57 protein-coding genes and 1 tRNA gene (1 of these 58 running past the window's edge) are annotated in these 55,742 nt (G+C 66.6%); 22 read left to right on the forward strand and 36 right to left on the reverse strand.

The window, feature by feature from the left end:
* The 7 genes from CA237_RS05565 to CA237_RS05595 all read right to left on the reverse strand — a co-directional run.
* A partial coding sequence (locus CA237_RS05565) for an aminotransferase class I/II-fold pyridoxal phosphate-dependent enzyme (protein ID WP_126013296.1) occupies window positions 1-1,250 on the reverse strand: 1,250 nt, incomplete at its 3' end.
* Window positions 1,251-1,282: 32 nt separating this feature from the next.
* Window positions 1,283-1,528, reverse strand: a complete 246-nt coding sequence (locus tag CA237_RS05570; RefSeq protein WP_066693030.1) for an acyl carrier protein — start codon at window positions 1,526-1,528, stop codon at window positions 1,283-1,285.
* Window positions 1,529-1,561: 33 nt separating this feature from the next.
* A complete protein-coding gene (locus tag CA237_RS05575; RefSeq protein WP_126013386.1) occupies window positions 1,562-2,452 on the reverse strand; it encodes an NAD(P)H-binding protein in 891 nt (296 codons plus the stop codon).
* A gap of 5 nt (window positions 2,453-2,457) precedes the next feature.
* Window positions 2,458-3,597 carry a glutamate 5-kinase gene (gene proB, locus CA237_RS05580; protein ID WP_066689168.1) on the reverse strand — a complete coding sequence of 380 codons (1,140 nt, stop codon included), beginning with the start codon at window positions 3,595-3,597 and terminating at the stop codon, window positions 2,458-2,460.
* Window positions 3,582-4,628 carry a GTPase ObgE gene (obgE, locus tag CA237_RS05585; protein WP_066689167.1) on the reverse strand — a complete coding sequence of 349 codons (1,047 nt, stop codon included), beginning with the start codon at window positions 4,626-4,628 and terminating at the stop codon, window positions 3,582-3,584. Before obgE ends, proB begins: the two co-directional genes overlap by 16 nt.
* Window positions 4,629-4,673: 45 nt before the next feature.
* Window positions 4,674-5,156 (reverse strand): GNAT family N-acetyltransferase, encoded by a 483-nt coding sequence (locus CA237_RS05590; RefSeq protein ID WP_066689165.1) that lies wholly within the window; start codon window positions 5,154-5,156, stop codon window positions 4,674-4,676.
* The gene (locus CA237_RS05595) at window positions 5,150-5,740 is read right to left on the reverse strand and encodes a TetR/AcrR family transcriptional regulator (RefSeq protein WP_066689163.1); all 591 of its coding nucleotides are present in this window, start codon (window positions 5,738-5,740) and stop codon (window positions 5,150-5,152) included. The genes CA237_RS05590 and CA237_RS05595 overlap by 7 nt, the downstream gene beginning before the upstream one ends.
* Before the next feature lie 47 nt (window positions 5,741-5,787).
* On the opposite strand from CA237_RS05595, the gene CA237_RS05600 reads away from it, so the two are divergent.
* Both CA237_RS05600 and CA237_RS05605 read left to right on the forward strand, forming a co-directional pair.
* A complete protein-coding gene (locus CA237_RS05600) occupies window positions 5,788-6,636 on the forward strand; it encodes a metal-dependent hydrolase (protein ID WP_232307886.1) in 849 nt (282 codons plus the stop codon).
* Window positions 6,637-6,676: 40 nt separating this feature from the next.
* Window positions 6,677-6,874, forward strand: a complete 198-nt coding sequence (locus CA237_RS05605) for a hypothetical protein (protein ID WP_066689162.1) — start codon at window positions 6,677-6,679, stop codon at window positions 6,872-6,874.
* A 10-nt stretch (window positions 6,875-6,884) separates the two neighbouring features.
* Here the strand turns inward: CA237_RS05605 and CA237_RS05610 are convergent, their stop codons facing one another.
* The 4 genes from CA237_RS05610 to rplU all read right to left on the reverse strand — a co-directional run bounded on the left by CA237_RS05610 (window position 6,885) and on the right by rplU (window position 9,605).
* Window positions 6,885-7,748: a hypothetical protein gene (locus CA237_RS05610; protein WP_157092691.1), complete on the reverse strand. Its 864-nt coding sequence runs from the start codon at window positions 7,746-7,748 to the stop codon at window positions 6,885-6,887.
* A 261-nt stretch (window positions 7,749-8,009) separates the two neighbouring features.
* A complete protein-coding gene (locus CA237_RS05615; RefSeq protein WP_198158505.1) occupies window positions 8,010-8,552 on the reverse strand; it encodes a GNAT family N-acetyltransferase in 543 nt (180 codons plus the stop codon).
* A gap of 426 nt (window positions 8,553-8,978) precedes the next feature.
* Window positions 8,979-9,248 (reverse strand): 50S ribosomal protein L27, encoded by a 270-nt coding sequence (gene rpmA / locus CA237_RS05620; RefSeq protein WP_055755412.1) that lies wholly within the window; start codon window positions 9,246-9,248, stop codon window positions 8,979-8,981.
* Window positions 9,249-9,278: 30 nt separating this feature from the next.
* Window positions 9,279-9,605, reverse strand: coding sequence for a 50S ribosomal protein L21 (gene rplU, locus CA237_RS05625; RefSeq protein WP_055785208.1), 327 nt, complete (start codon window positions 9,603-9,605; stop codon window positions 9,279-9,281).
* A 256-nt stretch (window positions 9,606-9,861) separates the two neighbouring features.
* Here rplU and CA237_RS05630 point away from each other — a divergent pair, with 256 nt between their 5' ends.
* Complete coding sequence (locus CA237_RS05630; protein WP_066689159.1) at window positions 9,862-12,435, forward strand: TonB-dependent receptor; 2,574 nt, start codon at window positions 9,862-9,864, stop codon at window positions 12,433-12,435.
* A 45-nt stretch (window positions 12,436-12,480) separates the two neighbouring features.
* Here CA237_RS05630 and CA237_RS05635 read toward each other — a convergent pair whose 3' ends face one another.
* From CA237_RS05635 to CA237_RS05675, 9 genes are all read right to left on the reverse strand, one after another.
* Window positions 12,481-12,939, reverse strand: a complete 459-nt coding sequence (locus CA237_RS05635; protein ID WP_126013302.1) for a cupin domain-containing protein — start codon at window positions 12,937-12,939, stop codon at window positions 12,481-12,483.
* Complete coding sequence (locus CA237_RS05640) at window positions 12,936-14,039, reverse strand: Gfo/Idh/MocA family oxidoreductase (protein ID WP_126013305.1); 1,104 nt, start codon at window positions 14,037-14,039, stop codon at window positions 12,936-12,938. The genes CA237_RS05635 and CA237_RS05640 overlap by 4 nt, the downstream gene beginning before the upstream one ends.
* 69 nt (window positions 14,040-14,108) lie before the next feature.
* Complete coding sequence (locus CA237_RS05645) at window positions 14,109-15,215, reverse strand: AI-2E family transporter (protein WP_066689155.1); 1,107 nt, start codon at window positions 15,213-15,215, stop codon at window positions 14,109-14,111.
* Between the two features lie 126 nt (window positions 15,216-15,341).
* Window positions 15,342-15,761, reverse strand: coding sequence for a MerC domain-containing protein (locus tag CA237_RS05650; RefSeq protein ID WP_066689182.1), 420 nt, complete (start codon window positions 15,759-15,761; stop codon window positions 15,342-15,344).
* Window positions 15,762-15,930: 169 nt separating this feature from the next.
* Window positions 15,931-16,005, reverse strand: a tRNA-Glu gene (locus CA237_RS05655).
* Between the two features lie 345 nt (window positions 16,006-16,350).
* Complete coding sequence (gene rplI / locus CA237_RS05660; RefSeq protein WP_066689154.1) at window positions 16,351-16,944, reverse strand: 50S ribosomal protein L9; 594 nt, start codon at window positions 16,942-16,944, stop codon at window positions 16,351-16,353.
* 12 nt (window positions 16,945-16,956) lie between these two features.
* On the reverse strand, window positions 16,957-17,181 hold the full coding sequence (gene rpsR, locus CA237_RS05665) for a 30S ribosomal protein S18 (protein WP_010543816.1): 225 nt from the start codon (window positions 17,179-17,181) through the stop codon (window positions 16,957-16,959).
* A gap of 12 nt (window positions 17,182-17,193) precedes the next feature.
* The gene (gene rpsF, locus CA237_RS05670; RefSeq protein ID WP_066689152.1) at window positions 17,194-17,610 is read right to left on the reverse strand and encodes a 30S ribosomal protein S6; all 417 of its coding nucleotides are present in this window, start codon (window positions 17,608-17,610) and stop codon (window positions 17,194-17,196) included.
* A 152-nt stretch (window positions 17,611-17,762) separates the two neighbouring features.
* Window positions 17,763-18,140, reverse strand: coding sequence for an RcnB family protein (locus tag CA237_RS05675; protein ID WP_066689149.1), 378 nt, complete (start codon window positions 18,138-18,140; stop codon window positions 17,763-17,765).
* 168 nt (window positions 18,141-18,308) lie between these two features.
* Here CA237_RS05675 and fabD point away from each other — a divergent pair, with 168 nt between their 5' ends.
* From fabD to mltG, 7 genes are all read left to right on the forward strand, one after another.
* Window positions 18,309-19,244, forward strand: a complete 936-nt coding sequence (gene fabD / locus CA237_RS05680) for an ACP S-malonyltransferase (protein ID WP_066689180.1) — start codon at window positions 18,309-18,311, stop codon at window positions 19,242-19,244.
* Window positions 19,245-19,281: 37 nt separating this feature from the next.
* Window positions 19,282-19,707 carry a GxxExxY protein gene (locus CA237_RS05685; protein WP_066689147.1) on the forward strand — a complete coding sequence of 142 codons (426 nt, stop codon included), beginning with the start codon at window positions 19,282-19,284 and terminating at the stop codon, window positions 19,705-19,707.
* Window position 19,708: 1 nt separating this feature from the next.
* Window positions 19,709-20,446, forward strand: a complete 738-nt coding sequence (gene fabG / locus CA237_RS05690; RefSeq protein WP_126013308.1) for a 3-oxoacyl-[acyl-carrier-protein] reductase — start codon at window positions 19,709-19,711, stop codon at window positions 20,444-20,446.
* Window positions 20,443-20,952, forward strand: a complete 510-nt coding sequence (locus CA237_RS05695; RefSeq protein WP_066689143.1) for a hypothetical protein — start codon at window positions 20,443-20,445, stop codon at window positions 20,950-20,952. Before fabG ends, CA237_RS05695 begins: the two co-directional genes overlap by 4 nt.
* Before the next feature lie 90 nt (window positions 20,953-21,042).
* Window positions 21,043-21,279 (forward strand): acyl carrier protein, encoded by a 237-nt coding sequence (locus tag CA237_RS05700; RefSeq protein WP_055760552.1) that lies wholly within the window; start codon window positions 21,043-21,045, stop codon window positions 21,277-21,279.
* A gap of 115 nt (window positions 21,280-21,394) precedes the next feature.
* On the forward strand, window positions 21,395-22,651 hold the full coding sequence (gene fabF, locus CA237_RS05705) for a beta-ketoacyl-ACP synthase II (protein ID WP_066689178.1): 1,257 nt from the start codon (window positions 21,395-21,397) through the stop codon (window positions 22,649-22,651).
* A gap of 4 nt (window positions 22,652-22,655) precedes the next feature.
* The gene (gene mltG, locus CA237_RS05710; RefSeq protein ID WP_066689141.1) at window positions 22,656-23,624 is read left to right on the forward strand and encodes an endolytic transglycosylase MltG; all 969 of its coding nucleotides are present in this window, start codon (window positions 22,656-22,658) and stop codon (window positions 23,622-23,624) included.
* Between the two features lie 141 nt (window positions 23,625-23,765).
* Here mltG and eda read toward each other — a convergent pair whose 3' ends face one another.
* From eda to CA237_RS05750, 8 genes are all read right to left on the reverse strand, one after another.
* A complete protein-coding gene (gene eda, locus CA237_RS05715; RefSeq protein ID WP_066689139.1) occupies window positions 23,766-24,374 on the reverse strand; it encodes a bifunctional 4-hydroxy-2-oxoglutarate aldolase/2-dehydro-3-deoxy-phosphogluconate aldolase in 609 nt (202 codons plus the stop codon).
* Window positions 24,371-25,339 (reverse strand): glucokinase, encoded by a 969-nt coding sequence (locus CA237_RS05720; RefSeq protein ID WP_066689138.1) that lies wholly within the window; start codon window positions 25,337-25,339, stop codon window positions 24,371-24,373. Before CA237_RS05720 ends, eda begins: the two co-directional genes overlap by 4 nt.
* Before the next feature lie 121 nt (window positions 25,340-25,460).
* Window positions 25,461-27,281, reverse strand: coding sequence for a phosphogluconate dehydratase (gene edd / locus CA237_RS05725; RefSeq protein WP_198158503.1), 1,821 nt, complete (start codon window positions 27,279-27,281; stop codon window positions 25,461-25,463).
* The gene (gene pgl / locus CA237_RS05730; protein ID WP_066689136.1) at window positions 27,281-27,985 is read right to left on the reverse strand and encodes a 6-phosphogluconolactonase; all 705 of its coding nucleotides are present in this window, start codon (window positions 27,983-27,985) and stop codon (window positions 27,281-27,283) included. Before pgl ends, edd begins: the two co-directional genes overlap by 1 nt.
* A gap of 130 nt (window positions 27,986-28,115) precedes the next feature.
* Window positions 28,116-29,576, reverse strand: coding sequence for a glucose-6-phosphate dehydrogenase (gene zwf, locus CA237_RS05735; RefSeq protein ID WP_066689135.1), 1,461 nt, complete (start codon window positions 29,574-29,576; stop codon window positions 28,116-28,118).
* A 123-nt stretch (window positions 29,577-29,699) separates the two neighbouring features.
* Window positions 29,700-30,629 (reverse strand): N-acetyl-gamma-glutamyl-phosphate reductase, encoded by a 930-nt coding sequence (argC, locus tag CA237_RS05740; protein ID WP_126013311.1) that lies wholly within the window; start codon window positions 30,627-30,629, stop codon window positions 29,700-29,702.
* Window positions 30,626-31,522: an NlpC/P60 family protein gene (locus CA237_RS05745; protein ID WP_164523839.1), complete on the reverse strand. Its 897-nt coding sequence runs from the start codon at window positions 31,520-31,522 to the stop codon at window positions 30,626-30,628. Before CA237_RS05745 ends, argC begins: the two co-directional genes overlap by 4 nt.
* Window positions 31,452-31,778 carry a MarR family transcriptional regulator gene (locus CA237_RS05750; protein ID WP_055761039.1) on the reverse strand — a complete coding sequence of 109 codons (327 nt, stop codon included), beginning with the start codon at window positions 31,776-31,778 and terminating at the stop codon, window positions 31,452-31,454. Before CA237_RS05750 ends, CA237_RS05745 begins: the two co-directional genes overlap by 71 nt.
* Before the next feature lie 225 nt (window positions 31,779-32,003).
* Here CA237_RS05750 and secG point away from each other — a divergent pair, with 225 nt between their 5' ends.
* Together secG and CA237_RS05760 are read left to right on the forward strand one after the other, a co-directional pair.
* Window positions 32,004-32,372 (forward strand): preprotein translocase subunit SecG, encoded by a 369-nt coding sequence (gene secG / locus CA237_RS05755; protein ID WP_066689130.1) that lies wholly within the window; start codon window positions 32,004-32,006, stop codon window positions 32,370-32,372.
* A 96-nt stretch (window positions 32,373-32,468) separates the two neighbouring features.
* Window positions 32,469-34,118 (forward strand): CTP synthase, encoded by a 1,650-nt coding sequence (locus tag CA237_RS05760; RefSeq protein ID WP_066689128.1) that lies wholly within the window; start codon window positions 32,469-32,471, stop codon window positions 34,116-34,118.
* Window positions 34,119-34,333: 215 nt separating this feature from the next.
* On the opposite strand, the gene CA237_RS05765 is transcribed toward CA237_RS05760, so the two are convergent.
* On the reverse strand, window positions 34,334-34,822 hold the full coding sequence (locus tag CA237_RS05765) for an Hsp20 family protein (RefSeq protein WP_066689127.1): 489 nt from the start codon (window positions 34,820-34,822) through the stop codon (window positions 34,334-34,336).
* A gap of 583 nt (window positions 34,823-35,405) precedes the next feature.
* Between CA237_RS05765 and CA237_RS05770 the strand changes: the two genes are divergently transcribed.
* The 3 genes from CA237_RS05770 to CA237_RS05780 are packed head-to-tail and all read left to right on the forward strand — an operon-like array spanning window position 35,406 to window position 37,799.
* Window positions 35,406-36,656, forward strand: coding sequence for a lipoprotein-releasing ABC transporter permease subunit (locus CA237_RS05770; RefSeq protein WP_066689126.1), 1,251 nt, complete (start codon window positions 35,406-35,408; stop codon window positions 36,654-36,656).
* On the forward strand, window positions 36,649-37,323 hold the full coding sequence (locus CA237_RS05775; protein WP_066689125.1) for an ABC transporter ATP-binding protein: 675 nt from the start codon (window positions 36,649-36,651) through the stop codon (window positions 37,321-37,323). Before CA237_RS05770 ends, CA237_RS05775 begins: the two co-directional genes overlap by 8 nt.
* A complete protein-coding gene (locus CA237_RS05780; RefSeq protein WP_066689124.1) occupies window positions 37,320-37,799 on the forward strand; it encodes a glutathione peroxidase in 480 nt (159 codons plus the stop codon). The genes CA237_RS05775 and CA237_RS05780 overlap by 4 nt, the downstream gene beginning before the upstream one ends.
* Before the next feature lie 118 nt (window positions 37,800-37,917).
* On the opposite strand, the gene CA237_RS05785 is transcribed toward CA237_RS05780, so the two are convergent.
* Together CA237_RS05785 and CA237_RS05790 are read right to left on the reverse strand one after the other, a co-directional pair.
* Window positions 37,918-38,136, reverse strand: a complete 219-nt coding sequence (locus tag CA237_RS05785) for a hypothetical protein (protein ID WP_126013317.1) — start codon at window positions 38,134-38,136, stop codon at window positions 37,918-37,920.
* Between the two features lie 287 nt (window positions 38,137-38,423).
* A complete protein-coding gene (locus CA237_RS05790) occupies window positions 38,424-38,960 on the reverse strand; it encodes a DUF308 domain-containing protein (RefSeq protein WP_126013320.1) in 537 nt (178 codons plus the stop codon).
* 97 nt (window positions 38,961-39,057) lie between these two features.
* Between CA237_RS05790 and dnaE the strand changes: the two genes are divergently transcribed.
* The gene (gene dnaE, locus CA237_RS05795; protein WP_126013323.1) at window positions 39,058-42,648 is read left to right on the forward strand and encodes a DNA polymerase III subunit alpha; all 3,591 of its coding nucleotides are present in this window, start codon (window positions 39,058-39,060) and stop codon (window positions 42,646-42,648) included.
* A 35-nt stretch (window positions 42,649-42,683) separates the two neighbouring features.
* Window positions 42,684-44,270 carry a long-chain fatty acid--CoA ligase gene (locus CA237_RS05800; RefSeq protein ID WP_232307885.1) on the forward strand — a complete coding sequence of 529 codons (1,587 nt, stop codon included), beginning with the start codon at window positions 42,684-42,686 and terminating at the stop codon, window positions 44,268-44,270.
* A 3-nt stretch (window positions 44,271-44,273) separates the two neighbouring features.
* On the opposite strand, the gene CA237_RS05805 is transcribed toward CA237_RS05800, so the two are convergent.
* Window positions 44,274-45,491: a TetR/AcrR family transcriptional regulator gene (locus CA237_RS05805; protein WP_084401380.1), complete on the reverse strand. Its 1,218-nt coding sequence runs from the start codon at window positions 45,489-45,491 to the stop codon at window positions 44,274-44,276.
* A gap of 131 nt (window positions 45,492-45,622) precedes the next feature.
* On the opposite strand from CA237_RS05805, the gene CA237_RS05810 reads away from it, so the two are divergent.
* The 4 genes from CA237_RS05810 to CA237_RS05825 are packed head-to-tail and all read left to right on the forward strand — an operon-like array spanning window position 45,623 to window position 49,802.
* Window positions 45,623-46,867, forward strand: a complete 1,245-nt coding sequence (locus tag CA237_RS05810) for an acyl-CoA dehydrogenase family protein (protein WP_066689173.1) — start codon at window positions 45,623-45,625, stop codon at window positions 46,865-46,867.
* Window positions 46,857-47,870, forward strand: coding sequence for a phosphotransferase family protein (locus CA237_RS05815; RefSeq protein WP_066689118.1), 1,014 nt, complete (start codon window positions 46,857-46,859; stop codon window positions 47,868-47,870). The genes CA237_RS05810 and CA237_RS05815 overlap by 11 nt, the downstream gene beginning before the upstream one ends.
* Window positions 47,870-48,664 carry an SDR family NAD(P)-dependent oxidoreductase gene (locus CA237_RS05820; protein WP_232307887.1) on the forward strand — a complete coding sequence of 265 codons (795 nt, stop codon included), beginning with the start codon at window positions 47,870-47,872 and terminating at the stop codon, window positions 48,662-48,664. The genes CA237_RS05815 and CA237_RS05820 overlap by 1 nt, the downstream gene beginning before the upstream one ends.
* Before the next feature lie 58 nt (window positions 48,665-48,722).
* Window positions 48,723-49,802, forward strand: coding sequence for a catalase family protein (locus CA237_RS05825; RefSeq protein ID WP_126013329.1), 1,080 nt, complete (start codon window positions 48,723-48,725; stop codon window positions 49,800-49,802).
* Between the two features lie 114 nt (window positions 49,803-49,916).
* Here CA237_RS05825 and CA237_RS05830 read toward each other — a convergent pair whose 3' ends face one another.
* From CA237_RS05830 to CA237_RS05845, 4 genes are read right to left on the reverse strand one after another with little or no spacing between them, the layout of a single operon-like run.
* The gene (locus CA237_RS05830) at window positions 49,917-50,789 is read right to left on the reverse strand and encodes an acyl-CoA thioesterase II (RefSeq protein WP_126013332.1); all 873 of its coding nucleotides are present in this window, start codon (window positions 50,787-50,789) and stop codon (window positions 49,917-49,919) included.
* Window positions 50,789-51,916, reverse strand: coding sequence for an acyl-CoA dehydrogenase family protein (locus CA237_RS05835; RefSeq protein ID WP_126013335.1), 1,128 nt, complete (start codon window positions 51,914-51,916; stop codon window positions 50,789-50,791). The genes CA237_RS05830 and CA237_RS05835 overlap by 1 nt, the downstream gene beginning before the upstream one ends.
* Window positions 51,917-51,938: 22 nt before the next feature.
* Entirely contained in the window at window positions 51,939-53,117 is a 1,179-nt protein-coding gene (locus tag CA237_RS05840) for an acyl-CoA dehydrogenase family protein (RefSeq protein ID WP_126013338.1), read from the reverse strand.
* On the reverse strand, window positions 53,114-55,138 hold the full coding sequence (locus CA237_RS05845) for a 3-hydroxyacyl-CoA dehydrogenase NAD-binding domain-containing protein (RefSeq protein ID WP_126013341.1): 2,025 nt from the start codon (window positions 55,136-55,138) through the stop codon (window positions 53,114-53,116). The genes CA237_RS05840 and CA237_RS05845 overlap by 4 nt, the downstream gene beginning before the upstream one ends.
* A gap of 181 nt (window positions 55,139-55,319) precedes the next feature.
* On the opposite strand from CA237_RS05845, the gene CA237_RS05850 reads away from it, so the two are divergent.
* Window positions 55,320-55,742: the beginning of a class I adenylate-forming enzyme family protein gene (locus CA237_RS05850; RefSeq protein ID WP_066689106.1), read on the forward strand. It continues 1,305 nt past the right edge of the window; the window shows 423 of its 1,728 coding nt (coding positions 1-423); the start codon lies at window positions 55,320-55,322; the stop codon falls past the right edge of the window.

A 55,742-nucleotide genomic window follows, 5' to 3' on the forward strand; every position in this document is an offset into this window, starting at 1 on the left:
CCCACCGCCTTGCCGGCGGCTTCGAACATGCCGAGGATCGTCTCGACCTGTTCGGCGCTATGCTCCGCGCACAGCGAGCAGCGCAGCAGGAAGGTGCCGGCCGGGGTCGCGGGCGGGCGGGCCATGTTGACGTACAGGCCGCCTTCCAACAGCGCCTGCCACATCAGCACCGCCTGCTGCTGATCCTCGAGGATGACCGCGATGATCGCCGACTGCGGCGTCTCGGTGCCGAGCTTGAAGCCGAGGTCCTTGAGACCGCCGTGCAGCCGCTTCGAATTGCGCCACAGGTGCGCCCGCTTGTCGCCGGCATGCATCAGTTTGCGGATCGACGTCGCGGCGGTCGCGACGACCGACGGCGGCAGCGATGCGGTGAAGACATAGGGGCGGCACACCAGCCGCATCACGTCGAACTTCGGATGGTTCGATACGCAGAAACCGCCGACCGTGCCGACCGATTTGGAGAAGGTGCCGACGACGAAATCGACGTCCTTCTCGACACCCTGCTCCTCGTACACGCCGCGCCCGTTGGGGCCGAAGAATCCCATGCCATGCGCTTCGTCGACCAGCACCATTGCGCCATGCTTCTTCGCGACCGCGACCATTTCGGGCAGCGGGGCGATGTCGCCGAGCATCGAATAGACGCCTTCCAGCACGACGAGCTTGCCCGGTTCCTTGGGCAGGCGGCCGAGGCGTCGGTCGAGATCCTCGACCGAATTGTGGCGGAAGCGCACGATTTCGGCATTGCCGAGCGAGCAGCCGTCATAGATCGACGCATGGCTGTCGGCGTCGAGGATGATATATTCGCCCTTGCCCGCCAGCGTGGAGATGATGCCAAGATTCGCCTGATAACCGGTCGAAAACACCATGGCATGCTCGGTGCCATAGAATTCGCGCAGCGCCGCCTCGCAATCCTTGTGCGGGTCATAGGTGCCGTTCAGCACCCGGCTGCCGGTCGTGCCCGACCCGAACTCGTCCAGCGCCTTCTTGCCCGCCGCCACGACGTCGGGGTCGAAGGTCATGCCCATATAATTATAGGTGCCGAGCAGGATCGTGTCCTTGCCCCGGATCACCGCCTGGGTCGGCGACGTCACCTTGTCCATCACGATCGCGAAGGGATCGCGCACGCCGGTCGCCAACAGCGCTTCCCGCTCGGCGATCAGCGCGTCGAACTTGCTGAACAGGTCGCGTTCCGGCGCGACCGTCTCGGGCGAATCGGGCAGGGCGTGGGGGGTGGCGGCGGCTTCGGTCATGGTGTCGGTCTTTCGGGGGCCGGGCAGGGAGGTCAGGCGGTCTTCAGCTTCTCGACGGCATCGGCCAGCTGGCCGACGGTTTCGATGTCCGCCTGCATGTTCATGGTGATGACGATGTCGAATTCGTCCTCGACCGCCGCGACGAAATCCATCACGGTCAGGCTGTCCCATTCGAGATCGCCGGCAAAGGTCGTTGCCTCGGTCAGCTCGACGCCCTTCTTGTTGAACGGTTCGACCAGGTCGGTGATCGTGGCGAAGGTGGCGGCGCGGTCGCTCATGCGGGTCTTTCCAATATGCGTGGTTGCGCGGGGCTATAGCAGACGATGCGCGCGATACCATGCCGCGGTGTCGGCAAGGCCGCGCGCCGTGTCGATCCGTGGCTCCCACAGGTCGGGCGGCGGGCGCCGGGCGGGATCGGCGGTCCAGTCGGGATGTGCGAGATAGCTGGCGCGATCGGGCGTCAGCTTGGCTTGCGCCCCCCGCAGCTTGCGGTCGATCCGTGCGCCCAGCTGCAGCAACCCGGCGGGCAGGTGCATCGCGAGCACCCGCCGCCCGACCGCATCACCGATCAGCCTCGCCATCTCGGCATGGGTCATCGCCCGGCCGTCATCGACCTCCAGCACGTCGCGCGGACCGTCGCGTTCGGCCAGCGCCAGCAGCAGCCGCGCGAGATCGTCCACCGCGACCAACGCCACCTTGCCCGGTGGTGGCAGCAGCGCCAGGCCCATCTGCGCCATGCGGAACATGTCGCGCATCTCGGTATCGCCGGGACCATAGACGCCGGTCGGGCGGACGATGGTCCAGTCGCGATCGCTGGCAGCGACCAGTTCCTCGCCGGCCCGCTTCGACGCGCCATAGGCGGAAAGCTGCGGCTCGCGCGCCGACAGCGAAGAGACATGGACGAACCGCCGCACGCCGGCGGCGCGTGCCGCGTCGAGTACCGCCTGCGTGCCTGCGACATTGCCCGCGGTGAAGCCGGCAGCGTCCGGCGCGTTCACGACCCCGGCGACGTGCAGCACGACGTCGGCACCGACCATCAGTTCGGCAAGGCTGTCGGGCTTGTCGAGCGCGCCGCGCACCCAGTTCACGTTCGGCTCGGCAGGCTGGGCGCGGCGGGTCAGCGCGCGGATGTGCCAGTCCTGCCCGACCGCCTGCGCGATCACGCGGCGACCGACGAAGCCGGTCCCGCCGGTCAGCGCCATCGTCCTCACAACAGCGCCATATGGTTGCGATGCACCAGTGCGGAGCGCGGCGCATAGCCCAGCAGATCGGCCAGCTCGTCGCTGCGCCGTCCGACGATCCGCGCCGCTTCACCCGCGTCATATTCGGCCAGGCCACGTGCGATCGCACGGCCCTCGGCATCGATGATCCGCACCAGATCGCCGCGCGAGAAATCGCCCGCAACCTCGATGGCGCCGGCCGGCAGCAGGCTGCGCCCGCTCGACAATGCGCGCGCGGCACCGGCATCGATCCGGATCGACCCGCGATCGGTCAGCCCGCCCGACAGCCACGCCTTGCGCGCCGGGGCGTTGCCGGCGGTCGCGAACACCGTGCCATGGCCGGTTTCGCCGAACTGTGCGAGCGGGTGGTCGATCCGTCCGGTCGCGATGGCGAGGTTCGCGCCGGCGGCGGTCGCGATCCGCGCCGCCTCGATCTTCGACACCATGCCGCCCGATCCCATGCCCGACGACGACCGGGTATCGGCCATCGCCATGATATCGGCATCGATCTGCGCGACATGCGGGATCAGCCTGGCGTCCGGATTGCCATGGGGGTTCGAATCGTACAGCCCGTCGATATCGGACAGCAGCACCACGCCGTTCGCGCGCGCCGCCGCGCCGACCCGCGCGGCAAGGCGGTCGTTGTCGCCGAACCGGATCTCCTCGGTCGCGACGCTGTCATTCTCGTTGACGACCGGAACGACGCCCAGCGTCAGCAACCGCCCGAGCGTCGCCGAGACGTTGAGATAGCGTCGGCGATCCTCCAGATCGTCGAGCGTCACGAGCAGCTGTGCGGCAGTCAGCCCGTGCGCGCCGAGCAGTTCGGCCCAGATGCTCGACAGCGCGATCTGCCCGGTCGCCGCCGCCGCCTGCGCGTCCTCCAGGCTGGCGCGCCCGCCCTTGGGCAGCCCAAGCCGCCGCGCGCCGAGCGCGATCGCCCCCGACGATACGATGACGACCTGCTGCCCGGCAGCGACCCGCCCGGCAATGTCCGCGACCAGCGACGCCAGCCACTCCCGCCGCGCCTGCCCATCCGGCGCGACCAGCAACGCCGACCCGACCTTGACGATCAGGCGCGGGCAGGTGGCCGGGCCGAAGACGTCGCTCGCCCCTAGATCGGCGACCATTCGCGCGGTTCCTCGTCCTCGCCCGTGTCCTGCGCGTGCATCTCGCTGGGCCCGATCGCCTCGATCAGCCGGTCGAGCACCGCTTCCAGCCCCTGCCCGGTGGCACCCGACAACGGCAGCACCTGCGCACCGCTCTCGGCTTCCAGCTCGGCGATCAGCGCCTCGGTCAGTTCCTCGTCGAGCAGATCGGCCTTGTTCAGCGCGATCACCTCCGGCTTTTCGGCCAGGTCGGCACCGTACGCCTCCAGCTCGCCGCGCACGATGCGATAGGCCGCGACCGGATCGTCGGCATGGCTGTCGATCAGGTGCAGCAGCACCCGGCACCGCTCGATATGCCCCAGGAACCGGTCGCCGATCCCCGCGCCGTCCGCCGCGCCTTCGATCAGGCCGGGTATGTCCGCCACCACGAACTCGCGCTGCTTGTGGCTGACCACGCCCAGCTGCGGGCGGGTGGTAGTGAAGGCATAGGCGCCGACCTTCGCGTTCGCATTGGTCACCGCATTGATGAAGGTCGACTTGCCGGCATTGGGCAACCCGACGAGACCCGCATCGGCCAGCAGCTTCAGGCGCAGCCACACCCACGCCTCGTCGCCCGGCCAGCCGGTGCCGTGCTGGCGCGGGGCGCGGTTGGTCGACGTCTTGTAGCTGGCATTGCCGCGCCCGCCATCGCCGCCGCGCAGGAATACCTCGCGCTGCCCCGGCCGGGTGAAGTCGGCCAGCACCGTTTCCTTGTCCTCCGAAAGCACCTGCGTTCCGACCGGCACGCGGATGATCAGGTCGCGCCCGCCCGGACCGGTGCGGTTCGCGCCCGCGCCGCCGCTGCCGCGCGGTGCGCGGAAATGCTGGGTATAACGGAAATCGATCAGCGTGTTCAGCCCGGGAACCGCTTCGAAGATGATGTCGCCGCCCTTGCCGCCATTGCCGCCGTCCGGGCCGCCATATTCCATGAATTTTTCACGGCGAAAGCTGACGGCGCCGGGGCCACCCGCGCCCGAACGGACGAAGATCTTGGCTTGATCGAGAAAATGCATGGCGTGCGCTTAGTCGGAGTCGCCCCAAGGGGGAAGGGGGTTATGCTATAACGACCGGTACAGCACCAGCGCGTCGACCTCCCCCAGCGACGGATGCTCGAACGCACCGGGCAGTCGCCCGACCTGTTCGAACCCCAGCGACAGCCACAGCCACACCGCGCGCACGTTGCTGGCGACGACGAAGTTGAACTGCATCGCCCGGAAACCCGCCGCGCGGGCATGGTCGAACGAGTGCAGCGCCATTGTCCGCGCGATGCCGCGTCCGGTGGCCTGCGCCTGGGTCGCATAGCCGCAATTGGCGACATGGCCGCCACCGCCGGCATGGTTGGCGCGGCAGTAATAGCTGCCCAGCACCCGGCCCTCGACCTCGGCGACGAACACGCTGTTGCCGGGCGCGAACCAATAGGCCAGCGCTTGCTCGGCCGTCATGGCGCGATCGAGCGCATAGCTCTCGCCGGCGCGGATGATCGGCACGATGATCTCCGCAATCGCCGCCCGGTCCGCGGCCGTCGCCGCGCGGATCAGCACGGGCGCGCTTCGTCCCGCACCGCGATCAGGCTGCGCACCGCCAGTTCGCGCGCGCGCTCGCGCGGCAGGCGCAACGCCTTGGCCATCGCCCCGCCGAGCAGCGCATCACCCAGCGCCATCAGCACCAGCTGCAGCGTCTCGTCCGCCAGCGGCATCCCGCTCAGCGCGTTCTCATGGCCCAGCCGGTCGACCAGCGCATGAATGGCATCAAGGATGGGGTCGAGCGCATCGTCATTGCCCGACAGGATCATCCAGCTGGCCAGCGCCCCGGCGCCTTCGCGATCGAAGGCGTCGAACGTCAGGTCGACGATCTCGCGCGGATCATGGTCGCCGTCGCGCACGCGCAGCACCGCCGCACCAATCGTCGCGGTGATCGTCGTCGCCATCCGCTCGGCCAGCGCCTTTTGCAGCCCCGATGCCGACCCGAAATGATGCAGCAGATTGGCGTGCGTCCGCCCGATGCGCGTCGCCACCGCCTTCAACGTCACCGCCTGCGGCCCGGCTTCGATCAGCAGGTCGCGCGCGGCGTCCAGCGCGGCGTCGCGCGACGCTTCGGGGGAGAGGCGTCGCCTGGCTATTGACATTGTTGTAAGTAATTCCCAGATTCCATGCGATGATGTGGAGCAGAACCGTGTCGAAAGCAAAGACTCCCGCCGATCTGACCATCACCCCGCGCGACGTCCGCTTCGGGCGGGGCGGCAGCTATCGGCGCTATTGGCTGAACGATGATCCGATCGCCACCGCCTTCTACAACGCGCTGTCGGTGACCTTTCCGAAGGGCGAAGGCTTCTTCATCGACAGCGTTCGCCAGTTCCGCGACGACGTGCCGCCGCGCCTCGCCGCCGAGATCCGCGCCTTCATCAAGCAGGAGGCGATCCACACCCGCGAACATGTCGCGTTCAACCGCCATGTCGCCGACCAGGGCTATGATACGTCGCGGCTGGAAGCGCGGGTCGATCACGAGCTGGCGATCACGCGAGGCAAGCCGCCGATCGCCAACCTCGCAGCGACGATGGCGCTGGAACATTTCACCGCGATCCTCGCGCATGAACTGGTCGCGAACCCCCGGCATCTGGCCGGCGGGGATCAGGCCGCCGCCGACCTGTGGCGGTGGCACGCGATCGAGGAGATCGAGCATAAGGGCGTGGCCTATGACACCTGGCTGCACGCCACCCGCGACTGGACCCGCCTGAAGCGCTGGTGGGTCAAGACGCTGGTGATGCTGATCGTCACCGCCAAATTCTTCCGCGGGCGCACGGTCGGGATGCTCGATCTGCTCGCGCAGGACGGGTTGACCGGTGCGCGGGTCAAATGGCGGCTGTTCGCCTATGCGTTCGGCCGGCCCGGCATGGCACGTAAGGTCATGGGGATGTGGCTGTCCTTCTTCCTGCCCGGCTTCCACCCGTGGAATCACGATGACCGCGAATTGATCGGGCTGGTCGACAGCGAGTTCGAGGCGGCACGCCTCGCCAGCGCCTGACGCCTTGCCCCGCGTCGCGGCGCGGGGCAGGACGTTCCCCATGCGAACGGTATCGGAAGACGCCTCGGTCCGGCTCTACCACCTCGACGACGAGGGCGGGGTCGCGACGACGATCCTCTATGGCACGCTGAGCGAAGCGATGGCCGCAGCAGCGCGGGAGCCGGAGGAGATACAGGCGGGCCTGTATCTTCAGACGAGCAGCGACGTGGTCGGCTATCTCGACCTGCTGGAGGGGTGAGCCCCCGGCATCAGTTCACCGACCTGGCTTTGTTCCTATCCACGCTCGCCCGTTGCGTCGGGATCAGCGTATCGACGTCCCGCACGGCAAGGGTCCATCGATACAGGGCATCGGCGACGAACGCCCGGAGCTGGAACGGATCGACGACCAGCTGTTTCTGATAGCCCGTGCATCCCCGCGTGCGTTCGATCAGATGCGCCTGGACCGCTGCGGTCGATTGTTCGACGGGGTTGGTCTGAACCAGCCGGATGGCCAGTTCCGGCTGTTCGCGAACCATGCAGATCGTCGTCCTGAAGAAGCGCAGATCGTTGGGCAGGCGTTTGCTGGCGCGCGCATCCTCGCGCATCAGAAATCGCTGCTGCACGACCGGGTCGGCCAGCTGCTCGCGGGTCAAGGCAAGATTGGGGGCAAAGGCGCGGAGCGTTTCGATGATGAAGGCACCGCGATACAGGATTCCGGGATAGGAAGCGGAATCGGCGCGGACATTGACCTGCCCGACCATGCTGACGCCATGCGCACGAACCGCAGCGCCTTCGCCGCAGGTCGACGTCGTCCAGACCATACGGTCCTGCGCCCGCTCCTGTCGTGGGGTGGCGAATACGCCATCGACGACGTCGCGCAGCTGCGCCAGCCGCCTCGGCCCGCCGCGCGTGGCGCACATCGCCGCACGACGCGACGCGTCCTCGAACAGGGTCGCGGATTCGACATCGAAAATGACTGCGGGTGGCGGCAGGATCGTCGTCTGCGGGTTTTGCGGCATCGACAGCCGGCCGCTGACGACGATGTCGGGGTTTGTGGAGGGAGGACTTTCCTGCGCAGTTGCTGGAAACGCGAAGACGAGGCTCGGTAACAGCGCGGGCAAGAAGCGTCTCATACGTCACCTCCCAATTTTGCGACCGACACTATGCGGTACGTCCGTGCGGTGCGCAATGACGATGGTGCATAGATGCCGGCCGCCAGGCTGTCTTACTGATAGCCGCCTTCTTCTTCGCGTTCCTCGGCGGCTTCTTCCTGGACCTCTTCCATTTCTTCCTGTTCGTTCGGCGTTTCGGGATCGATCATCGGGGCGTCCTCTCGTACGGCAGCAGCGCCGTCCGGCTTCAACCAGCCGGACCGGCGTTGCGTTCCGTTGCGATCAGGCGGCAAGCCGCCAGTCGCGCCGCCGTTGCGACAGGTCGATCGCATAGTCGACCGTCTCGACCTCCGCGCCGCGCCCGCGCGAATGGATCATGCTGCGCGTGCCGGTCGGGGCAAAGCCTAGTCGCCGCAGCACCGCGCCCGATGCGGGGTTGTCGACATAATGGCCGGCCTCGACCCGGCCGATGCCCAGCGTCGCGGCAATGTCGAGCGCCGCGCGCCCCGCCTCGGTCGCATAGCCGCGGCCCCATGCCGATGGCGTGATCCAATAGCCGAGCATGTGCGGGACGTCGCCGAGCGGACCGATGCCGATCCCGCCGATCAGGTCGCAGCGTCCCCTATCATGGGCAAAGATCAGGAAGGTCGGGCCGGCGTTACCCTGCCATCCGGCGACGAACGCCTCGGCGTCGCTCAGCGTGTACGGCCACGGCGCGCGCGACAGGTTGCGCACGACGGCCTCGTGCCCCATCGCGGCGTGCAGGGCCGGGACGTCCTCGGTCCAGCCGGGGCGCAGGGTCAGGCGTTCGGTACGGGCGAACATCAGCGTCTCTCCAATACGCCGCGCCTCCGCTAGAGCGGGTTGTGACCATATCGAGGCGTCGTGATTGCCCTGTCGTGTTCGTCCGGCAAGGAGCGGGGCGCAGCAGGTAGCGGCGCTACCTGCAAGCCTCGCGACGCAACCGGCGGGCACGACAGTGTAACCGCCCTGCGGCGGGCCGATCTTGGCTCAGGGCGGCGTCGCTCGTCGGTCACGATGCATCAGCATCGCTCCGCTCCTCGCTTCTTGCCCTGAACCAAAATCGGCTCCGTCACGACGCCTCGATAGGGCCACAACCCGCTCCGAGAAGCGGGCAGGGGCCGGAGAGAGCAATAAAAAAGGGAGCCGGGGTGACCCGCCTCCCTCTTGTTGGCTGGTTCCGTCGCCGGAACCCGGGTCACCCTGGTGGGCGACCCGTGTGGTAGCCCGTTATTCTGCGGCCTGCGCCTGCATCTCGACATACGCGAACTTGCGGCCGAGCTTGCCTTCCTTGAACGCCACGCGGCCGTCGACCAGGGCGAACAGGGTATGGTCCTTGCCCATGCCGACGTTCACGCCCGGGTAGAACTTGGTGCCGCGCTGACGCACGATAATGTTGCCCGCGACCACTTCCTGGCCACCGAACTTCTTCACGCCAAGGCGACGGCCGGCCGAATCACGACCGTTGCGCGACGAACCGCCTGCTTTTTTATGTGCCATGGTTCAAACTCCTCGTATTCGCTCAGGCGCTTATGCGGCGGCGCTGTCGTCAGCGCGCTTGTCGCCGATCGCGGTGATCTTCAGGATGGTGTGCTGCTGGCGATGACCGTTCTTGCGACGGTAGTTGTGCCGGCGGCGCTTCTTGAAGACGATGACCTTCTCGCCCTTCGCCTGCGCGATGATTTCCGCCGAAACCGTCAGCCCTTCGACCGACTTCAGTTCCGAACCTTCGCCAGCAAGGAGCACGTCACCGAGCGTCACGTTGCTGCCAGCTTCGCCGTCGAGCTTCTCGACGACGATCTTGTCTCCTGCGGCAACGCGATACTGCTTGCCGCCCGTGCGCACGATTGCGAACATGGCCCTTGCTTCTTTCCCAAATGCAATATGTCCGCGTGGAGATACCCCACGCGGCAAGTGGATCGTGACTAGGCAAGCCGATCCGCGCTGTCAATGGCGAAGGCGCGATTCGAGCCCAAAAGCGATGTTGCAGCGCCGCAACGGTGGCGTGACAATCGTGTGACCGGACACCCTGCCGCCTTGCGCCAGAATATTACGTGCGAGAGGTTCAGGGGGCAACGGTCGGGGCAATGGTCCCGGCCTGGGGGAGATTTTCATGCGTAAAGCCGTTTTCAGCGCCCTGTTCCTGTCGAGTGCGCTGGTCGCCATTCCCGCCTTCGCACAGGTCGCCGACGCACCGCCGCCTGCCGACCAGGTGCCGGCGGGCGAGGAGATCCTGGTGGTCGGCACGCGTGCGCAGGGCCGCACCGTGGCCGAAAGCCCGGTGCCGGTCGACGTCATCACCGGCGATGCGCTGGTCAATGCCGGCTATACCGAAACCAACAAGCTGCTGAACCAGCTGGTCCCGTCGTTCAACTTTCCGCAGCCCTCGATCACCGACGGCACCGACGTCGTGCGGCCCGCGACGCTGCGCGGTCTGTCGCCCGACCAGACGCTGGTGCTGGTCAACGGCAAGCGGCGCCACACCACCTCGCTGCTCAACGCCAACGGCTCGGTCGGGCGCGGTTCGTCGGCGGTCGACCTCAACACGATTCCCAGCCTCGCGATCGAGCGGATCGACGTGCTGCGTGATGGTGCCTCTTCGCAATATGGTTCCGATGCGATCGCCGGCGTCATCAACGTCCAGCTCAAGCGCCGCGAAGGTGGCCGCGCGACGATGACCTATGGCAAATATATCTCGTCGATGGAGGGTGTTGGCGAGGTTTCGGGCATCGCGCGCCAGGCGAACGGCCAGCCGCAGGTCCGCGCCGACGGCACCTATGTGCTGGAGGAAACCGGGCGCGATCGTGAGGTCCGCGATGGCCGCACTGTCACCTTCGCCGCCAATATGGGCCTTCCGATGGGGGAAACCGCCTATCTGAACCTGACCGGTGAATATCGCGACCGCAACCCGACCGACCGCGCCGGCTACGACCCGCGCCGGCTCTATCCCCTGCTCGGCAACGGCAATGTCGACCCGCGCGAATTCACCGCCAACCGCGTCAATCACCGCTACGGCGATGCGAAGACGACGGACTTCAACTTCTTCCTGAACGGCGGTGTGGACATCGGCGCCACGTCCGAACTCTATATTTTCGGCAGCTACGGCGTGCGTGACGGCGAAAGCGCCGCCTTTTTCCGTCGGGCTTCGGGTCGCGACACCATTGGCAACATCCAGGACCTGCGCAACTGCACCTTCACCGGCACGGTCTGCACGCCTTATTACGCCGATGGCTTCCTGCCGCTCATCACCAGCCAGATGGAGGATTTCTCCGGCGCGCTGGGCGTGAAGGGCGAAGTGGCCGGGTTCAAATACGACCTGTCCTATGTCTACGGCACCAACAGCTTCGATTTCCGGATCGAGAACAGCTACAACGCGTCGTTCGGCCCGCAATCGCAGCGGGCGTTCAACGCGGGCGGTACGCGGTTTGGGCAGCAGACCGTCAACCTCGACCTGCAGCGTGAGCTGAGCGTCGGCTTCCTGTCGTCGCTATCGCTGGCGCTGGGTGGCGAATATCGCAACGAGAATTACAAGATCGTCGCCGGCGAATTGCAAAGCTATGCCGCCGGACCGTTCGCGTTCAGCAACGGTGCCGCTGCCGGATCGCAGGGCTTCCCCGGCTTCTCGCCCAACAGCCGCGTCGATGCGTCGCGCGACAGTTTCGCGGGCTATGCCGAACTGGACGCGAAGGTCAGCGATGCGTTCAACGTGGTCGCCGCCGGCCGCTACGAACATTACAGCGATTTCGGCGATACGGTGAACGGCAAGCTCGCTGCGCGCTTCGCGCCGGTCGAATGGGCGGCGCTCCGCGGCTCGATATCGACCGGGTTCCGTGCGCCGAGCCTCGCGCAGCAGTTCTTCTCGTCCTTCGCCACGCAGAATATCGGCGGGACACTGGTCGAGATCGGCACCTTCCGCGTCGGCGATCCGGTCGCGCGTGCGCTGGGTTCGCGTCAGCTCGAGGCGGAAAAGTCGCTGAATATCGGCGGTGGCCTGACGCTCACCCCGCTGCGCGGGCTGACGCTGACCGCCGACTATTACAACATCAAGATCAACGATCGCATCATCCTGTCCGAAAACCTGCAGGGCACGGCGGTCGTCGCCGTGCTGCGCGCGGCGGGCATTCAGGACATCACCTCGGCGCGCTTCTTCATCAACGGCATCGACACCCGGACCCAGGGCGTCGAGGTGGTCGGCACCTATCGCGTGCCGGACCTGGGTATCGGCAGCGTCACGCTGACCGCCGGCTATAACTATAACCAGACCGACATCACCGATCGGTCGACGCTGTCGGCGATCCCGGGTGTTACCCTGTTCGGGCGGCAGGAATCGCTGCGCCTGACCGAGGGGCAGCCGCGGTCGAAGGTCAATCTGGGCCTCGACTGGTCGCAGGGCATCTTCGGGATCACGGCGCGCACGAACCGCTTCGGCAACACGCTGTCGCCGGGTGGCGCGGCGATCACCGATGTCGAGCTGGAACCGAAGTGGCTAACCGATCTCGAACTCCGCGCGACGCCGGGGCAGTTCGAGCTGGCGATCGGCGCGAACAACCTGTTCGACGTCTATCCGACGCGCAACCCGATCCTCGGCGCGACGGCTATCAACAACTACTTCATTCCCTATTCGAGCTTCTCGCCGTTCGGCTTCAACGGGCGCTATCTGTACGCCCGCGCCGGCGTGAAGTTCTGACGAGGGGCGGGCGGGCAGGGGCATCGCGCGCCTGCCCGTCGCCTACTATTTCGCCGGGATCTTGGTCCCCAGCAGGACCAGCCGGTCACCGGTAATCCCGAACCAGTGGGGAACGCCCGCCGGGATCAACAGGACGTCGCCCGGTTTCAGCGGCCGGTCGAGCGGATCGACGATCCGGTCGCCCTCGATCAGACCGGGCTGCGTCTGCTTCCCGCCCTCCATCGACTTGCCGGTCCTGAGGGTGCCGGCGCCAGCGATGACGATGGCATATTCCGCCTGATCGGGATGCACCGCCGGTCGGCCCGGCGCCTTCCAATATTCCAGCGCCGCGACCCGTTCCCCGTCGCGGACCACCGGTTCCCACGCAAAGCCCTGGCCGGGCTTCATCGCCTTGCCCATTGCTTCCACGCGGGCGGCGATGTCATTGCCGCTCGCGAAGTCCTGGCCCGTAGTCGGCGCAGCCAAGAGCAGGGCAAGCGGCGCGAGGCGTAGCGCGATGCTCATGCCCGGCCGTCCAGCCGGATGGTGCGGTTTTCGCGTGCCGATCGGTAGATGGCCTCGATGATCCGCATGTCGCGCAATCCTTCCTCACCGGAGACGATCGGGGTCCGACCCGTCGCGACACATTGGGCCAGATGGTCGAGTTGCCCGGCGAATTGCGTCTTTGCCGGGCCGGGCGGCGGCGTGACTTCGCGCTCGCGGCCGTTGCCGACCCACATCCGTTGCCCCGCATAGCCGGTCGCGGGCTCCAGCTCGATCCGGCCCTTGTCGCCCATCAGCAGGATGTGATTGTGGTTGGCGCTGTAGGAGGATTGGCAGCTGCCGATCGCGCCGGAGGGAAATTCCAGCGTCCAGTCGATCATGTCCTCCACATCGGTAAAGCGCGGGTCGCGGCGGTCGGTCGACTCCCGCGCGGTAACCGCCACCGGCTCCTCGCCGGTCATGTAGCGTGCCGCCTGCAGGCTGTAGACGCCCATGTCCATCAGCGACCCGCCGCCCGACAGGGCGCGCTTCAGCCGCCACATCGTCGGGTCGCTTGCCGTGAAGCCGTGTTCCGACCGAATATAACGGATCTTGCCCGCGGCACCGCTCTTCGCCAGTCGCATCGCTTCGAGATTGTACGGCTCGAAATGACAACGATAACCGATCATCAGCTTGCGATCGGCCTTGCGACAGGCGGCGATCATCGCCTCGCATTCGGCGACCGATACCGCCATCGGCTTTTCGCACAGCACATGCTTGCCGGCCTGTGCGGCGCGAATGGTGTATTCGGCATTCATCGCATTGGGCAGGCAGACATACACGATGTCGACCGCCGGATTGTCGCGAATGCGGTCGAAATCGCGGTAGTTGTAGATCGATCCGGCGGGAAGATTGTGCTCGGCGGCGACCTTCTCCGCCTTGGCCCGGTCGCCGCTGACGACCGCCGCCAGCCGGCTGTGTCGGCAGTTGGCGAATTCGGGGATGATCCGGCCCAGGCCGTAATTGCCGAGCCCGACGATGGCATAGCCGAGCGGCCGGTCGCCGGCGGCAAATCCCCGTGTACTCGATGCCAGCGACAGCGCGGCCGCGCTGAGGATCAGATCGCGGCGGGCAAGTTCCATCTCGGCATCTCCAGCGGTTATGCGGGTACGATGGCGCCGGAGCTAGAAGCGAACAAGCTATTTGTCGGATTATACTGTATCGTCGGTAGCGGCGATTTGGGCTGCCGGATCGGTATCGGCGCGCATCCGCCGCTGTTCGGTCAACACCTGCCACCCGGTCAGGAACAGCGCGCCCGCGACCGGTCCGACGACGATCCCGCTCAACCCCATCAGGTCGATCCCGCCCAGCGTCGTCACCAGCACCAGCCAGTCGGGCAGGCCGGTATCGCGCCCGACCAGCACCGGGCGCAGGATATTGTCGGCAAGACCGATGACGAGCACGCCCGACAGGATCACGACGACCCCCTGCCAGATCGCGCCTGTCGCAAGCAGATAGATGGCGACCGGAGTCCAGATCAGCGCCGGCCCGACGGCGGGCAACAGCGCGACGATCGCCATCACCACGCCCCAGAGCAAGGCGGCCGGCAGACCGACGATCCAGAAGGTGATGGCGCCCAGCGCACCCTGCACGAGGGCGACCACGCCGGACCCCTTGATCGTCGCGCGCACGACGGCGACGAACTTGTCGGCCAGCCGCTGCGCCACGCCGGGTTCGAGCGGCAGCGCGCGGACGACGGCAGGGCCGATCCGCTCGCCATCGCGGAGCAGGAAGTAGGTGACGTACAGGCCGACGCCGAAGGCCAGCAGGAACGCCGCGGCGTTCGCGCCGATCGACAGCGCGCTGCGGGCGAGGACGCTGGCGCTGGCGCTGGCGGCCTGCGAAATCTTCAGCTGGGCGCGTTCAAAGCTGCCGAAGCCGGCGCTGTCGATCGCCCGGCGGATTCGTTCGGGCAGGGCGCCATGGACCTGTTCGAAATAGGTCGCGAAGTTGATCTGTCCTGTGCGCAGCTGGCCGTACACGCCCGCTGCCTGATCGATGACCATGCTGACGATGATCATCGCCGGAATGACGACCGCGACCGTGATGATCAGCAGCGTCAGCGCGGCGGCAAGGTTGCGCTGTCCCGGCCGCCAGCGCAGCAGACGCTGAAACAGGGGCTGGAAGAGCAAAGCCGCCAACGCTGCCCATAGCAACGCGCCGATGAAGCTGGAGACGACCAGCGTCAGCGCGACGGTGATCAATGCCAGAAACAGGATGAACCCGCCGGATTCGACGCGTTGACGGACGATTGCCATGCAGGACAGCCTCGGTTTCGTTCAATGCCGGCCGGTCGCCGGGCAGTTTCGTTGCGGGGGCGGAACGCCTCGCCGGCTTCTATGCTCCCTCGGCCGTCGTCGAAAGGGCGAAAACCAGGTGTTCGATTATCGTGTCACCTCCGAACAGCGGGGGCGCGTTCGCCAGTTGGCGACGTGGGCGATGGCCAGAGTGACCGCACCGATCGACGTCACCGCCCTCTCCGCCAGTTCGCTATCGATCGCAAACGCCCCGATCCCCAGCAACGTCAGGCCGAGTGCGGCCACAAGAACCGGCGCTCGGCGGCCGTGGCGAACGACGCCGGACCACATGGCGAGGATGCTGGTCGGCACGGCGATGGCGAAGGCTGCGGCGTGGAAGGATTCCGGAACAGCTAGCATCGTGGCCAGCACGGGCAAGGCGATCAACAGGGTCGGCAGCAAGAGGCAGTGGATCAGGCAGAGCAGCGAGGCTGTGACGGCGAACCCGTCGAGCAGCTTCTGTCTGTGCGGGGCGGAGCGGGGGAGGGTAGGGGAATGGCCGGGCATGGATCGGATCAACCTAATGAGAATGATACAACATATCATTCCCGTCCTGACGGATCGCAAGGGTGCCGCGAAAATATCACTTCGGCACATGCTCTGCAGAAGAGCCGGCCCGTTACTGTTGGAAAGCCCGCCATGATCCCTGCAGCGTGCGCTTCAATCGCGCTGTCGCTGGTGACCCCTACGAGAATCGAACTCGTGTTTTCGCCGTGAGAGGGCGACGTCCTAACCGCTAGACGAAGGGGCCGTTTGCGGGAGGGGCGCTCCTACGCTCCCTTCGACATGGCGTCAAGTTGCCAAAGGTGTCGCGAAATGCGTAATCGACGGTCAGGAAAGTTTCGATTCGATACGTATACCGTTCAGGAAAGCGAAACCTTTTGATTTCCCATGCTTTGAACCCGGTGAACCATTCATCGCAGGGCAAGCATCATGGCCAAGGCCGTTCCCGTCATCCTCTCGTTGATCCCCCTCGCTGCCGTGATCGGTGCTTGCGTGGCGTGCCCCTGACCCACACACATGTTGCCACATCGCCAACCAAAAAAGGCCGCCGGATCGCTCCGGCGGCCTTTCCTGTTGGTCGTAGCGGCGGGGATCAGCCCTGCGCTTCTTCCGTGTTCGCGTCGTCGCGGGCGATTTCGCCCGGCTCGGCGTTGGGATCGTAATCCTCGGTGAAGCCGGCATCGTCACGCTCGAACATCGAGGCCATGACGTCGACGCCCTGCGCCTGCATCTCGGCTTCTTCCGGCGAGCGGGCGACGTTCACCTTGACGGTGACCGACACTTCCGGGTGGAGCGCGATCTTCACGTCGTGCAGGCCGATCGCCTTGATCGGACGGTCGAGGGCGACCTGCGACTTGTCGACCTTATGGCCGTCGGCGACCAGCGCGTCGACCAGATCGCGAACCGCGACCGAACCGTAGAGCTGACCGGTGTTCGACGACTGACGGATCAGCGTGACCGAAACGCCTTCCAGCGTCTTGGCTTCGGCTTCGGCGTCGGTGCGACGGGCGGCGTTCTCTGCGACGATCCGCTCGCGGTTCGCCTCGAACACCTTCTTGTTGGCTTCGTTGGCGCGCAGCGCCTTCTTGCGCGGCAGGAGGAAGTTACGGGCGAAGCCGTCCTTTACCTTCACCACGTCGCCGATGGCGCCGAGCTTCTCGACGCGTTCCAGCAGAATGACGTCCATGTTGGGCGCTCCTTACTTAACGATGTAGGGCAGCAGGCCCAGATGGCGGGCGCGCTTGATGGCCTGGGCCAGTTCGCGCTGCTTCTTGGCGCTCACCGAGGTGATGCGCGACGGGACGATCTTGCCGCGTTCGGACACGAAGCCCTGCAGCAGACGAACATCCTTGTAGTCGATCCGGGGAGCGTCCTTCGCGGAGAAGGGGCAGCTCTTGCGGCGGCGGAAAAACGGACGTGCCATGGGTGCTGCTCCTTACGCTTCGACTTCGGCCGACGGCTCGCGCTCACGGCGCGGACCACGGTCGTCACGATCACGGCCGCCACGACGGTCGCCACGCTCCGAACGCTCGCTCTTGCGCATCATCACGGTCGGACCTTCTTCATGGGCGTCAACCTTGACGGTCATGAAGCGGATCACGTCTTCGTTGATCTGCGTCTGGCGCTCCAGCTCGGCCACGACGTCGCCCGGCGCGTCGATTTCGAGCATGACGTAATGCGCCTTGCGGTTCTTCGCGATGCGATAGGCGAGGCTGCGCAGGCCCCAGGTCTCGGTCTTCACGACCTTGCCGTTCATGTCCTGAACGATCTTCGTGGCGGTTTCCGCCAGCGCGTCCACCTGCGCCTGTGCCAGATCCTGGCGCGCAAGGAACACGTGCTCGTAGAGAGCCATGTGTCTTTCTCGTCTGTTGGCCGATCGCTGACGCCGCGACCATCGCGAACGCCCCTCCGGCTGTCGTCTTCAAATGCAGTCCGGGGCGACAGGCACTGGTCCCGTCACCCCGGATGCGCATCCCCTTACCCGAATCGGGCGGAAAGGCAAGGTCAGTTGAGGAGCGCGCCGCCGACCACCGCGCCGATCAGCCCGCTGGCGATCGCGATCAGAACTGCGTCGTTGCCCGACTGCACCCACTGATAACCGCGGGGCGGCGCATAGACGCCGCGCTGCCGATAGGCGCGATAGTCGATCTGGCGATAGTTGGGCGCCCGGTTGCGGTCGAACCGCTGGCCGCGCTGCCAGTTCGTATAGCGGGCCGGCTGCTGGCGAACGACGGTCCGGCGGACATTCTGGCCATGGCGGTTCTTTTCGACGACCACGGTCCGGCCGGGGCGTTCCTTGATGACGGTGCGGCTCTGCGCCGATGCGGCCATCGGGGTGGCGAGCAACGATGCGGTCATCGCGGCGAGGATCAGCTTCTTCATCTCACGTCTCCATTGGATTTGCTGTTGGAGCCAAGATGGCGATGCCCTGTAACCGGCGTTTGTCAGCAAAGCCGCGAAATGGTCGCAGTCCGTCGCAACACGCCCCCTTGCGTTCAGCTTGGCCGAAGGACTAGGCCGCGCGGCTTGGATTTGCAGGAGACGTCGGCGATGCGCGCATTCATCTTTCCGGGGCAGGGGAGCCAGTCGGTCGGCATGGGTGCCGCGCTTGCCGCGGCCAGCCCCCACGCCCGCGAAGTGTTCCAGGAAGTCGACGAGGCGCTGGGGCAGCATCTCTTTCGCCTGATGACCGAGGGTCCCGATGCCGACCTGCTGCTGACCGAAAATGCCCAGCCGGCGATCATGGCGAACGCCATCGCGACGTTGCGCGTGCTGGAGCGGGAGGGCGGCATCCGCCTGGCCGACAAGGCCGATTTCGTGGCGGGGCATTCGCTGGGCGAATATACCGCGCTATGTGCCGCCGGTGCGCTGAACCTGTCGACCACCGCGCGGCTGCTGAAGCTGCGCGGGCAGGCGATGCAGGCGGCGGTGCCGGTGGGCGAGGGGGCGATGGCCGCGCTTCTCGGCGCCGATCTGGCCAAGGCGCAGGCGTTGGCAGAGGCGGCGGCCGAGGGTGAAGTCTGCACCGTGGCCAACGACAACGATCCGTCGCAGGTCGTGATCTCGGGCGCGAAGGCGGCGATCGAACGCGCCGTGCCGCTCGCCAAGGACATGGGGATCAAGCGGGCGGTGGTGCTGCCCGTGTCGGCGCCGTTCCATTGCCCGATGATGCAGCCCGCTGCCGATGCGATGGCGGCGGCGCTGGCCGATGTCGCGCTGTCGGCGCCGGTCGTGCCGGTCTATGCCAACGTCACCGCCGCTCCGGTCGCCGATCCGGAGACGATCCGCACGCTGCTGGTCGAGCAGGTGACCGGCATGGTTCGCTGGCGGGAATCGGTGCTGGCGATGCAGGATGCTGGGGTCGGCGACTTCGTCGAACTGGGCGGCAAGGTGCTCGGCGCGATGGTCAAGCGCATCGCGCCGGATGCGACGGCGACCAGCGTGGTGACGATGGCCGATATCGAAGCGCTGGTGGGGCGGTTGTAAATCGGTTCACGCGGAGGCGCGGAGACGCGGAGGAAGTATGGACCTGGAAGCAATCTCCGGTGATGTTGTCGACGTTGCGCTGCGACTGCACCGGGAATTGGGTCCGGGCCTTCTGGAAAGCGTTTACGAGATGCTGTTGGCCGGGCGGCTTGAACAAATGGGGCATTCCGTTGTGCGTCAGCAGCCGATCGACGTCGTGTTTGACGGACAATGCTTCCGCGCGGCTTTCAAGATCGATTTGCTCGTCGCCGGGCGCTTGTTAGTGGAGGTCAAATCGGTGGACCGGCTGGCACCGGTTCATGGCAAACAGCTTCTGACCTATTTGCGACTGACGAAACAGCCCGTAGGGCTGCTCATCAATTTTGGCGGCGAAACGCTCAAGGAGGGGCTACGCCGGATCGTCAACGACTACCGCCCCTCCGCGTCTCCGCGCCTCCGCGTGAACCAATCTTCCGGAGAATGAAATGTTCGACCTAACGGGAATGACCGCCCTTGTGACCGGTGCCAGCGGTGGCCTCGGCTCGGCGATTGCCAAGGGCCTTGCCGCGCAGGGTGCGCGCCTTGCCTTGTCCGGCTCCAATGCTGCCAAGCTGGAGGCGTTCGCCGCCGAACTGGGCGGGGATCATGTGCCGCTGGTGTGCGACCTGTCCGATGGCGCGGCGGTCGATGGGCTGGTGCCGCAGGCGGTGGCGGCGCTCGGGAAGCTCGATATCCTCGTCAACAATGCCGGGGTCACGCGCGACAACCTCGCCATGCGCATGAAGGATGACGAATGGGACCAGGTGATCCGCGTCAACCTCGAAGCCGCGTTCCGGCTGTGCCGTGCCGCCGCCAAGCCGATGATGAAGGCCCGTTTCGGCCGGATCGTCTCGATCACCTCGGTCGTCGGGCAGACCGGCAATCCGGGGCAGGCCAATTATGCTGCGTCGAAGGCGGGACTGGTCGGCATGTCGAAGGCGGTGGCCGCAGAACTCGCCAGCCGCGGCATCACCGTCAACTGCGTCGCGCCCGGTTTCATGTCTTCGGCGATGACCGACGTGCTGCCCGAAGCGCAGAAAACCGCCCTGCTGGGCAAGATTCCGGCCGGGGCGTTGGGCACGGGCGATGACGTCGCCGCTGCGGTCGCCTATCTGGTCAGCCGCGACGCCGGTTACGTGACCGGCCAGACGATCCATGTGAACGGCGGGATGGCGATGGTATGAGCGTGATGCTGATGGCGGCGATGCTGGCCGCGGGCGATGCCAATGTCGTCAAATGCGCGGTCGCCAAGCTGCCCAAGGGCGACCTGGCGAAGATGCAGCAGGGCATGATCGTCGGCGTGCTGGAAGGCAAGAAGCCGACGCCGGCAACGGACGCGCTGGTGAAGGCGACCCGTCGCCATGCCGCGACCTGCCAGCCCGGCACCGGCAAGGCGGACGCGCGCGCGGGTGATATCGTCGTCACCAGCATCGCCGTCGAGGCGCTGGCGTCCGGGCTTTCGGCCAAGGGCGTCGATCCGGTGGCGGTCAACCGCCGCCTGAGCCAGACGCCGCCTGCCGTCCTGAACGCCTTTCTGGCGCGCAAGCAGACGGCCGAGGTCGACGCCTTCATGGAAGGCATGATGAACCTTGCCGGGGCGAAAAAGGCGGATACGCGTGTCCAGCGGCTGATGGGCGGGTACGCCTTCAACGCCGCGACGCTGGCCCGGTTGTTCGCTGCCAAGGGGTAATGCGTCCGCACCGGCGCTCTTGCGCGCGGGCCGGACGCGCTTTAGGGGCGTTCAGGTAAGAAACACCCCGAATGTGAAGAGGGAATGAATATGAGCGAGACCGCCGAACGCGTTAAGAAGATCGTCGTCGAGCATCTCGGCGTCGAAGCGGAAAAGGTTACCGAAGACGCGAGCTTCATCGACGATCTGGGCGCGGACAGCCTCGACATCGTCGAGCTGGTAATGGCGTTCGAGGAAGAATTCGGCGTCGAGATCCCCGACGATGCCGCCGAGAAGATCACGACCGTCAAGGACGCGATCACCTATATCGACGAGCACAAGGGCTGATCCGGCCGGGGCGGCCCCGCCGCCCTGCCGATTGCCATGATTTCACGGCCCCCCGTCCCGGCGAAAAGCCATGGGCGGGGGGTCGTTCGTTACGTATCTGAACGGAGAGAATGCCATGCGCCGCGTAGTCGTGACCGGCCTCGGCCTCGTGACCCCGCTGGGTGCCGAGGTGGAAACCGCCTGGAAGAACCTGATCGCCGGCAAGTCGGGCGCGGGTCCGATCACGCATTTCGATGCGTCGAACCAGAAGTGCCAGATCGCGTGCGAGGTGAAGCCGGCGGACCATGAATATGGCTTCGATCCGAACAAGCGGGTCGATCACAAGATCCAGCGGCAGGTCGATCCGTTCATCATCTATGGCATCGATGCCGCCGGGCAGGCGCTGGAAGATGCCGGCCTGACCGAGATGGACGAGGCGACGAAGCTGCGCGCCGGCGTGTCGATCGGTTCGGGTATCGGCGGCCTGCCGGGGATCGAGATCGAGTCGGTCAACCTGCACGAACGTGGTCCGGGTCGGGTCAGCCCGCATTTCGTGCATGGCCGGCTCATCAACCTGATCAGCGGGCAGGTGTCGATCAAGTACGGGCTGATGGGTCCGAACCATGCGGTCGTGACGGCGTGCTCGACCGGCGCGCATTCGATCGGCGATGCCGCGCGGATGATCCGCGACGACGATGCCGACATCATGCTGGCGGGCGGCGCGGAAAGCACCGTCAACCCGCTGGGCGTCGCCGGCTTTGCGCAGGCGCGGGCGCTCAACATGAGCATGAACGACCGTCCGACCGAAGCCAGCCGCCCCTATGACAAGGATCGCGACGGCTTTGTGATGGGCGAGGGCGCCGGCGTCATCGTGCTCGAGGAATATGAGCACGCCAAGGCGCGCGGCGCGAAAATTTATGCCGAGGTCGTCGGCTACGGCCTGTCGGGCGATGCCTATCACGTCACCGCGCCGCATCCCGAGGGCAAGGGTGCCGAGAATGCGATGCGCATGGCGCTGCGCAAGGCGGGCATGGAACCGAGCGACATCGATTACATCAACGCGCACGGCACCTCGACCATGGCGGACACAATCGAACTCGCCGCCGCCAAGCGCGTGTTCGGCAACGATCTGTCGGGTGCGTCGATGTCGAGCACCAAGTCGGCGATCGGCCATCTGCTGGGCGGTGCCGGTGCGGTCGAGAGCATCTTCTGCATTCTCGCGCTGCGCGACCAGATCGTGCCGCCGACGCTGAACCTCCACAATCCCGACGAGGGGACCGAGGGTGTCGATCTGGTGCCGCTGGTCGCGAAGAAGCGGCAGGTGCGCGCGGTGCTGAACAACTCGTTCGGTTTCGGCGGCACCAATGCGTCGCTGGTGATGAAGGCGATCTGACGCGATGCGCCGGATCGGATGCCTTGGCCTGATCCTCGGACTGCTTGCCATTGGCGGGCTGTTCCTGGTGATGCAGAGCTGGGGCGGGGCCGGTCCGGCGGAGCGCACGCTGACGGTGACGGTGCCGCAGGGGGCGAGCCTCGCCTCCGCCGCCGAGCAGCTGGAAGAGGCTGGCGCTATCAGCTCGGCCAGCCGCTTCCGCCTGCTCGCGCGGTTCCTTGGCAGCGACGATCCGATCCGCGCCGGGGAGTATCGTATCCCCAAGGGGCTGAGCCAGGCGGATGTGCTGAAGCTGCTGCAGGGCGGTCGCACGCTGCAGCGCTTCGTGATGGTGCCAGAGGGCTGGCCCTCGATCCTGGTGCAGGAAGCGGTGGCGAAGGCGCCGCAGATGGAGGGCACCGCGCCGCTGCCGGCCGAGGGCAGCATCCTTCCCGACAGCTACAGCTATGAACGCGACGGCGACCGCGCGGCGCTGGTCAAGCGGATGCAGATGGCGATGGACCGCTACCTCGCCGCGGCATGGAAGAAGCGCAAACCCACGACCGTCGTGAAGTCGCCGCGCGAGGCGCTCATCCTCGCCTCGATCGTCGAGAAGGAAACCGGCAAGGCTTCGGAGCGCCGCATGGTCGCGGCGGTTTACTCGAACCGTCTTCGCAACGGTATGCGGTTGCAGGCCGATCCGACCGTTATCTACCCGATTACCAAGGGAAAACCGCTTGGCCGGCGCATCCGCAAGTCGGAGTTGCAGGCGAAGAACGGGTACAACACCTATGCGTCGGCGGGGTTACCGGTCGGGCCGATCGCCAATCCGGGCAAGGCGTCGATCGATGCGGTGCTCGATCCGGCGGAGACCAAGGCGCTGTATTTCGTCGCCGACGGCACCGGTGGGCATGTGTTTGCCGAGACGCTGGCCGAGCATAACGCGAACGTGAAGAAGTGGTACGACATCCGCCGGGCGCGGGGCGAGATGTAACCTTGTATGTCCTCCCCATTCATGGGGAGGGGGACCATGCGCAGCATGGTCGAAGGGGAGTGCCGCACACGCAACGACCGCTCGCGGCAACGCCCCTCCACCAGCTTCGCTGGTCCCCCTCCCCGCGGAGCGGGGAGGATCTTATGCCTTTAGACCCGCTGCGGCATGCGCCCGCGTTTCGGTTTCGGCGTGGGTTGCGCCGACGATCCAGCTGCCGCCGACGCAGAGCACCGGATCGAACGCCAGCCATTCGGGCGCGCTGGCTTCGGTGATGCCGCCGGTCGGGCAGAACTTCGCCTGGTAGAAGGGCGCGGCGAGCGCCTTCAGCGCCTTCAGGCCGCCCGATGCTTCGGCCGGGAAGAACTTGAAATGGGTGAGGCCCAGGTCGAGGCCGCGCATGATGTCGCCGGCATTGGCGATGCCCGGCAGGAACGGCACGCGGCTGTCGATGATCGGGCGCGCAATCGTTTCGGTGAGGCCGGGCGAGACGATGAATTCCGACCCCGCGTCCATCGCCTGCTTGAACTGTTCGGCGCTGACGACGGTGCCGGCACCGACGATCGCGCCCTCGACGTTCTTCATTTCGGCAATGGCTTCGAGTGCGGCGGGGGTGCGTAGCGTCACCTCCAGCACGCGCAGGCCGCCCTTTACCAGCGCCTCCGCCATCGGGCGGGCTTGCGCCGCGTCATGGACGACGAGGACCGGGATGACCGGGCTGGTCTGCATGATGTCGGAAATGGTGACGGTCATCGTGCGTGCTCCTGCGCAAAGGCGGCGGCGGCCCCGAACAGGCCGGGCTGGGGATGGGTGATGAGTTTGACGGGGATGCCGGCCATCAGCGTCTGGAACCGGCCCTTCGACGTGAAGCGCGTACCGAAACCCGATTCGAGCAGATGGTCCTTCAACCGCAGGCCGAGGCCGCCGGCGATCACCACCGCCTTCGCTCCCTGCGCCAGCGCAAGGTCGCCGGCAACGGCCCCGAGCGTCAGGCAGAAGCGGTCGAGCGCGGCGACGGCGATACTGTCGGTGCCCTCCAGCGCGGCGGCCCAGATCGTCTTGTCGTCGCTATGGGCCAGCGAGACGCCTTCGATCTCCGCCAGCGTTTCATACCATGCGACGATCGACGGACCGGCACAGGCACGTTCGTTCGACCCGCGACCATGGGCACGGCGCAGCCGCTTGAGCAGCGCATCCTCGATCCCGTCGAGCGGTGCGAAGTCCTGATGCCCGCCTTCGGTTTCGAGGACGTGATAGCGATCGGCGGCGCGCAGCAGCTGGGCGACGCCAAGGCCGGTGCCGGGGCCGCAGATGGTGACGACGCCCCGGTCAGGCAGCGGGCCTTCGGGGCCGCAGAGATGGATGAAATCCTCGTCCGCCACCTGTGCGACGGCATGGCCGACCGCGCCGAAGTCGTTTATGATCGTCCAGGTTTCGACGCCCAACCGCTCCTGCATCAGCGGCGGGCGGATGATCCAGGGGTTGTTGGTGAACTTGATCAGCGTGTCGTTGACCGGAGAGGCGACGGCAAGGCTGGCGGCCTTGGGCAGCGGGCGGCCAAGATCGCGTTCGAAGGCGCGCCATGCCAGTTGGAGGCTGCCATGTTCGGCAACCTTCTGCGTGATCGGTTCGCCCAGATGGACGACCTGGCCGTTCTCGACCTCGGCGATCGCGAAGCGGGCGTGCGTTCCGCCGATATCTACCGCAACGACTTCCATGACCTCTCCTTATAGCCCGAAAGCGTATCCCCGCGAAGGCGGGGATCCAGAGTTATGCAGGTTCACGCCTGTAACTCTGGACCCCCGCCTGCGCGGGGGTACGTCATAATATGGTCGGCTGTTACAGCCCCGCCGCGGCCAGCATCGCCGATCCGCCGGCTTCCGCCTCGCTCGCGCCCTGCCGCATCATTGCGAAGATTTCGCGACCGGTGCCATCCGCCGCCGGCGGGACGGGTGCGTGTTCACGCGCGTCCCATTCGTCCGCCGGGACCAGTGCCTGCAGCGTGTTGGCATTGGCGTCGAGACGGATCACGTCACCGTCACGCAGCTTGCCGATCGGACCGCCGCCCAGCGCTTCGGGCGACAGGTGGATCGCGGCCGGCACCTTGCCCGACGCGCCCGACATGCGTCCATCGGTGACCAGCGCCACGCGGAAGCCGCGATTTTGCAGCACGCCCAGCGGCGGGGTCAGCTTGTGCAGTTCGGGCATGCCGTTGGCCTTAGGACCCTGATGCCGGACGACGACCACGACGTCGCGGTCGAGTTCGCCGGCCTTGAACGCCGCCTGCACCGCTGCCTGATCGCTGAACACGCGGCAGGGCGCTTCGATGACCCAGCGATCGGGATCGACCGCCGACACCTTGATACAGGCGCGGCCGATATTGCCCTGCAGGATGCGGAAGCCGCCTTCGTGCGAGAAGGGCGCGTCGATGGTACGGACGATGGTGTCGTCGCCGCTCGTCGCGGCGTGATCCTTCCAGACGAGCTGGTCGTTCTCGATCGTCGACTGGCGGCCATAGGCGGCCATGCCGTCCTTCGCGATGGTCAGGACGTCGTCATGGAGCAGTCCGCCGCGCAGCAGCTCGCGGATGACGAAGGAAGGGCCGCCGGCATCCTCGAACCCGTTCACATCGGCCGATCCGTTGGGATAGACGCGGGTGAGCAGCGGCACGACGTCGCTCAGACGGTTGAAATCGTCCCAATCGATGATGATCCCGGCCGAACGCGCGATGGCGGGCAGGTGGATCAGGTGGTTGGTCGAGCCGCCGGTCGCGAGCAGCACGATGGCGGCGTTCACGATCGCCTTCTCATCGACCACCCGCCCGATCGGACGATAATCGTCGCCGTCCCAGCCGACTTCGGCCAGACGGTGCACGGCGTAGCGGGTCAGTTCCTGACGACGCTTCGTACCCGGATTGGCGAAGGCGGCGTCGGGGACATGCAGGCCCATCGCCTCGACCATCATCTGGTTCGAATTGGCGGTGCCGTAGAAGGTGCAGGTGCCCTTGCCATGATAGGCGGCGATTTCGGCGTCGAGCAGTTCCTCGCGGCCGACTTTCCCTTCGGCATAGGCTTCGCGGACCGCTGCCTTCTGCTTGTTGGGGATGCCCGAGCGCATCGGACCGCCGGGGATCAGTACCATCGGCAGATGGCCGAAGCGCAGCGCGCCCATCAGCAGGCCGGGTACGATCTTGTCGCAGATGCCGAGCAGCGCGGCACCCTCGAACGTGCCGTGGCTGAGCGCCACCGCGGTCGACAGCGCGATGGTGTCGCGGCTGAACAGCGACAGCTCCATGCCCGGAAAACCCTGCGTCACGCCGTCGCACATCGCCGGCACGCCGCCCGCGACCTGGGCGGTCACGCCCGCTTCGCGCGCCCAGACCTTCATCTGTTCGGGGTAGCGATAATAGGGCGCGTGGGCCGACAGCATGTCGTTATAGGCGGTGACGATGCCGATGTTCATCCGGTTGGCCGGACGCATCGCATCGCGATCCTCGTCAGTGCCGGCATAGGCGTGCGCGAGGTTCGCGCAGCCCAGCATCGGGCGATCGACGCCGCTCTCACGCTCCCGATCGATCAGCGCGAGATAGGCGGCGCGCTTTTCGCGCGACGCTTCGATGATGCGGTCGGTGACGGCGGCGATTGCGGCGTTGAGGGCCATCATGCGCTCCAGTGGATATCGACGGGAAGTTCGACTTCGGCCAGCACGCGGCCGATCGGGTAGGAAGAGGACGCGCCCTGATCGATCGCGCGTTCGAGCACACCCTTCTTTTCGTCTCCGGTGATGGCAATCATCAGCGCGCGCGCCGAGGCGATCGCGGCATGGCTGAGGGTCACGCGGGCGACGGGGGCTTCGGGCGGCAGCGGGTCGGGCATGACGCCCAGCGCGCGGCGTTCCTTCGGCCCGGTCAGCGCCTCGGTCAGGTCGGGGCCGGGGAAGATCGAGGCGGTATGGCCATCGGCACCCATGCCGAGCAGGCAGAGGTCGAGCGGCCAGTGCAGGTCCTGCAACCGCGCATCCGCCGCGCGGCCGGCAGCCTTGTAATCCGCTGCCTTTTCGGCGGTCAGCGGGATGACCCGCGCGCCCTTGGGCAGGAAGATTTTGGCGAGGCCGGTAACGTTCGACAGCGCGTCGCCCATCGGCACGATGCGGTCGTCGGTGGGGACGATCGTCACCCGCTTCCAGTCCAGCTTGGCCTTGACCAGCTTGTCATAGATCGGGGCGGGGGTGCGACCGCCGGCCAGCGCGATCACTGCCGCGCCGCGTGCGTCGATCGCCGATTCGATGATGAACTGGATGTCGCCGGCCAATGCTTCGGCAAATTCGGCGGGTTCGTCATATTCCCACCATTCGATCTCGGTCATGTATCTCTTATCCTGCAAAAAACCGTTTAGTTCGAGCTTGTCGAGAACTGCTTCTCGACGGGCACATCTCGACAGGCTCGATGCTGCTCGAAGTAAACGGAGAGACTGAAAGGGGGAGCGCGTCAGCGGCTCACTCGTTCCACGTCACCCCGTCGCGTTCGGTCAGCGCGACGCTGGCATTCGGTCCCCAGCTGCCCGAGGCATAGCCCTTGGGCTTGGTGCCGTTGGCCTTCCACCCGTCGCGGATCGCGTCGACCCAGGTCCACTGCGCCTCCACTTCGTCGCGGCGGACGAACAGCGTCGGGTCGCCCTCGATCAGGTCGAGCAGGAGGCGTTCATACGCGATGCGGCGGCGGGTGCCGGCAAAGGCGGTGGTCAGCGACAGGTCGAGCGGCACTTCGCGCAGGCGCACGCCGTCGCGGTCGAGGCCGGGTTCCTTGGCCATCACCAGCAGGCGGACATATTCCTCCGGCTGGAGGCGGATGACGAGGGTGTTGGGCTGCAACTGCCCGCCGCGATCGGCGAAGATCGAATGCGGCACCGGCTTGAACTGGATCGAGATTTCCGAATGGCGGTCGGTCATCCGCTTGCCGGTGCGCAGGTAAAAGGGCACGCCCTGCCAGCGCCAGTTGTCGACATGCGCCTTTACCGCGACGAAGGTTTCGGTGTCGGATTCCTTACCCAGCTCCTCGTCATAGCCGCGAACGATCTCCCCCTTTACCGCGCCGGCGTCATACTGGCCGGTGACGGTGTGGGTGTTTACCTCTTCGGGGCCGATCATCCGCAGCGAGCGCAGGACCTTGACCTTTTCGTCGCGGATCGAGGTGCCGTCGAAGCGGGCGGGCGGCTCCATCGCGATCAGCGCGACGAGTTGCAGGACGTGGTTCTGGACCATGTCGCGCAGCGCGCCGACCTCGTCATAATAGCCCGCGCGCCCTTCTAGGCCGACGGTTTCCGCAATGGTGATCTGGACATTGTCGATGCCGCGGGCGTTCCACACCGGTTCGAACATCGCATTGCCGAAACGCAGCGCGAGAATGTTCTGGACGGTTTCCTTGCCCAGATAATGATCGATCCGGTAGGTCCGCTCCTCCGGGAAGGCGGCGGCGACGAGGTCGTTGATTTCCTGGCTGGACTTCAGGTCCTTGCCCAGCGGCTTTTCGAGGCTGATGCGGACCTTGGGGCCGGCGAGGCCGGCGCTCTTCAGGCCGGTGATGGTCGGGCCGAACAGCCAGGGCGCGGTCGACAGGAAGATGGCGAGGCCGCCGGAGATGTCGCCGAGCTTCTCGGCCAGCGCCGCGAAACCGTCGACGTTCGACGCGTCGAGCGGCTGGTAGTGCAGGCGGGCGAGGAAGCCCTCGATCGCCGTCTCGTCCTTGCGGTCGTCGGGCAGGAACTGGTCGAGCGCGTGTTTCGCGAAGTCGCGGAAACCGGCATCGTCATGTTCGTGGCGCGCAGTGCCGGTGATGGTCAGCCCGTCGGGGAGCAGGCCGTCGGCATGCAGGCCGTAGAGCGAGGGGAGGAGCATCCGCTGCGACAGATCGCCCGTCGCACCGAACAGCAGCAGCTTCGCTACCGGGTCCCTCGTCATGCCAACTCCTGCTCTTTAATCGTGGTCGTGCGCGCCTCTAGCAGCCTATTTCGCGAACGCGAAGGCGGCATAGGTATGCGGTGCGCAAGGATCGCCCGGATCGTTACGAAATTGCGTTTGCTGCTACAGCGTCAGCCCGGCGGTCTGGTCGAACCCGGCCATCAGGTTGAAATTCTGCACCGCAGCACCCGACGCGCCCTTGCCGAGATTGTCGAGCGTCGCGACGAGGCGTGCCTGGCCGGTGTCCTGGTTGCCGAACACGCGCAGCGTCAGGCGGTCGGTGCCGGCATCGGCCTCGATCGGAATCGCGCTGTCGTCGCCGGGCAGGACGCGGACGACCGGCGATTCGCGGTAGGCGTCGTGCAGCGCCTGCTCGATCGCCGACAGGCTGGGGCGGCGGTGGAAGGCGAACAGGGGGAGCGGCACTTCGACCACCATCCCGCGATAGGCGCGCGCGACCGAGGGCTGGAACAGCGGCGGATGGGCGAGGCGGGCGTGGCGCTGCATCTCTGGCACGTGCTTGTGCGCGAGCGACAGGCCGTAGCCGAGCCAGGCGGTGTCGGTCTCGCCATTTTCGAACGCGGCGATCATCGCCTTGCCGCCGCCCGAATAGCCCGACACCGCGTTGACGCTGACCGGCCAGTCGTGGGGCACGAGCCCGGCGCGGACCAGCGGGCGGATGAGCGCGAGGAAGCCGGTCGGGTAGCAGCCCGGATTGGAAACCCGCATCGCCGTCGCGATCGCGCCCGGCTGCGACGGTTCCAGTTCGGCCATGCCGTAGGTCCAGCCATCGGCAACGCGGTGCGCGGTCGACGCGTCGATGACGCGCGTCCGGTCGTTGGCGATCATCGCCACCGCTTCGCGCGCGGCGTCGTCGGGCAGGCAGAGGATGACGAAATCGGCGTCGTTCAGCGCCTCGCGCCGCGCCGTCGCGTCCTTGCGCCGCGTTTCGTCGAGCGTGATGAAGTCGATCTCGGGGCGGTCGCCCAGCCGGTCGGCAATTTCGAGGCCGGTGGTGCCGGCGGCACCGTCGATGAAGACGCGAACGGTCATGCGGGGCGCCTCCGGGCGCGGATGGGGCCGAACCGGTCGAGCGCGGCAAGGGGCTCGCAGCGCACGACGTCATCGACATGGATCACGGTTTCGCCATCGACCAGCAAGGCGACATGGTCGGCGAAGAACAACAGGTCGCCGCGCCGCAGGACGTCGCCTTCCGCCAAGGCCGTGCCGAACGTTTCGGCCTGCAGGTCGAGGAAGCGGGGCGGGGGCGAACCCGCCAGCGAGAAGGCGAGGAAGATCAGGCCGGCGGCATCGACGCCCGCGCCGGACCGTCCGCCCGCCAGGAAGGCGGTGTCGCGCAACCGGAGTGCATGGTCGACCGCATCGCCGGCGTCGTCAGAGAGCCGCTGCAATGCGTCGGCCGCGACATAGCCGCCATCGACTTCGCACCAGTCGTCATTGGCGGAGATGGCAGCGACACGGCTACCCATCGGCAGAGAAGTGGGGAGCGGACGCGCGGTCGAGGCATCGGCGTACAGGGTCGCGTCCCGTGCCACGACAATGTGCGACGCCTCGAACTCGCCGATCAGGCTGTCGCGCGACACGAAGCCGACGCTGCCGTCGATCGGCGAACGGCCCCAGCCATGGGTCGAGGTAAATTCGAGCACGTCGAACGGCTCACCGGGCAAGGCCTGGGACAGGGTAACTCCGTCAACGCTGTCGCTGATCGCAGTGATGCGGCCGATACTGCGACGCGTAGGGACAGCGTAATGGGGGGCGAAGACGCGGTCGGCGAGCCGGATGTCGGCAAGGTCGCGCCGGACCGCGTCGGTGCGGGAATCGATTGCGACCGAGCGGGTGCGCAGCGCGAAGCGGTTACGCGCTGGCGTGTCGCCGGTGATAGTCGCCGACGCCGTCGCCGCCCATGAACTGCCCGAACTCTGCAAGAAAATTTGCCCCTTCGCTGGTCTGCGCAACGAAGATGTTCCGCTTGTCGGCATCGTCGCGTTGCCGGCGGAGATAGCCGAGCGTGCCCAGCCTGTTCAAGGCGCGCGTTACGACCGGCTTGGATACGTTGAGCGCGCGGGCGAGGCCGCGGACGGTATGGGGACCGGGTTGCAGATAGACGATCATCATCAGCGCCATCTGACGATTGGTCAGGTCCGGCTCGCCCGAGCGGACATAATCGACCAGGCCGTCCATCCATTTCTTGAGGGGCATTGTTGGGAACATCGCTGGAACCTAACGTCAGAACAAAGCCGTAGGGCGGGGTCGAAAGATGAACGTCGCAATCGCGCGCTTGGTTTCCCGGTCGATACGATAATGTTACAGACGGAGCGTTGGCGCTCCATTGATCGCGGGCGCGGCCTCGCCTATGTGGCGCCCTTCGCCACCCGCACTCCTTTCTTTCGGAAATGTTCCCCGACCATGTTCACCTTCCTGCTCGTCGTTCATGCGATCATCGCCGCGCTGCTCGTGACGGTGATCCTCATGCAGAAGTCGGAAGGCGGCGGGCTGACCACCGGCGGTAGCCCGTCGGGGCTGATGTCGGCGCGCGGGGCGGCCGATTTCCTGACGCGGGCGACGGCGATCCTGGCGGGGCTGTTCATTGCGATGAGCATCGCGCTGGCGGTGATCGCCGCGAATCGGGGCGGTGGCTCGATCGACACCTCGCTCGCCCGGCCGACGACTCCGCCGCCGGCGGTGAACGGCCCGGCCAATCCGGCGGCCGATCCGGTCGGCAACCTGACCGGCGCACCCGTGGCCGACAACGGCGCCGTCCCGCTGGCGCGCTAAAAAACCCTTTCCATCAACCGGTCCGTCGTATTTCGCGGGCGTGGGGGCAACCTCGCGCTTGGCGGCGATGGCGTTCGACGCTAGGCGATATCTCCCATGGCGCGGTATATCTTCATCACCGGCGGCGTGGTCTCGTCGCTCGGCAAGGGCCTCATGGCGGCCTCTCTCGCAGCTCTCTTGCAGGCGCGCGGCTACAAGGTCCGCATCCGCAAGTTCGATCCTTATCTGAACGTCGATCCGGGCACGATGTCGCCCTACCAGCATGGCGAAGTCTATGTGACTGACGACGGGGCGGAAACCGACCTCGACCTGGGTCACTATGAACGCTTCACCGGCGTCGCGGCGCACCAATCGGACAATGTGACCTCCGGGCGCATCTACCAGACGATCATCCAGCGCGAACGGCGTGGCGATTATCTGGGCGCGACGGTGCAGGTGGTTCCGCACGTCACGGATGCGATCAAGGCGTTCGCGCAGGCGGATACGGTCGATGACGACGGGCAGGATCTCGACTTCGTGCTGTGCGAGATCGGCGGCACGGTCGGCGATATCGAATCGCTGCCGTTCATCGAGGCGATTCGCCAGTTGAAGAACGAACTCGGCCGGGGCCGGTCGATCAGCATCCACGTGACCCTCGTGCCCTATATCGCGGCAGCGGGCGAACTTAAGACCAAGCCGACCCAGCATTCGGTGCGCGAACTGGCGGCACTGGGCGTGCAGCCTGACGTGCTGGTCTGCCGCTGCGAAAAGCCGCTGCCGGCGAGCGAGCGGGCGAAGATCGCGCTGTTCTGCAACGTGCCGGCCGGTGCGGTCATTCCCGCGCTCGACGCGCCGAGCATCTATGCGGTGCCCGAGCAGTATCATGCCGAAGGACTGGACGCCGAAGTGCTGCGTGCCTTCGGCATCGAGCCGGAGGGCAATCCCGACCTGTCGCGCTGGTCCGATATCATGGACCGGTTGCAGAACCCGGAAGGCGAAGTCACGATCGGCGTGGTCGGCAAATATGTCGGGCTGCAGGATGCGTACAAGTCGCTGAACGAAGCGCTGGTCCATGGCGGCATCGCCAACCGGGTGAAGGTCAAGATCCGCTGGATCGATGCGGAGCTGTTCGAGGGCGATCACGACATGGTCGCCGCCGAGCTGGAGCCGTGTCACGCGATCCTGGTCCCCGGCGCGTTCGGCGAGCGCGGTGCCGAGGGCAAGATCGCCAGCGTCCGCTTCGCGCGCGAGCGCAAGGTGCCCTATTTCGGCATCTGCTTCGGGATGCAGATGGCGTGCATCGAGGGCGTGCGCTCGACCGGCGGCATCGCCAATGCGTCGTCGACCGAGTTCGGCCCGACCGAGCAGCCGGTGGTCGGCATGATCACCGAATGGATGTCGCCCGAGGGTATCCAGAAGCGCGAATCGGACGGCGATCTGGGCGGCACGATGCGGCTGGGCGCCTATGAGGCGACGCTGGCCGGCAATTCGGTGGTCGCATCGATTTATGGCGGGACCACGATCAGCGAGCGGCATCGCCATCGTTACGAGGTGAACACGGCGTACCGCGACATGCTCGAATCGGGTGGGCTGGTATTTTCGGGCATGTCGCCCGACGGGATGCTGCCGGAAATCGTCGAGCGGCCGGACCATCCGTGGTTCGTCGGCGTGCAGTTCCACCCGGAATTGAAGTCCAAGCCGTTCGATCCGCACCCGTTATTCGCGAGCTTTATTGCGGCGGCAGTGAAGCAGTCGCGGTTGGTTTGAGCTGAACCGGTAGTCCCACCCATAGCGTCACCCCGGGCCTGGCCCGGGGTCCCGCTGTTCTTCTTCGGACGGCAAAGAAGAAGCGGGACCCCGGATTAAGTCCGGGGTGACGTCGTGGTGCATGGGAATGTTACCCGGAAATACGAACGGGTGCCCGAACCAGATAGGTCCGGGCGCCCGCCCACGGCGCGCAAGGGAGCAACGCGCCGTAGCGTTCAGGCGGCGTTCGCCGAATCGTCGCCCTTGGCCGCATCGTTGGCAATGACCGGGTGGGCGGTCGCCTCGCCGATCACCACGCGGCGCGGTTTCATCGCGTCGGGTACTTCGCGACGCAGTTCGATGGTCAGCAGGCCATCGGCCAGGTCGGCGCTTTCCACGACGATGAAATCGGCCAGTTCGAAGCGGCGTTCGAAGCTGCGATTGGCGATGCCTAGATGCAGCACCGCGCTCTTCTGCGCATCGGTCTGATCCGCCTTGCGGCCGGAGACGACGAGCAGATTCTGCTGGGCGGTGATGTCCACCTCGTCCCGCTTGAAGCCCGCGACCGCCAGCGTGATGCGGTAGCGATCCTCGGCGACGCGTTCGAGATTGAACGGCGGGTAATTCTCGCCCGTGTTGGCGCGGGTGTTGTTTTCCAGCAGGTCGAACAACCGGTCGAAGCCGATGGTCGAGCGGCGATAGGGGGTGAAATCGAAGGTACGCATGTCAAATCCTCCATGGCGAAGCGAATTGATCGAAGGCGGCATCCAAGGTTGCGATGCCGGTTCGTGAACGGCCCCGGAGGCACCGTTCGTGAACCGATATGGTTCGTGGACGAGCGGCTTCAAGAGGGCCGGTTGCGGAATTTCGAAGGTAGCGAAGGTTACACGAAACGGGGTTTCGGATGCCGCGCGCGGGGAGGGGGAATGTTGGCGGCGAAGGTGACGAACGGCGCATAAGTTGACACCGGCGGGGGCGCGAAGGCCCCGAACGGCAAACGGCCGGACTGTTTCCAGCCCGGCCGCCTGCGTGACGATCGCTCGTCAGCCCCCTTGGTTGCCACCGCTTCTACGCCCCTTCCCCCCTTCCAGGGCGGAGCCGGTTGGCCTCCCCGAACCGTGGCCTGTATTGCCTGCGCTTCGTGGGGACGTCGTAGGATGCCCGCGTTCGTCTGTCACCGGGGTAGCGGCACGTTTGCTACGGTTTTGCTAACCATGTGTCGATTCCGCAACAGCATGGATTGCGGATGCGGCATCGCCTACCTACAGCGCCAACTTCGGCTCGCCTGTCAGGATATCGACCGCCCCTATGCTGCTATCGCGTTACGAGCGGATGATCGCCCGCCGCTATCTGCTCCCCGGTCGGGGGGAGGCGTTCATCGCGCTGGTCGCCTCGATCAGCCTGGTCGCCGTCATGCTGGGCGTCGCCGCGCTCGTGATCGTGATGAGCGTGATGAACGGCTTTCGCGCCGAGCTGTTCGACAAGATCGTCGGGCTGAACGGCCATGCGCTGATCCAGGGGTATAACAACCAGCTGCCCGACTGGCGGACCATCGCGGCGGAGGCGCGGCGGACGCCGGGCGTGACGAGCGCGACGCCGCTGATCGAACAGCCGCTGTTCGCGACCTATAACGGCCGGTCCGAATTCATCCTGATGCGCGGCATGCGGATCGAGGATATTCGCGACAACCCGACGATCCGCGACAATGTGAAGCTGGGGTCGCTGCGGTCGATCACCCCGGGCAGCGGCAATGTGGTGATCGGCAGCCGGCTGGCACAGGCGCTGGGCGTCACCGTTGGCAGCGAGCTGACGATCATCAGCCCGCAGGGGCCGACCACCCCGTTCGGCACGATGATCCGGCAGGTGCCGTACCGCATCGCCGCAATCATCGAGGTCGGGGTGTACGACCTCGACAAGGCCTATGTCATCATGCCGATCGAGGATGCACAGACGCTGCTGCTGAGCGGCGACACGGTCGGGTCGATCGAGCTGGAGACGACCGATCCCGACAAGGTGGAGCAGATCGTCGCCCCGCTGGCGCGCAAGTTCGTGGCGAGCGCGCAGATCGTCGACTGGCGGCAGCTCAACGGCGAGCTGTTCCAGGCGCTGGCGGTCGACCGGATCGTGACGTTCACCGTGCTGTCGATCCTGATCCTGATCGCGGTGTTCAACATCCTGTCGTCGCTGATCATGCTGGTGCGCGCCAAGACGCGCGACATCGCGATCCTGCGCACGATGGGGGCGACCCGCGGCGGTTTGCTGCGCATCTTCATGACGGTCGGCACCACCATCGGCGCGCTGGGCGTGGGGGCGGGGCTGATCCTCGGTTTCGTGTTCCTGGCGTTCCGGCAGCAGATCGTCGGCGGGATCGGCGCGCTGACGGGCATCGACATCTGGGACCCGACGATGCGCTACCTGACCGAATTGCCGTCGAAGGTCGATCCGGTCGAGATCGTCACCATCGCGCTGGTCGCGTTGCTCTTTTCGTTCCTCGCCACGCTGTATCCGGCGTTCAAGGCGGCCAATACCGATCCCGTACAGGTGCTGCGTTATGACTGAGCCGGTTCTAGAAACCCGCAACCTGCGCCGCAGCTTTACCCAGGGCGATGCGACGATCGACGTGCTGCGCGGGGTCGAGCTGACCGTCGCGCCGGGTGAGATCGTCGCGCTGCTGGGGCCGTCGGGGTCGGGCAAGTCGACGCTGTTGCAGGCGGTCGGCCTGCTGGAAGGCGGGTTCGAGGGCGAGATTCTGGTCTGCGGCGAACAGGTCGCGAAGGCGGGGGCCAACCGGCGGACCGAGGTGCGGCGCGACCGGATGGGCTTCATCTATCAGTTCCACCATCTGCTGCCCGATTTCAACGCGCTGGAGAATGTCGTGCTGCCGCAGCTGGTGCGTGGCGCCGAGCGGGGCGAGGCGGATGCGCGGGCGACCGAATTGCTCACCGCGCTGGGCCTGTCGAAGCGGCTGCACCATCGGCCGAGCCAGTTGTCGGGCGGCGAGCAACAGCGGGTCGCGGTGGCGCGCGCGCTGTCCAACCGGCCGGCGCTGGTGCTGGCGGACGAGCCGACCGGCAATCTGGACGAGGCGACCGCCGATGTGGTGTTCGCCGAGTTCCTGCGGCTGGTGCGGGGGCAAGGGTCGGCGGCTTTGGTCGCGACGCATAACGAACGGCTTGCCGCGCGGATGGACCGGGTGGTGCGGCTGCACGACGGGGTGCTGCGATGAGCGACCTGTACGGCCTGCCGGTGCGGACCGCCGATGGGGCGGACACGACGCTGGCGGACTATCGCGGGCAGGTGTTGTTGATCGTCAACGTCGCGTCGAAATGCGGGTTCACGCCGCAATATGTCGGGCTGGAGGCGCTGCATCGCCAATTCGGTCCGCAGGGCTTTGCGGTGCTGGGGTTTCCCTGCAACCAGTTCGGCGGGCAGGAGCCGGGCGATGCGGCGGAGATCGCTTCGTTTTGCTCGCTGACCTATGATGTCAGCTTTCCGGTGTTCGCGAAGGTCGATGTGAACGGGGCCGATGCGGCGCCGCTGTTCCGGGCGCTCAAGAAGGCGGCGCCGGGCGTGCTGGGCAGCGAGGCGGTGAAGTGGAACTTCACCAAGTTTCTGGTCGGGCGGGATGGAAGCGTTACGCGGTTCGCGCCGACGACGAAGCCGGAGGAACTGGAAGGGGCGGTTGTCGCGGCGTTGGGGTAGGCTTGCCGTTTCGGTACTCCCGCGCAGGCGGGAGTCCAGGGTTCCAGACGCTAACGCTCGTTACTTGGCCCTGGACCCCCGCCTGCGCGGGGGTACGGTGTGTAGGGGCGGCTTATCGTTACGCCGCCTGGTCGCGCCGGTCGGATAGCGCGCCGAGGATCGCGACGATGCCGCCGAACAGGAAGCTGGCGTCGAGGATATAGCAGGGCAGGGTCAGTGCCGACCATGGCACCGTCGTGTAGAGCGGGATCGCCAGCACGATGTTCGGGGCGGTCGTCGCGACGTTGGGATAGGCTCGCTCGCTGACCCGTGGTCGAAGAGGACTTGCGTCGCCCAATCCCCTAACGGCCAGCGTACCTCGGCGGCGGCCGGGGTCCAGTTGGGAAGGCTTTGCCGTACGGTACTGGCGTTTCCCAACTGGGCCCCGGCCTTCGCCGGGGTGCGGATTGGGGACTTCCCTAGTGGTTTCGCCGTGCATCCCGGTGCCGCCTGTTCCTACCGTTGCAGGAGAGGAAGCGGGACCCCGGGTCGGGCCCGGGGTGACGTGTGAGTGAGGGGACGTCCCCAGCTCGACAGGTTCGCCCCCGGGTTCGCCGAGGGTGACGGGTGGGCGAGGGGGCGTCGTTATGCCTCGCGCCGGTCGGAGAGCGCGCCGAGGATTGCGACGATGCCGCCGAACAGGAAGCTGGCGCCGAGGATATAGCCGGGCAGGGTCAGTGCCGACCAAGGCACCGTCGTGTAGAGCAGGATCGCCAGCACGATATTGAGCGCGCCGAGCAGCAGCATCGGTACGCGCAAACGCTTGAAGCGGAAGCCGATCACCAGCTCCATGACGCCGCGCGCGCCGAGCCAGATGATCATCATCAGCGTCAGCGACAGCGCGCCACCGACCGGCAGGACGATCATATAGCCGCCGGCAAGGACCGACAGCAGCCCGAAGAACAGCGCATAGCCCCGCCCGCTGCGGTTGCGGAAGGCGGCGATCAGCGAGGCGATGCCGCCGACGAGGAAGAAGAAGCCGACCACGATCGTCGCCGCCAGCGTCGCCGGGAAGGGCGCGGCGAAGGCGAGGATGCCGATCAGTACCGATACGACACCATAGGCGAGCGTCCAGCCCCATCCGGGGGCAGCTTTGCGGGTATCGCGGGCGAAATCGGTCATCATGCTCCTCCTGTATACCTTCGGAACGGGTATGGTTCGTCGCGGTTCCGGACGGGGCGCTCTGGTCGAATCAGGCCCGGATGGTTACGTCCGTCGGATGGCGCATTCCGGGTTCGTACCGCTTCGTATCTTTTCGTCCTTCACCATGCTGGAGGGGGCGATCGATCCCAAGGCGATCGCGAAACAGGCGCGCAAGCTGGGCTTTCCCGCCGCCGGGCTGACCGATCGCAACGGGCTGTACGCAGCCATGGCGTTTTCTGACGCGTGCAAGGATCAGGGCGTGCAGCCGGTGGTCGGCACACTGCTGGCGGTGGCGCGGCCGGGCGGGGTCGAGGGCGTCGAGCCGGAGATCGACTGGCTGCCGCTGTTCGCGCAGGACCGCCAAGGCTACGACAATCTGTGTGCGCTGGTGTCGATGGCGCATCTCGACCGGCCGGTCGAAATTCCGGCGCATGTGCCGATCGATGCGCTGATCGGGCGTAGCGACGGGCTGGTCGCGTTGACCGGGGCGGGCGACGGGGCGCTGGCGCGGCTGTTCGCTGCCGGGCGCAACGACGAAGCCCTGGCCTATACCGACCGGTTGCAGGCGCTGTTCGGTGACCGGCTCTATGTCGAACTGGCGCGTCGGGGCGAGGGTGTCGAGCAGCGGGCGGAACCGCATCTGCTCGACCTAGCCTATGCCCGGGACCTGCCGCTGGTGGCGACCAATCCGTGCTGCTTTGCCGAGGCGGATTTCCACGATGCGCATGACGCGATGCTGTGTATTGCCTCCTCCAGCTATGTCGCGAGCGAGGATCGCCAGCGGTCGTCGCCCGAGGCGTGGCTGAAGCCGGCGCCGGTGATGCAGGCAATGTTCGCCGACCTGCCCGAGGCGCTGGCGAACACGCTGGTCGTGGCGCAGCGTTGCGCGGTGGCGGCGCCCAAGCGCAAGCCGATCCTTCCGAGCCTTGCGGGCGATCGCGAGGGCGAGGCGCTGAAGCTGCGCGTCGATTCGCGTGCCGGGCTGGTCGACCGGCTGCGCAAGATCGTCGCGCTGGAGGAGGGCATGGTGACCGCCGAGGTGGCGGTGGAGGCGCCCGCGCCGTGGGAGGATGCGCCGACGCCGGCGGTGACCGGCGAAGTGCCGGAATTGTCCGAGGACGAGCTGGTCGCGCGTTTTCCGGATTATTTCAGCCGACTGGACTTCGAACTCGACGTCATCTGTCAGATGGGGTTTCCCGGCTACTTCCTGATCGTTGCCGACTTCATCAAATGGGCCAAGGATCACGACATTCCGGTCGGGCCGGGCCGTGGTTCGGGCGCAGGTTCGGCGGTCGCGTGGGCGCTGACCATCACCGATCTCGACCCGATCAAGCTGGGGCTGCTGTTCGAACGCTTCCTGAACCCGGAACGCGTGTCGATGCCCGACTTCGACATCGACTTCTGCGAAACCAGGCGGGGCGAGGTCATCCGCTACGTCCAGCAGAAATATGGCCGCGATCAGGTGGCGCAGATCATCACCTTCGGGAAGCTGAAGGCGCGCGCGGTGCTGAAGGATACCGGCCGCGTGCTGCAGATGAGCTATGGCCAGGTCGATCGCCTCGCCAAGCTGGTGCCGAACCATCCGACCGATCCGTGGACGCTGGACCGGGCGATCAACGGCGTATCCGAGCTGAACCAGCAGTACGAGCGGGAGGAGGATGTGCGCCGCCTGCTCGACCTCGCCATGAAGCTGGAGGGGTTGCCGCGGCACTCGTCCACCCACGCGGCGGGCGTGGTGATCGGCGACCGGCCGCTGGCGCAGCTGGTGCCGCTGTACCGCGATCCGCGGTCCGACATGCCGGTGACGCAGTTCGACATGAAATATGTCGAGGGTGCGGGGCTGGTGAAGTTCGACTTTCTGGGCCTCAAGACGCTGTCGGTGCTGAAGTTCGCGGTCGAGTTGCTGGCGCGGCGGGGGATCGTGGTCGATCTCGACAGCCTGTTGTGGGACGATCCGGCGACCTACGAGCTGCTCAAGCGCGGCGATACGGTCGGCGTGTTCCAGCTGGAATCGGAAGGGATGCGCCGGACGCTGACCGCGGTGCGGCCGACCAATTTCGGCGACATCATCGCGCTGGTGTCGCTGTACCGGCCGGGGCCGATGGACAACATCCCCTCGTTCGGCGCGCGCAAGGCCGGGCGGGAAGAGATCATCTATCCCCACGACCTGCTCGAACCGATCCTGAAGGAGACCTACGGGATCTTCGTCTATCAGGAACAGGTGATGCAGGCCGCGCAGATCCTGGCGGGCTATTCGCTGGGCGGCGCGGACATGCTGCGGCGCGCGATGGGCAAGAAGGTCAAGGCGGAGATGGACGCGCAGCGATCCATCTTCGTGAAGGGCTGTGCCGAGGTGAACGGGATTCCGGAGGCGAAGGCCAACGAGCTGTTCGACTTGATCGACAAGTTCGCAGGATACGGGTTCAACAAGAGCCACGCGGCGGCCTATGCGCTGCTGGCGTATCAGACGGCGTGGCTGAAGGCGCATCATCCGCATGAGTTCTTCGCGGCGTCGATGGCGTTCGATTATGCGCAGACCGACAAGCTGGCGATCTTCGTCGATGACATGAAGCGGTTGCGCATCGACTGCCTGCCGCCCTGCATCAATTCGAGCGATGCGACTTTCGGGGTCGAGGAGACGCCGGAAGGTGGCCTTGCGGTGCGCTATGCGTTGTCGGCGCTGAAGGGCGTCGGCGAGCGGGCGATGGAACTGATGGTCGAGGAGCGGGCGGCGAAGGGGCCGTACAAGTCGCTCGACGATTTCGCGGGGCGGGTCGATCCCAAGCTGCTCAACAAGCGGCAGATCGAGACGCTGGCGGCGGCGGGCGCGTTCGAATGCGTCGAGGGCGACCGGGCGGGCGTGCACGCGCTGGCCGATACGCTGATGGCGACCGCGCAGCGGACCGAGGCGAACCGGTCGAGCGGGCAGGGCGGGTTGTTCGGGGAAGCGAGCGGTGCCGTCGAGACCGCGATGCGCGTGCCCGACGTCCATTGGTCGCTCACGCAAGCGATCGCGGCGGAGAAGGATGCGTTCGGATTCTATTTCTCGGCCCATCCGCTCGACCGTTACGCGCATCTCGCCAGTGCGCATGGCGCGCGCAAGATAGCCGATCTGGCCGATACCCATGTGCCCGAAGGCGGCCGAGTCGGCGCGACGGTGGCGGCGCTGGTCGAGGATGCGCGCTGGCGGACCTCGGCACGTGGCAAGCGGTACATGATGGCGACGCTGTCCGATGCGACCGGGCAGGTGCCGGTGACGTGTTTCGACGAGGGGCCGGCGAACGATCTGGAGGCGGCGGGCAAGGTCGGCGGGTGCGGGCTGTTCACGCTGGAACTCGACCGGCGGGCGGGTGACGAGAGTGCGCGGGCGACGGTCAAGTCGTTGAAGCCGTTCGACGTTATCGCCCGCGACGTGCGGCTGCGGCTTGACCTCACCATCGACGATCCCGCCGCCTATCCGGCGCTGGCCGGGCTGGTCCAGCATGAGCGGGGAGCACGCGGCGAGATCTGGGTTTCGGTGCCGGCTACGCCAGGAATCGAAGCCCGGGTATGCCTGGGCCGCGATTTCCGGATCGATGGCGAGCTTGCCGAACGGGTCGGCAGGCTGCAAGGTGTCACCCAGGCGGCGTTCGATACGGTGAAGGCACCGCTCGCCGCCGTGGGATAGGGGCGTGACAGCCCCGTTCGCGAAGGAGAGTGCGCGTGCTGGGCGGAATGCAGGATTTCGAACTTCGAGTACCCCGACTGCTCGACCATGCCGAGCGTGAGCATGGGGGTCGCGAGATCGTCACCCGCTGGGCGAACGGAACCGAGACGCGGACCAACTGGGCCGGTATCGCGCGGGATGCGCGGCGGCTGGCGCAAGCGCTGGAGCGGCTGGGTATCCGGCGCGGCGACCGCGTGGCGACGATGGCGATGAACCACGCCCATCACCTGATCGCGTGGTACGGCGTGATCGGCATGGGCGGGATCATCCATACCATCAATCCGCGGCTGTTCGACGACCAGCTGGCCTATATCGCCGACCATGCCGGTGATCGGGTGCTGTTCTACGATGCGGTGTTCGCGCCGATCATCGAGCGGATGAAGCCCCGCCTGTCGGGTATCGAGCATTTCATCGTGATGGACGGCGACGGGCCGGACAGCTTTGCCGCGCTGATCGCGCCTGAAACCGGCGACTATGCCTGGGTCGAGGGGGACGAACGCGAGCATTGCATGATCTGCTATACCAGCGGCACGACCGGCGATCCGAAGGGCGTGATCTATTCGCACCGGTCGAACGTGCTGCACGCGATCGCCGAGCTGCAACCCGACGAGTTCGACCTGTCGCAGCGCGCCGTCTGCCTGCCGGTGGTGCCGATGTTCCATGCGGTCGGCTGGGGCCTGCCCTTTGCGGCGCCGGCGGTGGGGGCGAAGATCGTGTTCTCGGCGGTCAACGATCCCGCCGTGCTGTGCGACCTGATGAACCGGGAGCGGGTGACGCATTCGGCAGGCGTGCCGACCGTCTGGTTCGCGATGTTCCAATATATGGACGCGACGGGGCAGGCGCCCGAGCATCTGAAGGTCGTGACGATCGGCGGGTCGGCCGCGCCGCGCGCGATGATCGAGCGGATCATGCGGATGGGCGTGCGGGTCAATCACGCATGGGGCATGACCGAGACATCGCCGATCGGGACGATGGGTGCGCCGGGGTCGGACTGGGACGATCTGAGCTTCGACCAGCGGGTCGATCAGGTGTGCCGACAGGGCAAGGTCCCGTTCGGCGTCGAGCTGCGCACCGTCGACGAGGAGGGCAACGTCCTGCCGCGCGACGGGCAGACGTCGGGCCAGTTGCAGGTGCGGGGCCCCTGGGTCATCAAACGCTATTTCCGCGACGAGGCGGGCGACGCGCTGACGCCGGATGGCTGGTTCGACACCGGTGACGTGGCGATGCTGCACCCCGACGGCACGATGCAGATTACCGACCGGGCGAAGGACGTCATCAAATCGGGCGGCGAATGGATCAGTTCGGTCGATCTGGAGAATGCAGCGGTCGGCTGTCCGGGTGTTGCCGAGGCGGCGGCGATCGGCGTGCCGCATCCGCGCTGGGACGAACGGCCGGTGCTGCTGGTGGTGAAACGGCCAGATGCGGAGGTGACGGTCGAAGCGGTGATGGCCCATCTGGCGACCAAGGTCGCGAAATGGTGGCTGCCCGACCGGGTGATCTTCGTCGACGCGCTGCCGCACAGCGCCACGGGGAAGCTGAAGAAGGCCGCGCTGCGCGGGGAATATCGCGGGGTGCTGGCGTGATCGCTACACGACCGGGTCGGTGAACAGCCCGGTCATCACCGTCGAGGCATAGAAGCCGACCGCGCGGTCGCGCGGCATGGTCGCCGCCCAGCCGCGCAGGTCGAAGGCGGCGTTCTGCAACGCCATCAGCGCCTGTGCGGCGATCAGCGGGTCGACCGCACGGACCGATCCTTCGGTGATGCCGTCGCTGATCGTGCCGGCAAAGCGGCGGGCGATCCGGTTGGAGCGGTCGACCATCGCCTGCCGCACGCCGACGGGAAGGCCGGCGAGCGCGGTGGTGCGCAGCAGCGGCCCCTGTTCGGTGAACTGCGCGTCGACCAGCGTCGCCAGCGTGCTGGACAGGCGTTGCCAGTGGCTGCCGCCGTCACGGTCGGCGGCGCGCTGCGCGGCGGAAATGGTGTCGAAGCTGCGCTGGTAACAGGCGGCGACCAGATCGTCCTTGGCATCGAGGTGATGGTAGAACGACCCCTTGGTCACGTTCAGTTCGGACGCGATCCGCTGCACCGAGGCGCCGCGATAGCCGAGTTCGTTGATGAGCCGGGTGGCGGCACGCAGAAAGGCGTCGCGCGCCGGCTCCGCATCCGCCTGTTCCAGCACCAGCGGTTCGGGGTCCCAGCGCTGGCCGGGGCCGGCAAGGCCGTGGGTGAACACGTCCATCAACCGCGCCTCCACCCGGTCATATTGGTCGGGTTCGTAACGGTCGATCCAGACGGTCAGCCAGAAGCAGTTTTCGAGCAGCATGTGCGCGCGGGCACCCTGCACATCCTTGGCGATGCGGTCGCGTGGTTCCCCCCACAACGTGCGTGCCTTGCGGAAGACGTCGCGCCAGCGCGCCAGCAGCCGGGCCTTGAACGGATCCTCCATCGCGCGCAGGTCGGACAGCATCGCGACGGGACGTTCCTCGTCCGCCTCGATCCGGCGCTGGCGGTCGAAATGGATCGACAGGAATTCGGCGACGCGCGCCTGTGGCGTCGGCTGGCGCAGCGATTCGTCGAGCGCCGCGTGCAGCCAGTCGAGCGTGTGGTCGAAGGCGGCGGCGGCGAGGTCCTCCTTGCGCTTGAAGTAATAGGTGACGCTGGTGGTGTTCAGCCCAACGCGGCGCGCGACATCGGCAAAGGTCATGCCCTTGGCACTCGCTTCGTTGATCGCCTCGGCTGCTGCGGCAAGGATGGCGTCGCGCTTGGCGCGGTAGCGTTTGGTGGCCCCGTCGGTCGTCGTCATGGTCCCATCTCTAGCAGATCGGGTGTGGACCCCAAGCCCCATTATCGCACCATACCGCGACGTCATCTGCGCTTTACCGAATATCCGGTATGGCGTAGACCGGGCAAAACAGTTGCAATGGGAGACGGATGTTGGACTTTCGGTTCAGTGCGCGCGAAACCGAATATCGCGACCGCGTGGCGGCGTTCATCGCCGAGCATGTCGCCCCGGCCGACCATGCATATCATGCCGAGGTCGCGCGCGGCGATCGCTGGGCACCGGTCGCGATGCTGGAGCCGCTGAAGGAAAAGGCGAAGGCCGCCGGACTGTGGAACCTGTTCATGCCGCCGCATTCGGGCGCGCCGATGGTCGATGAGAGCTTTGCGTTCGAAGGGACGCAATTGTCCAACGTCGAATATGCGCTGTGCGCCGAGGAGATGGGCAAATGGCATTGGGCGAGCGAGGTGTTCAACTGTTCCGCGCCCGACACCGGCAATATGGAGGTGCTGCACCGCTATGGCACGCGCGAGCAGAAGGAAGCGTGGCTCAAGCCGCTGATGGAAGGCACGATCCGCTCCGCCTTCCTGATGACCGAGCCGGCGGTGGCGTCTTCGGATGCGACCAATATCGAGACGCGGATCGTGCGCGATGGCGATGATTATGTGATCGACGGGCGCAAATGGTGGTCGTCGGGCACCGGCGATCCGCGCTGCAAGGTGGCGATCGTAATGGGCAAGACCGATCCGGATGCGCGGCGGCACCAGCAGCAGAGCATGATCCTGGTGCCCATGGACACGCCGGGGGTACGGATCGAGCGGATGCTGCCGGTCTATGGGTACGACCATGCCCCGCACGGCCATGGCGAGGTGGTGCTGGAGCAGGTGCGGGTGCCGGCTGCGAACCTGTTGCTGGGCGAGGGGCGCGGGTTCGAGATCGCGCAGGGGCGGCTGGGGCCGGGGCGCATTCATCATTGCATGCGGACCATCGGCGTGGCGGAGATGGCGCTGGCGGCGATGGCGAAGCGGCTGCAATCGCGCGTGGCGTTCGGCAAGGCTATCGCCGAGCATTCGGTGTGGGAACAGCGGGTCGCGCGCGCGCGGATCGATATCGAGATGACGCGGCTTCTGTGCCTGAAGGCGGCCGACATGATGGACCGTGCGGGTAACAAGGCGGCGCAGGGCGAGATCGCGATGATCAAGGTGCAGGCGCCGACCATGGCGCTACAAATTCTCGACGATGCGATCCAGGCCCATGGCGGGGGCGGGGTGTCGGAGGATTTTCCGCTCGCCGCCGCATGGGCCGGGGTGCGCACGCTGCGCTTTGCCGACGGGCCGGACGAGGTCCACAACCGCGCCATCGCCCGTGCCGAGTTCGCGAAGGTGGCCGATGAACGCTGACCTCGATCTCGCGCGGCTGGGGCCGTGGCTGGCGGCGACGGTGGGCGAGGGGCCGGTCGAGGTTACGCGCTATCCGGGCGGGCAGAGCAATCCGACCTACCGGGTCGAGATGGCAGCGGGGTCGTTCGTCTTGCGGCGGAAGCCGTTCGGACCGCTGTTGCCCAGTGCCCATGCTGTCGAGCGGGAATATGCGCTGATCGCGGCGCTGCATCCGACCGGCTTTCCGGTGCCGCGGCCGATCGCGCTGTGCGAGGATACGGAGGTGATCGGTGCGCCCTTCTACCTGATGGAGCGGGTGGCCGGGCGGACGATCTGGGACGGGTCGATGCCGGACATGACCCCGGTCGAGCGGCGGGGGCATTATGAGGCGATGATCGATGCGCTGGCCGCGTTGCATGCGATCGATCCGGTGGCGGTGGGCCTGGGCGATTATGGCAAGCCGGGCAATTATTTCGAGCGGCAGGTGGCGCGTTGGACCCGGCAATATCGTGCGAGCCAGACCGACGACCTGCCCGATGTCGAACGGCTGATCGACTGGCTGCCGCGCACCGTACCGGCGCAGGAGCGGGTGTCGATCGTTCATGGCGATTACCGGATCGACAATCTGATCTTTGCCGAAGCCGAACCGCGCGTCGCGGCGGTGCTCGACTGGGAATTGTCGACGCTGGGCGATCCGATGGCCGATTTCACCTATCTGCTGATGAACTGGGGCACCGAGCCGGATGGGCGGTCGGGGATCAAGGGGCTGGCGGGCGGCGACAGCGGCATTCCGACGATGGACGAGGTGGTGGCGCGCTACTGCACCGCGACCGGGCGGCGCGACGTGCCGCAGCTGGAATGGTATTTCGCCTATAACCTGTTCCGCCTGACCGGCATCGTGCAGGGCATCAAGCAGCGGTTGCGCGACGGCAATGCCGCGAGCGCGCAGGCGGCGGCGATGGCGGCCAAGGTGCCGATGCTGGCGGCAATGGCATGGGATTTCGCGAAGAAGGCGGGGGCGTGATGCGCTTTGCGGGCAAGTCGGTGCTGGTCACCGGGGCGGGATCCGGCATCGGGCGTGCGACCGCGCTGGCCTTTGCCCGCGAAGGGGCGGGCGTGGTGTGTGCCGATGTGGCGCAGGGCGACGTGACGGCGGCGATGATCGAGGACATGGGCGGCCGGGCGGTCGCGTGCGCGATGGATGCCGGGGAGGACGCGGATGTCGCGCGGGCGATCGCACTGGCGGTCGACACGTTCGGCGAGATCGACGTGGTGCATGCCAATGCCGGCATATCGGGCGGGATCGCCGGGCTGTTCGACACGACCGCCGAGGACTGGTCGGAAATCCTGCGGGTCAATCTGATCGGCCCGTTCCTGGCGATCCGCCATGCCGCGCCGATCATGGCGGCGGCCGGCGGCGGGGCGATCGTGTGCACCGCCAGCGTTGCCGGGCTGCGATCGGGCGCGGGTGGCGCGGCCTATTCGGCGTCGAAGGCGGGCGTCATCAACCTGGTGCAGACCGCCGCGCAGCAGCTGTCCGGATCGGGCGTGCGGGTCAATGCCGTATGCCCCGGCTTGGTCGAGACCGGCATGACCGCGATGGTGTACGACCATGCGCGGCAGTCGGGCAAGGAAGCACGGATCGGGCGGCTGAACCCGCTGCGGCGCGGTGGCGAGCCGGAGGAGGTGGCGGCAGTCGTGCTGTTCCTGAGCTCGGCCGAGGCGAGCTATGTCAACGGGCAGGCGCTGGCGGTCGATGGCGGGCTGTCGTCGAGCCATCCGGTCACCCGGCAGGACTATGGGCGTACCGCCATCTGACGGGGCGGAACGAATCGGATTGCCGCCCTTTGTCGTTCAAAGACAAAGGAGTTTGCCGATGACCGCCCTGCTGAAACCGCCGATCCGCTTTTCGGCAAGCCTGGAGCAGCCGCAGCCAGACGAAGCGGAGGCGGTCGCGGATATGGAGCGGTCGTTCGACACGATCCTGGAGACGACCTCGAAGGATTATGGCAAGGCGGTTCGCGCGGTCCATGCCAAGGGGCATGGCATCCTGAAGGGTGAGCTGACCATCCATGACGACCTGCCGCCGGAACTGGCGCAGGGGCTGTTCGCGACGCCGGGCGTGCATCCGGTGATCCTGCGATTCTCGACCAATCCGGGCGACATCATCGACGATGCGATCGGGTTGCCGCGTGGTCTGGCGTGGAAGGTGCTGGAGGTCGACGGCGAGCGGCTTTCCGGTGCGGAGGGGCGGACGCAGGACTTCGTGATGGTCAATGCGCCTGCCTTCGCCGCGCCGACGCCGCAGAAATTCGCGGGCAATCTGAAGCTGCTCGCCAAGACGACCGACAAGGCGGAATGGGCGAAGAAGGCGCTGTCCTATGTCCTGCGCGGGGCGGAAGCGGCGCTGGAAGCGGTCGGGACCGAGAGCACGTTGCTCAAGACGATGGGCGGATCGAAGAACGTCCATCCGCTCGGCGAGACCTATTTCTCCGCGACTCCGTTCCGCCACGGGGCGTTCGTCGCCAAATATCAGCTGGTGCCGGTGTCGCCCGATCTGGTCGCGCTGACTGATCAGGTGATCGACACGAGCGGCCGGCCGAACGCGATCCGCGAGGACATGCAGGCGGATGCCCGCCGGGTGCGCGGCGAATGGGAGGTGCGGGTGCAGCTGCTGCGCGATACCGATGCCCAGCCCATCGAGGATGCGGCGACGCCGTGGCCGGAGGAAGTCAGCCCGTTCATCACCGTCGCGACGATCCGGACCGAGCCGCAGGACAGCTGGGCGGCGGACCGGGTGGCCGAGGTGGACGATAATCTTCGCTTCAGCGTGTGGACCGGGCTGGCGGCGCATCAGCCGCTGGGCGGGGTGAACCGGGTGCGCAAGCCGATCTACGACCATTCGGTGCAGTATCGACGGCGGTTCAACGGGTGTCCGTTGCACGAGCCGGGTTGAGGGGGCTTTCGTACTCCCGTGGAGGCGGGAGTCCAGGGCGGCAAACGGTAACGTTGTGACAGGGCAACCCTGGACCCCCGCCTTCGCGGGGGTACGGTCATGGAGCGGGCGTGGCTACTCCCTTACCCGCACCAGCCCTTCCTGCGCGACGCTTGCCACCAACCGCCCGTCGCGGCTGAAGAAGCGGCCGCGATTGAAGCCGCGGGCGTGGCCGGCCCAGGGGCTGTCGGTCTGGTACAACAGCCAGTCGTCGGCGCGGAACGGTTCGTGCAGCCACAGCGCGTGGTCGAGGCTGGCGGTCTGTACCTGGTCCATCATCCAGTGGATGCCGTGCGGCAACATGCAGGTGCCGAGCAGCATCATGTCGCTGGCATAAGCGAGGATCGCGCGGTGCAGCGTCATGTCGTCGCCGATCGGCGCGACCGCGCGGAACCAGCCATGTTGCAGCGGGGCGCGCTTGGTCGGGTCGCTCCAATGTTCCGCCTCGACCGGACGGATCTCGATCGGACGGGCGCGCAGGAACAGGCGGCGAAACTTTTCGGGAATGCGGTCCTGCATCGTTTCACGCAGTTCGCGGTCGGTCGGCAAAGCCTCGGGCGGCGGCACGTCGGGCATCGCATCCTGATGCGCCAGCCCGTTCTCGGGCAGCTGGAACGATGCCGCCATGTTAAGGATCGCCTGCCCGCGCTGCATCGCGATCACCCGCGCATTGGCGAAGCTGCGCCCGGCAAAGTCGCGGACCACGCGGTAGACGATCGGATGCTGCTCATCGCCCGGCCGCATGAAATAGGCGTGGAGCGAGTGCGCGATCTTCTCCCCGCCGATCGAGCGCTGGGCAGCCTGCAACGCCTGAGCAATGACCTGCCCGCCGAACACCCGGCCGACGCCGCCCGGATTGCGGGCGCCGCGATACAGGTCGGTGTCGATCTCCTCGATATCGAGCAGGCGGACGAGACCGGCGATCAGACCGTCGGGTGTTGGCTCCATCAATATCCCCCGGCGCGCGCCACACGGTCGGTGTGATAGCCGATATCGCCGAACATTTCGGTCAGGACGCGGGCGCGCTTCATGAAGAAGCCTATATCAGCCGCGTCGGTCATGCCAATGCCGCCATGCATCTGCACCGCTTCCTGCACCGACAGGGTGGTGGCGATGCCGGTCATCGCCTTCGCAACGGAGACGGCGAGGTCGGCGTCGGGCGAACTCTGGTCGAGCAGTTGCTGCGCCTTCAGCACGGCGGCGCGGGCGACTTCCAGTTCAGAATAGAGATGCGCGGCGCGGTGTTGCAGCGCCTGGAAACTGCCTATGGTCTGGCCGAACTGCTTGCGCTGGCGCAGATAGTCGAGGGTGCGAGTGGCGGCGCCATCGCCGACGCCGAGCGATTCCGCCGCCGCTCCGGTGCGTGCGGCGCTGAGCAGGCGGGCGAGCGGCGCCGAGCCGTCATCGACCGCGCCGACCACCGCGTCGCCATCGACCATGACGTTATCGAAGGTCAGCCGTGCGGCGATGCTGCTGTCGACCAGCCGCCGCGGATCGGCAGTCATGCCCGGTGTGCCGGCCGGCAGGGCGAACAGGGTCAGGCCGTCCTTGTCGTCGGCCTGGCCAGCGGTGCGGACGACGACGAGGATCAGGTCGGCGACATGGCCATGGGTCACGAACTGCTTGGTGCCCGACAGACGGAAGCCGTTGCCGGCGCGCTCGGCGCGGAGCGCAACGCTGTCGCCATGCTTGGCGCGTTCGTCGATGGCGAGCGCGGCGACGGTTCGGCCGGCGGCGATTTCGGGAAGCCAGCGTTCACCGGACGATGTGCCGGCCAGCGCCGCGACGGCGGCGACCGAGGTGGTGAGGAACGGGGAGGGCGACAGGTTGCGGCCGATCTCCTCCAGCACGATGCCTGCCTCGACATGGCCGAGGCCCAGGCCGCCGGCGCTTTCGGGCACCATCATGCCGGTGAAGCCTATCTCGGCGAACTTGGCCCACAGGTCGCGGTCGAAGCCGGTGGGGTCGTCGGCATCGCGCAGCGCGCGCAGATGCGCGACCGGCGCGGCCTCCCCCAGAAATTCGCGCGCCGTATCGGCGAGCATCGTCTGATCTTCGTTCAGAAACAACGGCATGATGGTAATTCCTGACAGACGGTTACTGGGTCGGCAGGTCGAGAATACGACGCGCGATGATGTTGAGCTGGATTTCGGACGTGCCGCCCTCGATCGAATTGGCCTTGGTGCGCAGCCATGCGCGAGCTTCGGCGCCGTCCCTGCTGTCGGCGCCTTCCCATTCGAGCAGGTCGCTGCCGCCCGCCGCCATCATCAGTTCGTGGCGCGTCTTGTTCAGCTCGGTCCCGACATATTTCATCATGCTGGGCTGCGCCGGATGGGCGCGGTTCGCCTTCAGTTCGTCGATGAAGCGTTCGGACATGGCGGCAAAGGCGCGGGCGCGGACATCGAAGGTCGCGAGCGTGGCGCGCAGCATCGGATCGGCGAGCCGGCCCTGATCGTCGTGCCCGACCGTCGCCACCGCGCGGTCGATCAGCGGACGATCATCGGTCAGCCCCATGCCGGAGATCATCTCCCGCTCATGGCCGAGCAGATATTTGGCGACGTCCCAGCCCTTGTTCCGTTCGCCGATCAGATTGGTCTTGGGCACGCGGACATCGTCGAAGAAGGTTTCGCAGAAGGGCGAGTTGCCGGAGATCAGCTTGATCGGGCGGGTGGTGACGCCGGGCGAGGCCATGTCGAACAACAGGAAGCTGATGCCGCCCTGCTTGGTCGAGCGGTCGGTGCGGACGAGGCAGAAGATCCAGTCGGCCTTGTCGGCATAGCTGGTCCACACCTTCTGCCCATTGACGATGAAGTCGTCGCCATCCTCCACCGCGCTGGTCTGCAGCCCGGCGAGGTCGGAGCCGGCGCCGGGTTCGCTATAGCCCTGGCACCAGCGGATTTCGCCGCGGGCGATCTTGGGCAGATGCTCTAGCTTCTGTTCTTCGGTGCCGTATTTCAGCAGCGCCGGCCCGAGCATCGAGATACCGAAGGAATAGAGCGGGTTGCGGGCGTTTATTGCGGAGATTTCCTCGCGCAAAATCTTGGCTTCGGCCGGCGACAGGCCGCCGCCGCCATAGGCGGTCGGCCAATCGGGCACGGTCCAGCCGCGTGCCGCCATGCGGTCGAGCCAGATCTTCTGGTCGGGGTTGGCGTAGGTCGCGTTGCGGCCGCCCCAGGTCGCATCCTTGTCGGAGCGGACCGGTTCGCGCATCGAGGGCGGGCAATTCTCCTCCAGCCAGGCGCGGGTGTCGGCGCGGAATTGGGCGAGGTCGCTCATGCCGAGAACCTCCCGCCCTGTTCGGCCTTCTCGCGCAGCAGCGGCGATACCTCGAAACCGTGGCGCTCCAACCCCTCGACGATCTTTGTCAGCCCTTCGGTATCGGCCCAGAACATCGGGCCGCCGCGATAGACCGGCCAGCCATAGCCATAGATCCAGACCACATCGATGTCCGACGCGCGCTGCGCCTTGCCCTCGGCCAGGATCTTCGCCCCTTCGTTGACCATGGTGTAGAGCGTGCGCTCGACGATCTCCTGATCGGTTACGTCATGCTGCGGCGTGTTGGTCTTCCTACGGAAATCGTCGATGATCGCGGCGACGCGCGGGCTGTTCGACGGGGTGCGCTTGGCATCGTAATCGTAGAAGCCGGCCTGTTTCTTCTGGCCCCAGCGGCCTTCGGCGGCGAGGGCGTCGCGCAGGTTTTCGATCCGGTTGGGATCGCGGTGCCAGCCGATGTCGACGCCGGCCAGATCGGCCATCTGGAACGGGCCCATCGGCATGCCGAATTCGACATGGACGCGGTCGACCTGTTCCGGGGTGGCGCCTTCCAGCAGCAGCTTCAACGCTTCGACCTGGCGCGGTTCCAGCATCCGGTTGCCGATGAAGCCGTGACAGACGCCGGCGATGACCGCGACCTTGCGGATCTTCTTGGCCAGCGCCATCGCCGTTGCCAGCACATCGTCGGCGGTCGCATCGCCGCGGACGATTTCCAACAGTTTCATGACGTTGGCGGGCGAGAAGAAGTGCAGGCCGACCACGTCCTGCGGCCGCTTCGTCGCCTGGGCGATGACGTTGACGTCGAGATAGCTGGTGTTCGACGCGAGGATCGCGCCGGGTTTGCAGATCGCGTCGAGCCTGCCGAAAATGTCCTGCTTGACCGACATTTCCTCATACACCGCCTCGATCACCAGATCGACATCGGCCAGCGCGTTCAGGTCGAGCGTGGGGGTGAGCAGGCCCATCGCCTGGTCGACCTGTTCGGGCTTCATCCGGCCCTTGGCGGCGGTGGCGTCGTAATTCTTGCGGATCGTGGCGGTGCCGCGGTCGAGCGCGTCCTGCTGCATCTCGACGATGGTGACGGGCACGCCTGCCGACAGGAAGTTCATCGCGATGCCGCCGCCCATCGTGCCGGCGCCGATGATGCCGACGCGGTCGATCGGGCGCAGCTTCACGTCGTCGGCGATGCCGTCGATCTTCGATGCCTTGCGTTCGGCGAAGAAGATATGGCGCTGGGCGGCCGACTGGACGCCGAACATCAGCTTCATGAATTGCTGCCGTTCGAATTCCGAGCCCTCGGCATAAGGAACCTCGGTCGCCTTCACGACGCAGGCGATGTTGGCGGCGGGTGCTTCGAAGCCGCGGAAGCGGCGGGCGTTGGTTTTCTCGAAGGCGGCGATAGCTTCCGGGTCGGGGGAGAGCGGGCGCTCGGACGCGCGGGGAATCGGGCGGACGTCTGCGACTTCGCGGGCGAAGGCGATGGCGTCGGCGAGCAGGCTGTCCTCGCCGGCCAGTCGGTCGACGATGCCGGCCTGCTTAGCCTTGGCAGCGGAGATCGGATCGCCCTTCGCCACCATCTCCAGCGCGACCGCGACGCCGGCGAGCCGAGGCAGGCGCTGGGTGCCGCCGGCACCGGGGAGCAGGCCGAGCTTCACCTCGGGCGTGCCGAGCTTCGCGCTGGGAACGGCGATGCGGTAGTGGCTGGCGATCGCAACCTCGCACCCGCCGCCCAGCGCCGTACCGTGGATCGCGGCCACGACCGGCTTGTCCGACGCCTCGATCCGGTCGACCACCTCCGGCAGCATCGGTTCGATCGGGGGTTTGCCGAATTCGGTGATGTCGGCCCCGGCGAAGAAGGTCCGCCCGGCGCAGGCGATCACCACCGCGCGGACCGAATCGTCACCGGCGGCTTCCTCGATCGCGGCCGTCAGCCCCTTGCGGACCGGAGCCGACAGGGCGTTGACCGGGGGATTGTCGGCGATGACGACCAGGACGTCGCCATGGCGTTCGGTAGTCACGGGCATGTCGCATCTTCTCCATAAAATGCCATACCGGTCATTCTAAACGCCGGCGGGGTTGCTGCATTCTATTGCCTTTCGCGGGATGACAATCAATAGTGTCGGCCATGAAAAGCGGAAGGAGCGGGGCAAACCCGACCTTCGACAGATAGTCAGGAGCGGTTGCGTGGCAGGTAGCGAAGCAGGGATGACGGTGCCGGCGGACTGGCCGCGCATGTCGATGGCGGCGGTACGGGGTGCGCTGACCGCGCCGGGCCAGCCGTTCGAGATGGATCAGGTGACGATCGACGGGATCGCGACGCGGGTGTGGAAGAATGCGCCGGCGAACCTGACGCAGCTGATCGCGCTGTCGCGGACGCATGGCGATCGGCTGGCGACGATCCATGAGGACCAGCGCGTGACCTATGAGGCGCAGTATCGCGCCATCGCGACGCTCGCCGCCGAACTGCGCGCGATGGGAGTGGCGAAGGGCGACCGGGTGGCGCTGGCCATGCGCAACATGCCCGAATGGCCGGTGGCCTTCTTTGCCATCGTCGCGACCGGGGCGATCTGCGTGCCGCTCAACGCGTGGTGGAGCCCGCAGGAGCTGGCGTTCGGTGTCAACGATTCG

Source organism: Sphingomonas sp. ABOLH (assembly GCF_003951715.1).
Classification (GTDB): domain Bacteria; phylum Pseudomonadota; class Alphaproteobacteria; order Sphingomonadales; family Sphingomonadaceae; genus Sphingomonas; species Sphingomonas hankookensis_A.

Coding starts and splice junctions, on each gene's coding strand:
- CA237_RS05570 (WP_066693030.1), bottom strand. CDS start 1,528: ATGAGCGACCGCGCCGCCACCTTCGCCACGATCACCGACCTGGTCGAA.
- CA237_RS05575 (WP_126013386.1), bottom strand. CDS start 2,452: ATGGCGCTGACCGGCGGGACCGGCTTCGTCGGTCGCCGCGTGATCGCG.
- proB (WP_066689168.1), bottom strand. CDS start 3,597: ATGGTCGCCGATCTAGGGGCGAGCGACGTCTTCGGCCCGGCCACCTGC.
- obgE (WP_066689167.1), bottom strand. CDS start 4,628: ATGCATTTTCTCGATCAAGCCAAGATCTTCGTCCGTTCGGGCGCGGGT.
- CA237_RS05595 (WP_066689163.1), bottom strand. CDS start 5,740: ATGTCAATAGCCAGGCGACGCCTCTCCCCCGAAGCGTCGCGCGACGCC.
- CA237_RS05605 (WP_066689162.1), top strand. CDS start 6,677: ATGCGAACGGTATCGGAAGACGCCTCGGTCCGGCTCTACCACCTCGAC.
- CA237_RS05610 (WP_157092691.1), bottom strand. CDS start 7,748: ATGAGACGCTTCTTGCCCGCGCTGTTACCGAGCCTCGTCTTCGCGTTT.
- CA237_RS05615 (WP_198158505.1), bottom strand. CDS start 8,552: ATGTTCGCCCGTACCGAACGCCTGACCCTGCGCCCCGGCTGGACCGAG.
- rpmA (WP_055755412.1), bottom strand. CDS start 9,248: ATGGCACATAAAAAAGCAGGCGGTTCGTCGCGCAACGGTCGTGATTCG.
- rplU (WP_055785208.1), bottom strand. CDS start 9,605: ATGTTCGCAATCGTGCGCACGGGCGGCAAGCAGTATCGCGTTGCCGCA.
- CA237_RS05630 (WP_066689159.1), top strand. CDS start 9,862: ATGCGTAAAGCCGTTTTCAGCGCCCTGTTCCTGTCGAGTGCGCTGGTC.
- CA237_RS05635 (WP_126013302.1), bottom strand. CDS start 12,939: ATGAGCATCGCGCTACGCCTCGCGCCGCTTGCCCTGCTCTTGGCTGCG.
- CA237_RS05640 (WP_126013305.1), bottom strand. CDS start 14,039: ATGGAACTTGCCCGCCGCGATCTGATCCTCAGCGCGGCCGCGCTGTCG.
- CA237_RS05645 (WP_066689155.1), bottom strand. CDS start 15,215: ATGGCAATCGTCCGTCAACGCGTCGAATCCGGCGGGTTCATCCTGTTT.
- CA237_RS05650 (WP_066689182.1), bottom strand. CDS start 15,761: ATGCCCGGCCATTCCCCTACCCTCCCCCGCTCCGCCCCGCACAGACAG.
- rplI (WP_066689154.1), bottom strand. CDS start 16,944: ATGGACGTCATTCTGCTGGAACGCGTCGAGAAGCTCGGCGCCATCGGC.
- rpsR (WP_010543816.1), bottom strand. CDS start 17,181: ATGGCACGTCCGTTTTTCCGCCGCCGCAAGAGCTGCCCCTTCTCCGCG.
- rpsF (WP_066689152.1), bottom strand. CDS start 17,610: ATGGCTCTCTACGAGCACGTGTTCCTTGCGCGCCAGGATCTGGCACAG.
- CA237_RS05675 (WP_066689149.1), bottom strand. CDS start 18,140: ATGAAGAAGCTGATCCTCGCCGCGATGACCGCATCGTTGCTCGCCACC.
- fabD (WP_066689180.1), top strand. CDS start 18,309: ATGCGCGCATTCATCTTTCCGGGGCAGGGGAGCCAGTCGGTCGGCATG.
- CA237_RS05685 (WP_066689147.1), top strand. CDS start 19,282: ATGGACCTGGAAGCAATCTCCGGTGATGTTGTCGACGTTGCGCTGCGA.
- fabG (WP_126013308.1), top strand. CDS start 19,709: ATGTTCGACCTAACGGGAATGACCGCCCTTGTGACCGGTGCCAGCGGT.
- CA237_RS05695 (WP_066689143.1), top strand. CDS start 20,443: ATGAGCGTGATGCTGATGGCGGCGATGCTGGCCGCGGGCGATGCCAAT.
- CA237_RS05700 (WP_055760552.1), top strand. CDS start 21,043: ATGAGCGAGACCGCCGAACGCGTTAAGAAGATCGTCGTCGAGCATCTC.
- fabF (WP_066689178.1), top strand. CDS start 21,395: ATGCGCCGCGTAGTCGTGACCGGCCTCGGCCTCGTGACCCCGCTGGGT.
- mltG (WP_066689141.1), top strand. CDS start 22,656: ATGCGCCGGATCGGATGCCTTGGCCTGATCCTCGGACTGCTTGCCATT.
- eda (WP_066689139.1), bottom strand. CDS start 24,374: ATGACCGTCACCATTTCCGACATCATGCAGACCAGCCCGGTCATCCCG.
- CA237_RS05720 (WP_066689138.1), bottom strand. CDS start 25,339: ATGGAAGTCGTTGCGGTAGATATCGGCGGAACGCACGCCCGCTTCGCG.
- edd (WP_198158503.1), bottom strand. CDS start 27,281: ATGGCCCTCAACGCCGCAATCGCCGCCGTCACCGACCGCATCATCGAA.
- pgl (WP_066689136.1), bottom strand. CDS start 27,985: ATGACCGAGATCGAATGGTGGGAATATGACGAACCCGCCGAATTTGCC.
- zwf (WP_066689135.1), bottom strand. CDS start 29,576: ATGACGAGGGACCCGGTAGCGAAGCTGCTGCTGTTCGGTGCGACGGGC.
- argC (WP_126013311.1), bottom strand. CDS start 30,629: ATGACCGTTCGCGTCTTCATCGACGGTGCCGCCGGCACCACCGGCCTC.
- CA237_RS05750 (WP_055761039.1), bottom strand. CDS start 31,778: ATGGACGGCCTGGTCGATTATGTCCGCTCGGGCGAGCCGGACCTGACC.
- secG (WP_066689130.1), top strand. CDS start 32,004: ATGTTCACCTTCCTGCTCGTCGTTCATGCGATCATCGCCGCGCTGCTC.
- CA237_RS05760 (WP_066689128.1), top strand. CDS start 32,469: ATGGCGCGGTATATCTTCATCACCGGCGGCGTGGTCTCGTCGCTCGGC.
- CA237_RS05765 (WP_066689127.1), bottom strand. CDS start 34,822: ATGCGTACCTTCGATTTCACCCCCTATCGCCGCTCGACCATCGGCTTC.
- CA237_RS05770 (WP_066689126.1), top strand. CDS start 35,406: ATGCTGCTATCGCGTTACGAGCGGATGATCGCCCGCCGCTATCTGCTC.
- CA237_RS05775 (WP_066689125.1), top strand. CDS start 36,649: ATGACTGAGCCGGTTCTAGAAACCCGCAACCTGCGCCGCAGCTTTACC.
- CA237_RS05780 (WP_066689124.1), top strand. CDS start 37,320: ATGAGCGACCTGTACGGCCTGCCGGTGCGGACCGCCGATGGGGCGGAC.
- CA237_RS05790 (WP_126013320.1), bottom strand. CDS start 38,960: ATGACCGATTTCGCCCGCGATACCCGCAAAGCTGCCCCCGGATGGGGC.
- dnaE (WP_126013323.1), top strand. CDS start 39,058: ATGGCGCATTCCGGGTTCGTACCGCTTCGTATCTTTTCGTCCTTCACC.
- CA237_RS05805 (WP_084401380.1), bottom strand. CDS start 45,491: ATGACGACGACCGACGGGGCCACCAAACGCTACCGCGCCAAGCGCGAC.
- CA237_RS05815 (WP_066689118.1), top strand. CDS start 46,857: ATGAACGCTGACCTCGATCTCGCGCGGCTGGGGCCGTGGCTGGCGGCG.
- CA237_RS05820 (WP_232307887.1), top strand. CDS start 47,870: ATGCGCTTTGCGGGCAAGTCGGTGCTGGTCACCGGGGCGGGATCCGGC.
- CA237_RS05825 (WP_126013329.1), top strand. CDS start 48,723: ATGACCGCCCTGCTGAAACCGCCGATCCGCTTTTCGGCAAGCCTGGAG.
- CA237_RS05830 (WP_126013332.1), bottom strand. CDS start 50,789: ATGGAGCCAACACCCGACGGTCTGATCGCCGGTCTCGTCCGCCTGCTC.
- CA237_RS05835 (WP_126013335.1), bottom strand. CDS start 51,916: ATGCCGTTGTTTCTGAACGAAGATCAGACGATGCTCGCCGATACGGCG.
- CA237_RS05840 (WP_126013338.1), bottom strand. CDS start 53,117: ATGAGCGACCTCGCCCAATTCCGCGCCGACACCCGCGCCTGGCTGGAG.
- CA237_RS05845 (WP_126013341.1), bottom strand. CDS start 55,138: ATGCCCGTGACTACCGAACGCCATGGCGACGTCCTGGTCGTCATCGCC.